This is a genomic window from Candidatus Poribacteria bacterium (genome assembly GCA_026706025.1).
GTDB lineage: Bacteria > Poribacteria > WGA-4E > WGA-4E > WGA-3G > WGA-3G.
Genome location: JAPOZO010000076.1, coordinates 1 through 57671, shown reverse-complemented (window position 1 = coordinate 57671; position 57671 = coordinate 1). Strand labels below are relative to the sequence as shown.

The window sequence follows — 57671 nt, the reverse complement described above, 5'->3', positions numbered from 1 at the left end:
TTTGTGCGCTGTCAGAGAGGCGAGATCTACACCAAGCATCTCCATGTTTGAGGGCAGCTGCCCAATCCCCTGCACCGCATCCGAATGGAAAAGTACACCGTGTTTGGCAGCGACAGCGGCAATATCGGTAATCGGATTTATCGTGCCGACCTCGTTATTCGCATACATGAAGCTCATCAGAATGGTTTCCGGTGTAATGGCAGCCTCCACATCGTCAGGACTTACCCTCCCGTATTTATCCACTGAAAGATATGTCGTTTCAAACCCCTCTGCCGCCAAAGCATGGCAGGTATCAAGGATTGCGTGATGCTCGGCGGCACTTGTAATGATGTGGTTACCTTTTCCTCTGCAGGCGTAAGCGATCCCTCTAACAGCGAGGTTGTCCGATTCCGTCGCGCCGCTGGTGAAGATGATCTCTTCCGCTGAACAACCGAGCAATTCGGCGACCTGATGGCGTGCTTTGTCCACCGCATCCTTCGCGGTGATACCAAATGGGTGTGTGCTGGAAGCGTTGCCAAAATTTGTCGTGAAGTAAGGCATCATGGCTTCAAGCACTTCGGGAGCGATTGGCGTTGTTGCATGGTTGTCCATGTAGATGATTTTATTCACGAGGGTTTTTCCTTTCGTGAGGTGCATGCTTAGATGAAGTTTAAGAATTTAATTGAGTGTAATTTCTATTCCCAAAAAACGGAGGACTGTGATATTAAAGAGATTGGCGTACTTCGCTCCTAAGCCCGATCCAGACACATACGCCCATACCTAATAGCACAATCGCAAACGGGAAGCCCATCGTGAGCGTGGCTGCCTGTAACGACTGCAGCCCCCCGCCAAGCAGTAGCGCAATGGCGACGAGTCCCTCAGCAATACACCAGAACGCGCGTTGTGGGACCGGGGCATCAACCTTGCCGCCCGCTGCTATGGTGTCAATACTCAGGGAACCGGAGTCCGATGAGGTAATGAAAAAGATGATTGTCAGTGTCATACCGATACAGGAAAGTAGCAATGTCCACGGGAGTCCTTCAAACATTTTAAACAAGGCAAGTTCTGGTTTCTCTTGAAACTGTTTTTCTTGCTTACCCGTCTCAACTATTTCGGTTACGCCGGTGTATCCCTCAATGAGAAATTGGTGGATGGCAGTGCCGCCAAAGGCACCAAACCAAAGTAAACATAGTAACATCGGCAGGAGAAGCACAAAGATTACAAACTCGCGAACCGTACGTCCCTTTGAAATACGGGCAATGAACATGCCAGTGAACGGGGACCAGACAATCCACCACGCCCAAGAGAACGTCGTCCCGCCGCGCAGGAAATCAGTGTCCGCGCGCCCAATCCAATTGCTGAGTGGCACAATCTTCATAAGATAAGTGCCAAGTCCAGTGAAAATATTGCGGAAAATGTGGAGCGTCGGACCGAGGATGATGACAGCCAACAACAACAAAAACGCGAGAATTATGTTAAACTGGCTGAGACGTTTGATACCTACATTAATACCGGTCAGCACCGATATGAGCGCAATTGCCGTAATCGCCACAATCAGTAGGACCATGGTGAAGGCGTTCGTCGGAATTTCAAACAGATAGTCAAAACCGGCGGTCACCTGTTGCACCCCCATACCGAGCGAGGTTGCCAACCCAAAGATACCTGAGAATATGGCAAGTGTATCAATAATATGTCCAGGCCATCCCCATATCCGGTCACCGAAGATCGGATAGAAGGCTGAGCGGATCAGCAGCGGCAAGCCGCGGTTGTAAGCGAAAAAAGCGAGGGCAAGCGCGACCACACCGTAGATCGCCCACCCTTGTAGCCCCCAATGGAAGACCGTCGCTGCTATCCCCAAAGAGCTCACCGCCTGGACATTGGCATCTCTGGCATCGGGGATATTTTCAGTATTGTATACCTTTGTCGGGTCGTAAACCTTTTCTACTCCCAGCGGTGGACTCTGAAAGTAGGTAACCGGTTCCAACACGCCAAAGAACAGAAACCCAATGCCCACGCCTGCCGCAAAGAGCATGGCAAGCCATGTTAAGTAGGAGTAGTCGGGTTTCGCATCTGCGCCTCCGAGGCGTACCTTACCGAGTGGAGAAAACGCCACAAACAGAAAAAAAAGCAGGACAATGTTGGCGGTAAGCATGAACAACCAGTTAAAGTTCGCGGTAAGCCAGTTTTTGACATCGCCAAAGAGTTTTGTCGCACCTTCTTGGAAAACGAGTGCTCCGATGATAAAGACAACAATGACTATACTGGAAATTATGAATACAGGTGTTAGGTAGATATCTAAACCGAATAGTTTCCTGTATTTTCTTTCTTCCATGTATTGTGGTTGTTTGCCTTCTTCGCGCATCGTCAAAATTTCCCTTTTAGAGCTGATTTGGGCGGTTTTCAATAGCGCGCTTTGTGGACACTGAAGATTAAAAAATTAATTCGGTAATGTTCTAACGGTGCCTAGTGCGGTTGAAAATCACATCTACCGCTCTGAAAACTATTCTTCTCGGGTCTGTCCGAATGCTTGCGCTACCAAGACGAGGTCCTGAACGTTGATGACTGCATCGCCGTTGAGATCCGCTTCGTTTGGACAGGGATGTCCGATTTGAGCGGCGACAAGCACAAGGTCTTGAATGTTAACAACACCATCTTCGTTAAGATCCGCACGCAGTGCCGGTGGATCAAAATCGACACGGGCACCGTTAACTTCGATCGCTCGGATATGGGTCTCAATTGATGCTTGATTGAGTGGGTTGTCTTCAAGATTCACATACGTGAGGCTTGTTAAACCTACCAAAGGAGAGGCATCCGAAATGTCGTTTCCGTCGAGATCCAGTTCTTCGAGTTTTGTTAATCCCGCAAGCGGTGTTATATCTGAAACATCGTTGTCGTCAAGGTCGAGTTTGATCAGTTCAGTCAAACCCGCAAGCGGTGATAAATCCGAAATTTCGTTATCGTCAAGTCCGAGTTCTTGGAGTTTTGTTAGTCCCGCAAGCGGTGTCAAATCAGAGATTGGGTTGTTTTCAAGGTTCAGTTCTATGAGTTCCGTTAATTCTGCTAAGGGGGTTACATCGGAGATGTCGTTGCGGTCAAGCACGAGTACTGTCAGTTTTGTCAAACCCGACAATGGCGACACATCTGAGGTATTGTTGAGTCGCAGGTTTAGTTCTGTTAGGTTTGTCGCGAATTCGAGTCCCGTAAGATCGGAAATGTTACCAGGAGACGCATGAAGTGCGGTCAGCGTTAATAGATCTTCCTCGGTAATTGGTGTGTCTGCTTCTTTGCCGAGGGTCGCTTCAATGAGCGCGCGAAGGGTTGCATCTGGGATATCCACACCCTCCCCAAAACTGATAAGTGGAAACCCGATGGTACATAAAAATATAATGAGTGCAAGTGTTTTCACTGTATCTCCTTTAGAGTGGATTTTCCTAATGTCGGATAGTCTTTAGTCGGAATTCGATCTGGGGAAATAGACCGAATTCCGTAATGGGACGGCACACGGCGTGTGCTTACTATTTTAAAGCCGTTCTCTGAACATGTCAATCATGCCATCAGGTGGATCAAACGGCAATTCGACGACAGTGTTCGTCAAACCGCTATAGTAAATGCCTAACAGCAGATTGAATTCAGCAAGGGACTGCTTCAAGTGCGTTGGATGAACTTTGCTTTCATCGTCGAGCCACTCGAACACTGCATCGGTGAGTCCGCCTTGGGCGATGACATCTTGTCCGCCGTAACTCATGTCCCCACCTTCGTAACCGGTCCCGGGCAGATTCCGTTCCCAACTCTCGAACCGCCAATGGACGAACCCTGTTTCACCGAACACACAGACGCGTTTGTGTCGGTTGTTTCCAGTATCCGGCAGTACACGGGGTGCCATCTCCGGTCCGAATGCGACCGAGGCTTGCACGCCGTTTGTGTAGGTAACTAAAGCGGTGGCGTTCGCGGGTGAAGGTTGCGCGGAGTCGAGTTGTCCTGCCCCTGATATTTGTCCTTGTACCTTCGCGGGGCGCGAGTTGTCGATATAGGACGACACGAGTTGTAAGACGTGTGGGGCTTGATCGACGGGCGGATTGCGTGCGCTTGCCTCAATAAATTTGATGGCACCGATTTTGCCTTCAGCGACATCCTGCTTGAGGGCAAGGTTCTCTGGGTGGAAATTGAGTTGTGTGTTGACGACGAATTTGGTTTTAGTGCGTTCCGCCAGTTCGGAGATTTGCCGCCAATCTTCGCTTTCGACTGCAATCGGTTTCTCGACAATCGCAGCAGGCACACCGTGTTCGGATGCTTGGTTCATTAGCGGGTAGCGGATGCGTTCATTGCTGCCGCGTAGCACCGGTGCGGTGACGATGTGCAGTAGATCCGGTTTCTCTTTAGAGAGCATTTCATCGAGATCGGTATAACGCGCATCAATCCCAAATTCATCGCCAAAGTCGTTGAGCAGGTCTTCCTTCATGTCGCAGATCGCGGCGAGTTTTCCGCCCTTGACATGTTCATAAGCACGGGCGTGTCCACGTGCGCGTCCACGACATCCCAAAATCGCACTTTTGTACATAATTTTCTCCTGTCTGAAACCTGATTTAATAGACGCGGGGCATACCGCGCGATTGTAGGTGTAACTTCAAAACCCATTTCTATCGCATTATATCTCAGTCGTGGATTTAAAACAATGCTTTTCGCAAAATTCGGGTTTATAGAAAAACGGAAATGCGCTATAATATCTGGTAAAAATGGAATAAACTGCGGAGGAAAAGATGCGACACTATATTTTGATTTTTCTATTACTCTGCGCCGCTGCCCTCTTTTGCGGATGCCAATCTAAGGTGCTGCAGATGTTGATTGAACCGCAGGAACTTTACAACTACGCCGTTACAGAAGGGGTCACCTGTACGGCACCGGAAATGATAGACGGTGATGTGAAGACAAGAGGCTACGCCGATGGGCGGTGGATTCACCTAAACTTGCCTACGCAAAAGGCGATTCATCGGATTACCATCAACGGCACGAATATTATAAACGCCATGATATACGAGAAATTGGAAGGCGAAGGGCGTTGGCGTGCAATTATGCAGATTCAGAACAATGAAAGTCCGGTCATTAAAATGCGCTTCAGTGCTGTTGTGACGGATGCAATCCGCATCTATATCAGCGGTACCACCGATGATGAAAAGGGACCCAATCAGTATGATCCGAGGCGTGGCGAAGTTGTACCGCAAATAAAGTTAGGTAGAGCCTTTATACATGAATTTGAGGTCTACGGATTCGTCTCAAAGGAGAAAGCCAAAGCCATCCCATAGTAGACAGCATAAGGGGTAAACAAGAATGAAACGTTTGATTTTTGAAGATATATACAGTTGGGGGGTCTTTAGTCCAGAACGGCAGATAGATTTTAACGGACACTTGTGGGTGCGTCCGGACGGAAATATTCTGATAGATCCTGTCCCGATGTCCGATGCCGATAAGGAACACTTAACAGCACTCGGTGGCGCGAAGTCAATTGTGCTGACGAATGCCGATCACGAACGCGAAGCTGCTACCTTTCAGGAATGGACGGGTGCTGACGTGATTGTGCATGAAGCGGATGCCGCCGCGTTGAATATCACACCGACCCGAACGGTTCAAGACCGTGAGGCGATTGTGCCGGGCTTGCATGCCATTCATCTCAGCCACGGGAAAAGTCCCGGTGAAATCGCACTCTACTTTCCAGAGAAACAGACCGTCCTGTTCGGAGATCTTGTGGTCGGTGAACCGATGGGTGCATTGACTTTACTCGCCGATAGCAAACTGAGCGATCCACCGAAAGCAGCACTCGAATTGCGTAAAATCTTGGCACTCCGCTTCAATACGATTCTCGTCGGTGATGGGCACTCCATCTTTAAAGATGCCCGCCAATACCTCGTTGATTGCCTACAAGCACGGCGCGATATCTATATCAACTGCATTCATATTGACGAAATTGAGTGGCAGTATAAAAACGCGCCACACCCTTACGATTTTGAGGATAAAGACATTGACCCGCTCATTGGTGGCAAGAATTTGGGGTATCGTGTCATCCGTCTCCAACCCGGCAAGATGAGTTTTCCGATGCATTTTCACAACTTCGGCGAGGAGATGTGCTATGTGATGAAAGGGAGCTGCACACTTAAAACACCACGCGGTGATGTGGAAGTAACGGAAGGCGATTTCATCGCATTTCCGCCCGGCACAGTCGGGGCACATAAGTTCGTGAACAACACCGATGCTCCGGTTGTGTTCTTTATTTTGGGAACTACCACACCGCATGATGTCAGCGAGTATCCTGATTCCAATAAAGTACTACCTTATGTTGTTGGGAAGATTTACCGTAAAGACCCAAGTCTGAGTTATTGGGATGGCGAAGTTTAATGGGTGAATTCCTCTGTTCGCCGAGGTGCCTGTGCCTCGGCGAATCCAATAATTAGGTGTCTCTACCTTTCGATCCACGCATTCTTTGATTCTCTTTTGCCAGCGCATCTGCTAACTCTGGATCGACAATCGCACGCAGGGCAGCTTCCATTTCACTACGTCTTGCCGCATATTCAGGCTTTGGTGCCAAATCTTCGTTTTCCAACGGATCAACTTTTACATTAAACACTTGGGGTTCGCTCCCGACGTAATGGCACAATTTGTAATCTCCATCCTTGAGCATGAAACCGGCGTTAAGCATACCCATGTGATGGTATTCTGAGAATACAGTCCGCGTTACTTCGTTTGCTTCGTGTTGGGCTATCTCCAGCAGACTGTTACCCGGTAAATCGGACGGTGTTTCCAAATCAGCAAGTTCCAGTAAAGTCGGCAAGATATCTACCAGAGAAACGTTTTGTGCCACGCGACTGATCCCACCGGAAGGTAGGCGTAGCATTAATGGCACTTTCACCGCCGGTTCGTAAAAACACTGCTTTTGCCAAATGCCGTGGTGTCCTGCCATCTCGCCGTGATCGCTGGTATAGATGACAACCGTATCCTCGCGTAATAGCGATGTATCAATTGCCTCAAGTATTCGACCAATCTGGGTATCAAGAGACGAAACAAGCGCGTAATAGGAGGCTAACGCACACCGTACAACGGCTTCGGGTGGTGGAATGTCGTTCCGCCACGCCCAACGGTGGTGTTGGATGATGGGATGCTGAGATTCAAGCGGTTCGTTCCACGTAGCAGGTAGTTCAAGGGTGTCTGGATCGTACCGTGAATAAAATTCTGGTGGTGCAATCAGTGGAAAGTGTGGATGCATGAATCCACAATAGAGCAGGAACGGTTTGTCATCTGGTGATGCCGCCTTTTCACGAAGGAAATCAACTGCCAAGTCTGTGACGTTTCGGTCATATCTCGTGTGTTCGTGATCTCCCGGTCCGCATTCGGCGACATGCGAATTGGAACCCCGACGCGCGTCCGCTGTACGCCGTGGTGGACGACCGGTTGTGTGCCTCCACCGAGGCAGGTCATCAAGTAAACGATCCGAAAAACCGAGAAGGCGGTCAGTTCCGTTGAAATGCGTCCGTCCGCACAATACGGTCTCATAATCCGCCTCTGTTAAATAATCGCCCCATGTCTGGTGCTGTCGATCCAAAATTGCCCCTAAATCCCACGCCTCAATCTGATGCGGATAGCGTCCGGTGAGCATGGACAGGCGTGAAGGCGTACAGATTGGATAATTGCAATAGGCGTTGTCGAAGGTGTAACTCTGTTCCGAGAGGCGGTCAAGATGCGGTGTCTGGACAACTGGGTGCCCGCTATTCCCCATCACAGCACCGGCGTGTTCATCTGAAAATAGAAAAACGATATTCATGGATCTTGGGCTGGAGCCTCAACCTCTTTTTCTCTTGGTTTGGATATCGAAATATAGTATAATGCTACCACATTGTTGGTAAAAAATACAACCCGGACCTGGGGGTTTAACCAAAGTGAATAGCACGACGACATCTCGACCCAATATCGTACTCATTATGTGTGATCAGATGCGGTGGGATGCCGCTGGATTCGCTGGTAGCCGAGTCGTTCAAACGCCCCATCTGGATCGGCTGGCGGCGAGCGGGGTCTGCTTTGAAAACGCTTACTGTGCATCGCCGGTCTGTTCACCGGCACGCGCAAGTTGGTTGACTGGACTCTATCCACATGCCCACGGACAACTGCGGAATTATGGGCCGAAAAGAATGGGCGAGTTTGGCGGTTACTTGCCGCATGACCGGACCACTATCGGGGATGTACTCAAATCTGCTGGCTATCGTTGTGGTATCGTGGGTCCGTGGCATTTGGGGGACGATCATCGCCCACAACACGGATTTTCCGATTTCTGGTGTACCTACCGTTATCTTGGAGACCACCCAGATCCGCTGTTTGATTATTTTGAAACGGAAGAGGTTGAAAACCTATATCGCTCGAAGGCACCCGGAATGACACAGTACGGAAATATCTTGGAATTTGGGACGATTACAGACCCTCGACAACAACGCACAACTTGGACAATTGACCGTTCACTCGAATTCATTCAGCAACAAGATGCTGATGTCCCGTTTTTCCTATTTGCCAGTATCAAAGATCCACACCCGCGCATCTTAGTGCCACCAGACCTACCAGCACACTATCGCGAAGAAGAGATGCCGTTATCCCCCTCGTTGCGAGATGCGCTCAATGGGAAACCCGAATTTCAAAAACGAGGAAAATTTCGCATCCCTCCAACGGTCACTGACGCTGAATTTCGCAGAATGATGACCTACTATTACGCCCTCATCACCCATATTGATAACCAAGTTGGACGCCTGCTGAATGCGCTTGAGGGAACAAATACGGTTGTCGCCTTTATGAGTGATCACGGTGAGTTGCTCGGCGACCACGGCTTTACGGAGAAGTGTCTGATGTATGAAGGTTCGGTACGGGTGCCATGTCTACTTTCATGGCAGAACCATTTGCCGTCCGGTATTCGCGTCACGACACCTCTGGCAGGTGTGGATCTGATGCCGACCTTGTTGAGTTTCGCGGATCAGGCTCCAGAAACGCCAATTGATGGGCGGTCCGTTGCGGCGGCGATTTTGAACGGGCAAGAACCGGAACATCAACCGATCTTCGCTGAAATCGCCAGCCTCAATGCCATCTATCACAACGCCGACGAACCAGAAGAACTGGCAGCGTGTGTGATGGTAAAAGATGGTAATTGGAAATATGTTCGTAACCGCTTCGACATTGATGAATTGTACGACCTAAAGACAGACCCGGGCGAAATGCAGAACGTTGTCAATCATCCCGAACATCAGAACCGGATCGTACAGATGCACCAGCAAATCAGTGAAATGATTCGCCGGACAGGCCCTGGTCCTTACGAATGGTGTTTGTAGTCACAATCTCACCAAGGGTTGGTTGCTCCCATCTTCTATTTGACAAAACGGGAGAGTTACGTGATAATGATTCTATCGAATAACGAAACCAATTCTGATCATAGACCCATAAACAGGAGGAACAGATGGCTAACGAACTAATGACGAATGAAGAGAATTATGCTTTTGATGTCGCGGGCTATCTACACATTCCGGATGTTCTCAGTCAAGAAGAGGTGGCAGCACTCAACGAGGCATTGGACGCAGTTGAAGAGAGTGCGATGCTGTTAGGCGGAGACAGTTCACACCGTGAATTGTTCCGCGACCTACTGGTACATCCGACATTGGTCTGGTATTTGAACCAGATTGTGGGACACGGCTTCCGACTCGACCAAGCCCCACAGTTGTTAGGAAATCCGGAAGGTGAGGTAGGCACAACACTTGTCGGTGGCGATGAACCGAGAAACCCGTCCTTGGCATATCGCCAACAAAACGGTCAACGGCGTTGTCAAGGCGTAAAAGCGGTTTGGGCATTGGACGATGTCGCAGAAGGCGACGGTGGATTTGTTGTTGTTCAGGCAAGCCACAAGAGCAATGTCGAAACGCCGCACGACTTGGCGACCGGTGTCGATGATATGGGGTTGGTGATACAACCGGCACTCAAGGCAGGCGATCTATTTTTGGTCGCGGTGCCCACGCTCCAAGGCGTTCGCCCGTGGAAAAACGAGCCGAAAAGATTGTTGAGCTATTGGTATGCCGCGCGTGCAGCGATTCAGTCTAATCCAGTTGGACCTTACTCAGAAACCGAATCTTTGCCGGGATGGGCGGACGAAGCAACACCTGTGCAAAAGGCGGTCATGTATACCCCTGGGTACAAGGGTTCAAGCCCACCACCCGTGGTGAATACGGATGGTGAAAAGACGTGGGTGGAGGAAGATGCCTCGGTCATTCATCCATCAATTTACACCCGCGATCCAGATTCTGGAATTGATGAGAAAGAATTTTATTTTTGGGATCTGAACGGGTATCTGGTGGTGCGTGGCTTGATGGACGAACAGTGGTTGGCAGAGGCAAATGAAGCAGTGGATAAATTCCAAGATCGCATCGTCGTAGGCGAGGAATTAGCTCGCGGGTCGATAAGCCAAGCGGGAACAGGTCGTCCACTCCTGCCGGGTTTGTTAGACCTACCTGCCCCCTATAATGCGCCATTTCGACGCATGATAGCGCATCCTGCTGTAGTAGGGCGAATGAATTGGATGGGCGGTAGTGGCTATCGCATGGGGGGCGCGACCGTATTCTGCGCCGTTCAAGGTACATCGGGACACTCGCTGCACGATGGAAATGAGCCGATGACCCCATCACGCGGTTATGCTTTTAAGAACGGACGCAGTTATGCTGAGACGGTCACCATTACATGGCAATTACGCGATGTTGAGCCGGGACAGGGTGGTTTCGCATGTGTGCCCGGATCTCACAAGACGCAGTACGCCATGCCACGCGGGATTCGGACGTGTGATGATACCATGGGTTTGGTCGTACAACCTGTTATGAAAGCCGGGGATGTGCTCTTCTTTATGGACGGCGGTTGCACACACGGTGCCTTAGCGTGGAAGAATCCAATCCCCAGACGCGGGGTACTGATTAAGTATCAGTCGAAAAATGTCAATTGGGGCGGTGGTGTGATTGATCCGAAAGACCGGTGGGGCGATATGGTTGAAGATATGACCGAGGAACAATTCGCTGTCATGCGGGGACCCGAACGGGATGGTCGCCACCGGACTGTACCGCGGCTGGTTGTCGAAGATGGACAGGTGTCCGTTTCGTACGATCCAGAAGGCGATAGTTATGCATCAAAGCATCGGCGCAAACCCGGTGAAAAACGCGAATAATCGGAACAGGATATCGTATGAGACAGAATGAGGTGCGATGGGAACGGATGTTCCCAGATGAGTTAGAAGCGGCGTTCGAGGCGTGTCCGATGGTGTATCTACCTTATGGGTTGTGCGAACCACACGGTTGGCACAATGCAGTTGGGATGGATGCGATTCGGGCACACGAATGCTCGTGTCAGGCGGCACAAGCACACGGTGGGATTGTCGCACCGCCGTTTTATTGGCACTGCCATGAGATTGGCGGCTACGGTTCATGGGGACACAACCAAGTAAATCAAGAACGACCGTGGCTAACAGCGATATCGCCTTGGATGTTTCTGAAGAATATCTGCTACCACATTCGAGCAGTTGATGCGTTGGGTTTTCAGGGCGCGATCCTGTTTTCAGGGCATTCGGGTCCACATCGGTTAGACGTACCGGTGGTGATCGAAATCATGCAGGCACACGTCGGGGTTCGGATGTATTCGACGATGAGCATCGGTGCGGATATCGAGCGTTTTGAGGACGGTAAAGGATTGGGTGGACACGCAGGCCGTGGTGAAACGTCCGTGCTTTGGGCGGTGGCACCAGATTGTGTGGATATGTCGCGGATGCCGACGGATGATACACGCGCACCTGATTTCGCAATGGGGTCTTTCAACGCGTCCTCCAGCCGCCGCGTTGGGGAACAGATGGTGGCAGATATTGTGGCGCATTTTGGCGAAAAGACGCGGGAGTTACTAACGGCTTATGAGGCAGAAGTGTCGAATCACACACCACTGACGTTTGATGATGTGGAGGGGATTTGGGAAGCCGAGATCCGCCCGAAGTTAGATACGTTTGCTTCCATGCAACCGCCTGAACCGGCACCGCCTTCCGATTCCCGATGGTATCCGAACTCGCAAGTGCCAAAAAAAGGGCGGATACTCTAACATATTCCGCTCGCTAAAGCAGGGGGAGTCTGTCAATATGCGACTTAAACATCTCAGCCAACCAGCACTTATAAGAAAGATGTCCATTTGGACGATCTCAATCGGACTCCTATTTTTCGGGTTTTTCTCTAACACATGGCGAGTTGCTGATCAGAATTGGTTTGCGACACATCAGAAAGACACCGAAGCGCATATCATGGGAAGGATGGTCAAATCTCGCCAAGATGGTATCTTCTCAGCGGGTGGTCTGAATGGTTGGGGTACAGCAAAAAGTACTGACGCGGAATGGATACCTTCAACAGAGCTCGGTCCCCAATATACTGCTTATCTTTACAAGCTCTCCTTTGAAAAATTTTCAACGTACAATTCACAACCTGCCGGGCAAGGGATGATTTTTAGTCTATTGGATAGACTTATTCCGCTATCGCCTGAAAGGAAATTAAAGTTGTTCTATGTGCTAACAGCCTTACTTTCAGCAATCGCATTGACGGTGCCCATAGGCTGGTTCTATGAAGAATTTGGTGGATGGGTTGCGCCATTCGTTATAGGTTCGGCTGTGTTGTCTCAATGGTTGACGGTCTTTGGTAAAAATCTTTGGTGGAGTCTATGGGCATTCTACCTACCGATGATTGTCGTCATGTACTTCCTTAAACGCTACAGAGAAACATTGGACCGACAACTCATCAGGTTTGGAATTGTTATTTTCATTGCAGTTTCTATTAAGTGTTTCATCAACGGCTATGAGTATATTACGACTACGTTGGTCATGATGATGGTGCCCTTCGTCTATTATGTTATCCTTGATAAGTGGAGCGGTCGCCAATGTGTGAAATGGACGCTTGCAGCCGGACTCGGATCAGGCGTAGCAATTTTTTTGAGTTTCATCATGTTATGTTTCCAGATCGGTGCTGCCAAAGATGGGTTTATGGATGGCGTTGAGCATATAGTCTGGTCTTTTGGAAAGCGCACGTATGGAGAAGCGGAAGATTTTCCACCCGTATATGCTGCCAGTCTGAACGCGGGTACATTAAGTGTGGTCATTACTTACATGAACGGTGTTTTCTTTGATCTTAACAACTATTTTTCTCAAGCAAATTCATTTGTCTCTAACTTCCTATTGAAAGTCCGCTATTATTATCTAATTGTTCTCTTTATAGCGATGTCTGCGCTGCTGTTGTGGCGTAGTCAGGCAGACCGACGCCCTCATTATATCGCCTTAATCTGTACAACGTGGTTCTCAATCCTGGCACCTTTATCGTGGTTTATAATCTTCAAGGCGCACTCATACATCCATATACACATGAGTTTTCTGCTCTGGCAGATGCCGTTTACGCTCTTCGGCTTTGCCGTGTTGGGATCCGCCGTTATCGCATGGACGAAAGGAAGAAAACAAACAGGTAGTATGGAGGGTATATGAGCGTTAATCGATTAGATCGGTGGATCGGCAGAGACCGATTAAGTCCGGACGAAATAACGGGTAACCGCTTCTTAAAAGCAGCGAGTCTCTTTGCCGGGACAGCCATAGAATACGGGAGAGATAGATACAGTGGCAAGAATATGCCGCTCTTTGCCGATTGTCTTCATATAAACCATCTGAAAGCACCCAGGTCTATGACTTCTCACCGCACAGGCACTGAACCGAAACCAGCGGTCTGGAGTTTCTTCCAAAATCAGCAGAACCTGATGCGGTTGCTCGCCTCTTTAAGCCAGTTCACTGGGGATGGCAAGTATGTCCATGCCGCGGGAGCAGCCGCAGAATACATGTTCAATAACTACTGGTATCCAGAGAGTGGTGTTCTGCATTGGGGTGGACACGGCTATGTGGACTTGGTAACCGGTAATCGGTACGGTATGAAAGGCGTTGTCCATGAAATAGAGGACGTGTATCCGTACTGGGAATTGCTGAGAGCCGTGGACCCCGACCGTGGCGAGATGCTGATGAAAGGTCTCTGGGAAGCAAATATCAAGGATTGGGATGCCTTACACTACAACCGACACGGTGACTTCAAGAAACAGGTCAATCATGCCAATACGTGGAACAGATCTTGGAACGGATACAAAGCACCCGAAATCAGTGGCGATCTCTCGTTTATTAGTGTAGCACTGGATCTGGCTTATGCTGCTTACAGCTTGGGCTACCAAAAGCAGGAAGAAGCACCGCGGATGTGGGCGGAACGCCTCTTAAATCTGATTATACAGCAGCGAGACCCAGAGACGGGTATCTGGCCGAATCTGGTGCATCCGCAAAGTGGCAGACGCGGGCTAAACGTATTCGGCAGAAAGTATCCGCAGGCAACCGAACCACGGGTCTATGTCGGCAACCAGTTGAACCACACGATTACGCAGATGATGGGTATGCTGACAATCGTAGAAAATGCCGAAAAATATGGTCGCGTCGGCGAAATGGCGCATATCAAAGAGGCAGTTGCGCAACACATCATCGGTTTCCTCAACGCTTCCTACGATCCGAAAAACAATACACTGAAAAGCATCGTCATTGATGGGACGGATCTCACAGGTTTTCGGATACAGGGACCCTTCAGAGATGCGAAGTTATACTTTGGTGCAAAAGAAGGCGGGGCATTTCTGCCGCAAAACATCACGCCGCTCTTTACCCCCGTCTGTGCGCGTGGATATCGGGTCTCTGGAGGCAGAACTGAGTTCAGAGACTATCTACGCACGATGTTTAAAACCTTCGGACTCGGAGACATTGGTGCTGATAAAAACTCCGAAGCGATGTTGAATTTTGGGACAACTGCTTTGGAACCTGCTTATATCTTCGCGCTGGTGGATTTGTACCGAGTAGAACCGAAGCCAGAATTTCTGGCGATGGCGGAACGGATAGGGGACAATCTGCTGCAAGGTAGACAACACGCCGATAGCGGTCTCTTTACACTCGAAGATGACTTTATCCTCCACAGCAAGGTTATGGACAAACCGGAGCTACAAGAGGGACATGAAGGGAAAAGTGTGGCTGAACTCCTGCAGGATACCCATAGAACCGCGAATCTTGACGCGATGGAGCCGCTGGCACTGCTCAGTATCTACGCCGCACAGACCGGACAATATAACATCATCCCCGGTTGGACAGCGGGTGGTCTTTACCTCAAGGTGAGCAGCATCGGTCATATTGTGGGCAAAGAGATTCAATTGTGGTTTGATAAGCCAGCCCTCAAGCAATTTTACAAAGACAGTAACATCAACTGTACTTGGTCTATTGATGAAGATTGAGCCGGACAGGTTGTTAAAGAAACGTTGCCGGGTTTATTATTGAGATAGGATCCGTATAAAAGCCTGTATGAAGTGAAAAAATAAGTTCGGTAATTGACAAGAAGCCCTGAATGGTTTCCCAGCTATAAACATACCGTTCCTAATGAAGATTAAGAATTTAATCGGGTAATTTCTTGCGGAAGTCCGGTGCGGTTGCAAACCGTACCCACCGGGTTTGGAGGAACACAGAATTACCCAAATATTTTATTAAACTTCATATGGGGCTAAAGAAGGTTTTGAAGCCTTCAAGGTTTCCGCGTAGGATCCGGTTCGGTTAGGAAACCGAACCTACCGGGCCTGGGGCCGCGGCGGTTATTTTTTTAAGTTGACACCTATGGTTCATTTTCCTAATCAAACCTACATAGAGTGTCCTATTAATTCTAAACTTTACTATAAATTCTGCCGACAAAGTATTACTCACCGCTCAAGCATTACGCACCTTTCAAGCAAAGTTAACAATTTTTACCCACAGAATTTGCTTTTCCCAGAAAATTTCGTATAATTTATAGTTATAGATAGACTTTTTTGTTTTTTTAATTTGAAAATTATTCAAATAAGACTTATCCTAACTATAGGGTCATTTATAGCGAATTATAGTAAACCCGTGGTAGTCAATGATCTTCACAGACGTGTCCTTATACGGAAAGAACCTCTACTTTAGTTGAGAAAACCGATCAATTTTGCTGATTAACACATACAGGAGCTTGATAATGAAAACGACTTTAATTTTTCGTTTATTTCTATTAGCAGTTTCACTTTTCACTTTTCTACCGCACACTGCTACGGCAGACATTACAAAATGGAGTTTGCCGGACGGTGCTGTGGCGCGCCTCGGCAAAGGCACGATAGACGATGTAACATATTCTCCCGATGGTAAATTACTTGCTGTTGCGAGTGAGATCGGCATTTGGTTGTATGATGCACACAATGGGCAAGAACTTAACCTGATCGTAGGGCACACGGATGAGGTCTATAGCGTGAGTTTCAGTCCAGATGGTAAGACGATAGCAAGTGGTAGTACGGATAATACCGTCCGTTTGTGGGATGTTCAGACGGGTATTGAAAAACTGAAACTCACAGGGCATTGGGATCGGGTCTATAGCGTGCATTTCAGTCCAGATGGGCAGACGATAGCCAGCGGCAGTTGGGATGGCACTGTTCGTTTGTGGGATGTTCAGACAGGTCTTAAAAAATTGAAACTCATTGGGCACACAGATCGGGTCTATAGCGTGCATTTCAGTCCAGATGGGCAGACGATAGCCAGCGGCAGTTGGGATGGCACTGTTCGTTTGTGGGATGTTCAGACAGGTCTTAAAAAATTGAAACTCATTGGGCACACAGATCGGGTCTATAGCGTGCATTTCAGTCCAGATGGGCAGACGATAGCCAGCGGCAGTTGGGATGGCACTGTTCGTTTGTGGGATGTTCAGACAGGTCTTGAAAGGCAGAAACTCACCGAGCATACGGATGGGGTCATTAACGTGAGTTTCAGTCCGGATGGACAGACGATAGCAAGTGGCAGTGAGGATAACACTATCCGCTTGTGGGACGTTCAGACGGGGATTGAAAAGCAGAAACTCATTGGGCATACGGGTGGGGTCTATAGCGTGAGTTTCAGCCCTGATGGGCAGACGATAGCAAGTGGCAGTTGGGACGGCACTGTGCTGTTATGGCGTGTTATGCCGACAGGTGATGTTACATTTCAACGCAAAGGCGATGTGAATGGTGATGGCATTGTAAACATTCAGGATTTAGTGTTAGTTGCTGCGAAGTTGGGACAAACAGGCACAAGTAGTGCGGATGTCAACGGTGATGGGCAAGTCAATATTCAGGACCTTGTCCTCGTTGCTGGTGCATTAGGGACAAGTGCTGCCGCGCCTTCTCTACATCCGCAAGCGATAAAAATGCTTACTGTTACGGAGGTCAAACAGTGGGTATCTGCTGCACAGCAATTGGATCTCACGGATATAATGTCACAGCGCGGTATCCTGTTCCTACAACAACTCCTTATAGTGTTGACCCCCAAAGAGACGGTCCTGCTTGCCAACTATCCCAACCCGTTCAATCCTGAGACGTGGATACCCTACCATTTGGCGAAGGATGCGGATGTTACACTGCATATCTATGCGGTGAATGGCACGTTGGTGCGGACATTGACGCTCGGACATCAACTCGCAGGGATGTATCAGAATCGTTCCCGTGCGGCGTATTGGGATGGTAAAAACGAGTTTGGTGAAAAGGTTGCGAGTGGTTTGTATTTCTATAGGCTTACTGCGGGGGATTTTTCTGCTACGCGTAAGATGTTGATACGGAAGTAACACTTATCAGCTAAACACGGAAGGATGGAAGATAACCCCCTTCGATCAACAACTTGGTTGCTCCGGTAATCAAGAATCAATAAAGGAACATTTATGAAAACTCGTTCAATATTTTATGTTTCGGTATTTATCATGATAGTGTTGGTTTTTAGCATGCCGTTTATTGCTTTGGCACAACAATACAGTGATAGTGATGTCGCTATACTTGATGCTGAACGAGATGCTAAAAATGATATTCATGAATCTAAATGGTTTTTCGCGGGCTGCTTAGGCGGTGCTTTATTTATGATTGCGATAGCTATTTCAGAACAAAACTCAATTGCGGAACTAATAAACCCGTTCCTAATAACGGGTAGTTTGGCTGGGTCCGGTTTTCTGACGGGTTACGCCATACTCCATTCACCAAGGATGGATTTATTATTTATGGTAATAGGTTTTGTTGAATTATTGAGTTATAGATGCTTGTAACCCGTCGTAGGATACTATGGATAGGCAGTGGATTTGTCGTGTTGTGCGTGTGGTTTTTATCATGATCGGTACATTAACGCTGCGAAAAACTTGTAGGGCAAGCACCACGCCTTAACCCTACAAATTTTAACAAACATCGCATCCCGAACGAAAGTTATTTTACTGTGAATAATCGTTCCGTTTCGCTGGATCGTCCGTGAAGTATTCGACGAACTCCCATTCAAAACCGTCCACATCAATGAAATAGACCCGTTTTCGGTGGGGATGCGGTCCAACTTTAAAACCTTCTTTATATCCGGCAGCCAGCAAACGTTCTCTGATGCCTTCAGCATCATCAACAGCAAAACCGAGATGGTTTACGTAGCTCCCCTTACGGTCACCTGTGAAGGGGTGCTTGCGGTCTGACAAGGCGATGTAAAAATCGTCAGTCCCAAGATGACACCATTTTGTTCCGTTGGCGTTATTGCCACCGCCCCTGACTCGAAAATCTGGAAAGGCAGTTGTTAGAAAATCGATCGCTTTTTCAAGGTCATTCACGGTCATGTTTGCGTGTTCAAGATAACGGCTCATTTCTTAATCCTCCTGAAGTTTAGAGTTAAACCTTATCGTCTAACTCAAATCGGGTTAGGTATCTTTTGTCTTTACAATAGCGTCGCAAGTTTCGTGCCAAGTGTCCAGGTTCCTATACAATTGACGTATATCAACGTTTTATGGGGTAAAACCAAATTTCAGATTTTACCGATGTATTTCAAATCTGAAACAAAACCCGAATTAATTGCTTAGGGAGTTGAGAAATACAGGTTTTTCACAAATGAAACGTTTTTCATTTATGAAACAAAATTCTTGACATCCGGTTCACTATATGATAATCTGTAACCCATAGATAACAAATCCTGTGCAGGCGTGGAGGGAAAGGTGAAGTGGATTAATATTGCTAAAACAACTGAAATTGAACCGGGACAGAATATCGTGGTCAAATGTGAGGGTGAAGACATCGCGATCTTCAACGCAGGTGAAGCGTTTTATGCTGTCAATAACGCTTGTCCACATCAGGGCGGACCGCTCAACCAAGGCGTATTGGAAGACAACCTTATCACCTGTCCGTGGCACGGTTGGCAATACGACCTGAAAAGTGGATGCCCTATTACCACGCCGAACCTCCGAACCTATCCACTCCGGATCCAGGGCGATACACTTCAGATTGCAATTACCCCTGAAGCATCAGCAAACAATAGACTGACGGAAACCCTTGGCACCGATCAGGTCTATGAAACCCTTGAGGAGATTCAACTCGGAAAAACACTCGATGAAGTCTTTGAGAACATCCACGCTGGACTTCAGAACATAGTGCCGCATAACCGGTTAGGCATCGCGCTTGTTGACGAATCTTCCGGTGATTTAGTGCAGTGCAAAACGAAATCTAACAGAAAAATCTTGCTGGACAACGGGTTCTCAGCAAAAATCGAAGGGTCAAGCCTTGAACCTATCCTCAATTCAGGTGAAGCACGGATTATTGACGACTTTAAGGAAATTCTCGCAAAAAGACCGGCACACTGGACCAGGCTGATGGTTCAAGAAGGGATGCGCTCCAATCTGACACTTCCGCTCAAGGTGCAGGGTAAACCCATTGGGGTCGTCTTTTTCACCAGTGAAAAACCCCGAGCATTCTCCGAAGCACATATCGGACACCTGAAACCGATTGCTGGACAACTCTCAATTCTGATTGAAAAAGGGAATTGGACAGACAAACTCGCCGAAAACAATAAACGATACCGCACACTTTTTGAGATGTCCAACGACGCAATCTTCATCTGTCCATCGCTAACGGAAGCCTTCGTTACTGTAAACGAAAATTTCTGTGCCTGGCTCGGTTACACACATCAAGAACTCGTCAATCTGTCCCTGTGTGACCTAATGCCTCCCGATGAATTTCAAAATACCCGCGAAACGCTCAAAAGCCTCGACCAACAGAACCCGATTACTTTCCAAACGGAGTTGTCCCGTAAAAACAGAAATCGCTTGCCATTGGAAATTCGCGCCATCCGAATTGCGTATGACGATCAGGAATTTATCCAAGGATTTGCCCGGGATCTCTCGGAGGTAAAGGCACTCAGTGCCCAACTCAAGGCGCGCCATTCGTTTGGGAATCTCATCGGAAAAAACCGGAAAATGCAGGAGATTTTCGAGTTGATTCAACTCGTCGCACCGATGAAAACGACCGTCCTGATTCAAGGCGAAAGCGGTACCGGCAAAGAACCGATTGCCCACGCGATTCACTACAATAGCGAGCGGGCAAAGAAATCCTTCATCCGCGTCAATTGCGCTGGCTTAGTTGACAACTTGCTGGAAAGCGAACTCTTTGGACATGTCAAAGGGGCGTTTACCGATGCCATCGCAACGCGCGAAGGGCGATTCGCGGCTGCGGACGGCGGCACGCTTTTTCTTGATGAAATCGGCGAGTTAAGTCTCGGGACACAAGCAAAGTTGCTCCGCGTCTTGCAAGAAGGTGAATATGAAAGGGTCGGTTCAACCGAGACACAGAAAGTAGATGTCCGCGTCATTGCAGCGACAAATCGAATACTGAAAACAGAAATTGACGCTGGACGTTTCCGAGAGGATTTATACTACAGACTCAATGTCGTCCCGATTACGCCGCCGCCACTCCGTGAAAGACCAGATGACATCCCACTCCTCATTGAACACTTCATCGAAAAATTCAGTCAACAGACACAAAAGTCCATTCATCGGATCGCACCTGATGCCCTTGAAATCTTAATGGATTATACCTACCCCGGCAATGTGCGAGAGTTGGAGAATATCATAGAGCATGCATTCGTCAAATGTCAGGATAGCAGTATTGAAAAGCAACATCTACCGCTCGACCTTATTTCGTCGAGAGATGATATTGTTACGCGGGCACTCAGGGAAAGCAACCCACTTGCTGCATTGGAACGTGAATTAGTCCAACGGGTTTTGGAGGCATCTGATGGAAAGCCGCAGCTCGCTGCACAACGTTTGGGGATCAGTCGTACAACACTATGGCGAAAACTCAAGGCAGTATAGTTGGATTATGGGGACAATTTTTTCATTGACAACTTCGTTGTGGTTAACATATCATAGCGATAAGCGTTGACCCGCTGCTATCGTCCGAAAGGAGTACCGAAAATGGCGAAAGTCCTCTCACTCGTCGCATACAATGATTTAGAAAGCCAAGTTGAAGCACTCGAAAAGGATGGCTATGTCTATTTTCCCGGCGTGCTTGATGCCGATGAAATCGCTGAATTGCGGGCAATGATGGATCAATTAGAAGCAATCCCTGAATCTCATGATCGGGACGAAACACTTGAGAATGGCGACGCATTTCTCCATAAGCTTATCAGCAACTCGTTTAATCGGGATCCACTTTATCTTCAATACCTCGATAGATCGCCCGTTATCGAAGTTGCCGAAGCAGCGCACGGTGAAGATTGCCATTGCATCGGCATGCATTCATGGCTGACAGGACCGGGACGGCCAGATCAGGGATTACATAGCGATTGGCTGCCAATCTCCTTACCAGCAGACATTCGTTCCGATCCTCGCGTCAAAATTCCAGTCTTCATCACCACTGCTCATTACTATCTCAACGATATGTATGAGGAATTGGGACCGACGAAGTTTGTGCCGGGCAGCCATTTCTCTGGATGCTCCCCAAACGGAGCAACAGAATGGAATAACCGAGGTGAAGAGAGTATCCTATGCAATGCGGGAGACGTGGTGCTTTTCCGTAGTGAGGTCTGGCATCGTGGCTCTGCCAATACGAGTGACGAAATTCGTTATCTTATGCAGGTCCACTATGCCAATCGGATGATTACACAGAAATATCCGCCCTATCTAAATAAATTTCAGTTCGATGCGTCGATTCTCGCTCAAGCAAATCCTCGACAGAGAAGGCTCATGGGCGACCACCGACCAAGCAATTATGATTAAGAGCAGCACGGAATTTGATGTGTGTCCTTAACTTTTTCTCTGAAAGGGAGATATAAGCGCATGAAGGTGAAAACAACGTTTTTGTTGGCCTTAACGCTCCTAACAGTTTCGAGCGTCGGTATTCTTGATGGGTTCGCGCAGTATGCCGCACATACCCAATTCAGTTTACCCGAGGGGGCGAAAGCACGTCTCGGCAAAGGGAGTGTAGGAGAGGTAACATATTCCCCGGACGGTTTGTTACTTGCGGTAGGAAGTCGGGCAGGTATTTGGCTGTATGATACCAAAACATACGAAGAAGTTGCATTTTTCACTGGAGATATGGACTGGGTTTATAGTGTAGCGTTCAGCCCAGATGGACAGATGCTTGCCAGTGCGGGCCTGAACGAGGATCGCGGGGTGTTAAGTTTCTGGAACATTGCGACGGGCAGGGTCACAATGACACGCACTGATTACCTCCGTGGTGTCAGTAGTGTATCGTTTGGTCCGGATGGTTCACTGTTTGCCAGTGGGGATTATGAGGGGAGAGTTCGTTTGTGGGACCTTAAAAAGAGTGGTAACATCAAAGCAACAGTCACCGGACATATCGGCGGTGTCAGTACTGTATCGCTCAGTCCAGATGGCAAGACGCTTGCCAGCGGAAGTCTGAACCGGAGATATGGGGTGTTGCGTTTGCGGGATGTTGCGACGCATTCAGCAAAAGCGACAGTTACCGGGCATATCGGCGGTGTCATTAGTGTAGCCTTCAGTCCAGACAGCTCGACACTTGCCAGTGCGGGTGGGTGGTTGGACGATACGGTTCGTTTGTGGGACGTTGCGACAGGCGCGGCGAAAGCGACAGTTACCGGGCATATCGGCGGTGTCAATAGCGTAGCCTTCAGTCCAGATGGCAAGACGCTTGCCAGTGGCGGCGGAGATATAGACCAGACGATTCGTTTGTGGGATGTCGAGACGGGTATCGTAAAAGCCACGCTCATCGGGCATACAGGGGGTGTTAATAGTGTAGTGTTCAGTCCGGACGGTTCGACACTTGCCAGTGCGGGTGGGTGGTTGGACGATACAGTTCATTTGTGGGACGTTGCGACAGGTGCATTGAAAGCGACACTCGCTGGACATACAGAGGAAGTCAGTTGTTTATCGTTCAGTCCGAATGGTTCGACACTCGCCAGTGGAAGTAGTGACCAGATAATTCGTTTGTGGGACGTTGCGACGGGTAGGTTCAAAGCGAGGCTTACTGGGCATACGAGTTGGATCAGTAGTGTAGCGTTCAGCCCGGATGGAAAAACACTCGCCAGTGGGAGTGGTGACAGAACAATTCGTGTCTGGGACGTTGCGACAGGTGCGATGAAAAGGACATTCGCTGGGCATACGAGTTGGATCAGTAGTGTAGCGTTCAGCCCAGATAGAAAGACACTTGCCAGTGGGAGTGGTGACAGAACAATTCGTGTCTGGGACGTTGCGACAGGTGCGCTAAAAACGACACTCACTGGACATATGGGCGGGGTCAATAGTGTAGCGTTCAGCCCAGATGGCAAGACACTCGCCAGCGGGAGTCGGGACCAGACGTTGCGTTTGTGGGATGTAGGGACGTGGGCAGTCAAAGCCACACTCACTGGACATACAGGTTGGGTCAATAGTGTAGCGTTCAGCCCAGATGGTTCAATGCTTGCCAGTGGGGGTAACGACAGAAGAGTTCGTGTGTGGGACGTTGCGACGGGTGCGATCAAAGCCACCTGGCGGAAGCATGGGAACGATGTCAGCAGTGTAGCGTTCAGTTCGGATAGTTCAATGCTCGCCAGTGGAAGTCGGGATCAGACAGTGCTGTTGTGGGAGATTCGGACCGGTGCGTTGAAAACGACACTCACTGGGCATACGGGTCGGGTCAATAGTGTAGCGTTCAGTCCGAATAGTTTAACACTTGCCAGTGGGAGTCGGGATCAAACAGTGCTGCTGTGGAACTGAACGCATTCGTCGGATATGCCACCGCTAATCTGGTTCGGACTGGGCAGCCATTTCTCCGAGTGTCCTCCAAATGGGCAACCGATATGATTGAGGTTTTTAGGGATTTTTTCCATCATATTTTTCTTATCAAACTCACGTTAGATTAACAACCTTATAACTAAAGGAGCTAACAATGAAAACGCGTTTAATGTCTATTGGTATAAAGTCAGTATGTTTCCTATTGATCAGTGTTTCGATCCTATTGACGGGTTGCGAGAGAGTTCAGCAACAGGCGGGCGTTCTTCCAACGGCACCCGCAGAACAAGCACACGCCGTGATTGGTTCATTGAACGACAGTGGCGTAACCGGAATGGCAGTTTTCACACAAAACGGCGACCACATTACGTTTATGGCTGAGATTCAGGGCGCGTCTCCCGGTCTGCACGCCATTCATATCCACGCAAACGGTGATTGTAGCGCGCCCGACGGGACATCCGCTGGCGGTCACTGGAATCCCACTGATGTTGCGCACGGAAAGTGGGGAGAAGGTGAGTTTCATCTTGGAGATATTGGCAACATCACTGTCGGCGAAGATGGAACCGGTCGTATTACATTGACAACAGACCTCTGGGAAATCGGCACCGGTTCTGACGTAGATGTCGTCGGCAAAGGTATCATTGTCCATGCTGATGCGGACGATTTCGTCTCGCAACCTTCGGGCAATGCGGGTGCGCGTATCGGGTGCGGTGTCATCGTATTAACGGAATAGGACTTACGCAAAATTCCTTTCTTTCCTCACAGCATCGGAAGATTAGAAGGATGGAAGCGTGGAAGGCGGATTTCCATCCTTCCTTTCCTTTCATCCTTTCAACCCAATATTTGCTTTGAAGGAGTACTGAAAATGTCAAAAGCCCTCTCACTTGTGGCACATAACGATTTAGAGAGCCAAGTTGAAGCACTTGAAACGGACGGTTATGTCTACTTCCCCAGTGTGCTTAACGCCGATGAAGTCGCCGAATTGCGAGCCACTATGGACCGATTAGAGACGATCCCGGAGTGTTTGGATCGGCATCAAACGCCTCAAAATGGCGACGGATTCCTAAATAAAATCATCAACAACTCGTTTAATCGCGACCTGTTGTATCTCCAATTCCTTGACAAATCACCGATTATTGAAGTTGCCGAGGCGACGCACGGCGAGGATTGCCATTGCATCGGTATGCAATCGTGGATAACAGGACCCGGCCGTCCAGATCAAGGGTTGCATACCGATTGGCTGCCCATCAGTCTACCCACAGATGTTCGTTCCGATCCACGCGTTAAAGTCCCTATCTTCATTACGACTGCGCATTACTATCTCAATGATATGTATGAGGAATTGGGACCGACGAAGTTTGTACCGGGCAGCCATTTCTCCGGATGCTCTCCAAACGGCGCAACCGAGTGGAATAACCGGGGCGAAGAGAGTATTTTATGCAATGCGGGGGACGTGGTGCTTTTTCGCAGTGAAGTCTGGCATCGTGGCTCTGCTAATACGAGTGACGAAACCCGTTACCTTTTGCAGGTACACTATGCCATGCGGATGATTACACAGAAATACCCGCCTTATTTGAACAAATTTCAGTTTGATCAATCAATTCTCGCGCAAACGAATCCTCGACAGAGACGGCTCCTCGGCGACCATCGACCCAGTAATTACGATTGAGAAGCACCTAAGACACCATGAATACACAAGTTACAAGCGAGCAGATTGAATTTTACCGTGAGAATGGGTTTCTGGTTATTGACGACTTCCTGAAAGGTGCTGAGTTGTCATTGTGGCAGGATGCTGTTGACGAGGCTATCGCAGAACATGTGAGTCGTGATGATGCCTTTCACAATCAGAAAGGGGAAGACAACTACTACAAGAACGTCTTCATTCAATGCGTCAATTTGTGGAAAACGAGTGAGAAGATTAAACAGTTGATTCTTAACCCTGAATTGGGGAAGTTGGCGGCGGACCTCGCTGGCACTTCGGGCGTGCGATTGTATCATGACCACGCCATGGTTAAGCAACCGTGGGCAAATCCGACGAACTTCCATGTTGATAATCCATACGATCCCTTCTACTCACATCAGGCAATCATGTTCTGGGTAGCACTCGACGATACAACCGTCCAGAACGGGTGTTTGTATTTTCTGCCCGGCACACATAAGACGAGCGGTTTCGAGGTTGGCGGAAGTCTCGGGCAGGCTGGCATCGGTGAACTGTTCCGCGAATATCCACAATGGGCAGAGATTGAGCCTTGCGCCGCTGAGATGAAAGCAGGAGCCGGCGTATTCATCAGCGGGATGGTCGCGCATGCAGCAGGACCGAATATGACGACGCGCCCCCGGCGTGCGTTTGCGATGCTCTTTATGCCGGAGGATGCCACATTCAACGGAAAGAAAAGCGCGTTGCCCGATGAAGTGGTCGCGAAATTGAAGACCGGTGACGTGTTGGCGGACGATACGCATCTGCCATTGGTTTTCTCATATCGAAACAGTAGCACACTATCAAATCAGTCTTAAATCGAAAACTAAATATCAGGAGTTTTCTCATGTTGAACGCAAATGTGAATGGGAAAATTATCGTGTTGATTCTATCAATGATATTATTTCTTACCGCTTGTGGTAGCGATGATATCGATGTCGATTATCTTGGGGACTCCTATCCATCTACTTCTCATGTGGATGTTTACTTTTCAGAAGATGGTATAACCGAAGGCTATCTGGTGATAGGACACGCGACTGCAGATGGAGGGGACACAGAGGCGTTACAAGAAAAGTTAATAGAGAAGGCACGCGAGAGCGGTGCTGATGGAATCATATTTGAAGGATTCGATCGGGTAGAGACCGGAGAACAAACCATAGTCAATGACATAGGTGACACAAGTATCGTCAACACGAAAACCAAAAGCGTATTACAGGTTAAAGCGATTTTTATCAAGTACAACAGAAATCTATAAGACGTTGGGGGCAACGGATGGCGTGCCTGCAGAATGCACGTCAATCTAAGAGGCGTCATAATTTTTCTAACTTGTGGGTCAAGATTTTCAAAACAGATCCGAAATGCCGCACACGAAACCCTCCCTATCCCCATCAAAACCGCTTCCATCAGTCCGTTGGTGGTCTATAGCAATTGGACTGATTCTGATCCCTATCAATTGTTATTGGATTACCTATATTGAACTCGTCCAATATTCCGCGCAGCCCACCATCGTCTCGCTGATTTTCACCGTTGTTTTCAATGTACTGGTGTTGATAGGACTCAACCAAATATTCAGGCGATTCCTGCCTCAGATGGCTCTATCCCAAGGTGAACTCTTGGTCATTTACGCCATGCTATCCGTTGCCTCAGCCACTGCGGGACACAGCATGATGGAGATTTTGGTTCCCACATTGGGGCACGCGTTCTGGTTCGCAACGCCAGAAAATGATTGGAAGGACCTGTTCTGGCGGTATATTCCGAGATGGCTTGCCGTGGCAGACAAGGATGTTCTTTCGGGCTATTACGAGGGAGATTCTACGCTCTACACGAAACAGCATCTGTTAGGCTGGCTAACGCCTGTGATGAATTGGTTTGGCTTTCTCCTTGCGATGCTTTTTGTTATGGTTTGCATCACGCTTATCGTGCGGAAACCGTGGACGGAAGATGAGAAACTGGCGTATCCGATTATCCAACTTCCAACGCGAATGACAAGCGAAGGTTTTTTTACCAACAAGCTGATGTGGATCGCTTTCGGACTTGTAGCGGCTTTCGATATCATTAACGGTCTCCACCACGTTTTTCCCGCAATACCTTCCGTATATGAGAAAACATACCGTTTCAGGTTCACAGAGAAACCCTTCTCCGCAATGGGGTGGCTGAGATTGGGGATTTACCCTTTCGTTTTAGGCATCGGATTTCTGATTCCGCTGGATCTGCTGTTTTCGAGTTGGTTTTTCTTTTGGGTATGGAAGGGACAACAACTCATCGGCAGCATTGCGGGCTTAGACGGAACGGGTTATCCTTACATCAACTATCAGGGATTCGGTGCATATATGGGCATTTTTCTGATTGCGGTATGGAGGGGTAGAAAATACCTTCAGAATTTACTGGGTGTGAAAGTCCATCCTGCGCCCGCGTCGGATGAACCGATGTCGCACCGGACTCTTATTCTCGCACTTATTTCTGGGGTGGCGTTTCTGATCTTCTTTTGTTTGAAAGCAGGTATGTCCCTCTGGGCGATTCTTGTCTTCTTCGGACTCTATTTTGCCTTTTCAACGGCGGTTTCCCGGATGCGCGCCGAACTCGGATCACCGATGCACGACTTGCACTATACGGGACCCGAACGGGTCATGGTCGCCGCTGTAGGCACTCGTTCGCTGGGACCGAATAACCTTTCGATGTTTTCTTTTTTTTGGTTTTTTACGCGCACCTTCGATTCGCATCCGATGCCGCATCAACTTGAAGGCTTCAAACTCGCCTCAACGTCAGGCATCCGGAGTCGTTTTATGCTGTTTGCGATCCTTATTGCTTTGGTCGTCGGCATCCTCTCACAGTTTTGGGCACTTATATCCATCCCTTACCGCCTCGGTGCTGTACACGAGATGTCTCGCGTGCCAATCATATACGGTTCAGAACCGTGGCGGAATTTGCAGAATTGGTTAACACATCCACTTTCCCCGGACTATTGGGCGTTAGGATTTACGGGAATTGGTCTACTGTTCGCGCTTTTTCTTATGTTGATGCGGATGAAGTTTTTCTGGTTTCCTTTTCATCCGGCAGCCTACGCCGCCGTATGTGGGAGTTGGGCGGTCAATTACATCTGGTTTACGCTATTGGTGGCGTGGGGATTGAAATTAATTCTGCTGAAATATGGCGGACGAAATGCCCATCGGAAGGCGATGCCGTTTTTTCTGGGGTTGATACTGGGACAATTTACCGTCGGGAGTCTGTGGACAATATTGGGCATGCTGTTTAATATACCGACTTATGGCATCTGGCCGTAGTACAATGTAGTTGTATTATCTTACAAAACCGATCAATCTTGCTGTAGCAGTGAACTGTGTACGCAATATCGTTAACTTCGTAACATCAAAAACGTTAGCACTTAACATAGTGGAGTGCGGATTTAAGGAACGCACTCGATAGTTTAGACGCGCTTAACTTCTCCGCAAGGAACATTAAAAATATGAAAATTCAAAAAATTCAGGCGTTTCCACTTGCCTACCCAGAGCCGCACTACAAAGGTATCGAACGTTACATCACGCTGGCTCGCGTGGAGAGCGACGATGGTCTTGTCGGTTGGGGAGAGTGTATCTCACAATTTCGAGAAGCAACACTCGCAACAAAGATAATCATCGAGCAGGGATTTGCACCAATGCTTACCGGTGAAGATGCTTTAGATGTGGAACGACACTGGCATAAAATGCTTGACCACATCTGGTGGTATGGCCCCGAAGGCATCGCCGCGTTTGCCGTCAGTGCTGTGGATATGGCGTTATGGGACTTAAAAGGCAAGGCACTCGATTTACCTGTTTGTAAACTCCTTGGGGGTCAAATACACGACAAAATCATTGCAATGGCATCAATCATCTTTGATATGGAGGACCTGGAATGGACGCTCAACGAATTTCGGTGGTTGCGAGAGCAAAACTACCGCGTTGTTAAAGGCGGTTGGGGAATGCGACCAGAGGCAGTATTCGGTCTCGACCGCCAACGCGACCTTGAAATGATTCGTCGCATCCGTGATGTCATCGGAGACGAACTTGAGTTGGTCATTGATACGCCGGGACACCGTCGCATTTGGGATGTCCCGACAGCCATCCAACGCTTCCGGGATCTCGAACCCTATCGGCTCAAATGGATTGAGCAACCTCTACCGCCCGATAACTTTGAAGCGTATGCCCAATTGCGATCGGCGATCATGACACCCATCGGTACGGGTGAGGATGAATGGGATGTCGAAAGTTACAAACGGCTTATCCAGTCCGGTGGTGTCGATATCGTACAAATTGATCCGGGACGTTGCCACGGACTCACTGGCAGCCGACATGTTATCAAATTGGTTGAGGCAGAGAGTCTTCAGTTCAGTGCACATTCATGGAGTAGTGCTTTAAAAACCGCCGCGAGTCTGCACATGCTCGCGAGTTCGCCACACGCCGATTGCACGGATTTCAAACCCCACGAATCCCCGATGCAGCATGAATTGGTCAGCGATCCGTGGGTGCAAGAGGACGGTTATGTCGCCATCCGCGACACGCCGGGGTTGGGGGTCACGGTGCGAGAGGATGTTGTGCAAAAGTATCTATTTGGATAGAAGTGCAACTATATCAGAAGCACAAACGACAGCGGAGCGTTTTGTGTTTGTAGGCGATCCTGCGTGATACTTTATCAATTTGAGGACACCAATTATCGTTCAGCATCTATACCTCTACACCGCTTTCACGACCCCTTTGATGTAACTCCCGTCTCCGTTTGTCGCTGCCTTGAGAAGTGCGGGATAGTCCTCAAGCGGGACGATATGCGTTATGAGTGGTTTCAGGTCAATGATACCTCGCTCAAGGAAGCGGATGGCTGGCGGAAACGAATCCCGAACCTGCGCGCCCGGCGATGAACTCACCAAATTAAACGCGCCGCCATGCCATTCGCCACCGTTGAACGTCACTTCCTCTCGAATACAACCGAAAAGATTGATATGTCCGCCTCGGCGCACAATTTTGGTGGCGAGATTCAACCCTGCAGCCTTACCAGAACAGTCAAACACCACGTCAATTGAACGTGCTCTCAGTTCTGACACCAACTCGGAGACACCTATTTCCTTAGGATTATACGTGAATTTAGCACCGAACGACGCTGCCAATTTCAGGCGTTCCTCAACGAGATCAATAGCGATAAGGTCATTTGTGTAAAATCGGCTCAGTGCTTGGACGAACATAAGTCCCATAAAACCGCATCCGATAACCGCAACGTTGTCGGCAGGTCGTAAGGGTGCAGTGTCGAGACCTGTTACAACACATGAGACCGGTTCAACAAGCCAATATTCGTCCGCAAGGTCCGATTCTGGAAGGACATATACATCGTCGGTTGAACAGTTCTTGATACCATCGAACCCCAACTCTACACTCGCAACACGCATCCCTTCTTTGACGTCTCGGACACCGCTTCCAACTTTTGTGACATAACCAACACCTTCATGACCCGGAGGTGCATAGCCACCGTTCCGAAAAGTCGCTAAATCCCATGCACAGACACCACATGCGGCATGCCGAACCTGCACTTCATCAGCTTGTGGATCGGGGACATCAATATCAATGATCTCAACACCGCCGTTCTCTCCATACTTAATCGTTTGCGTTTTCATCGTTTGATACGCCCTTTCTTACATTGATTCAATAGCGAACGATAACGTGATTTCCCCAAATTATAGCATACATCAGATGAGATATGGACAATTTTTGGGTTATCCGGTGGTGTCGTTTTCACAGTCAGCAGATTCGGAAAGGTATGGAACGCGCCAATCGGTCTTTAGGATATAGCGTCTCCAGAATAAGATAACGCACGGAATGCTAATGACGAGTGTTATCAGCCCTATCATCCATGATTCTTGAAACTCAGCAAGCGTTTCGTATGAAGCAGGGGTGTCAATATCCATTGTGAGAGATTCTATGATCCACGCTGTTAGGTTATTTACGATATGGAGACTCATCGGAACAAAGAGCGACTTGGTTCGGATATAGAGAATCGCCATCGCACAAGCGAAACAGAACGCGCCCAAGAAATTAGCATGCAGAAGCGCAAAGACAGCGGATGAAGCGAGAATCGCCCGTGGCACCCCCCACTTGACAGTCCATCGCGTTAGCAAAATGCCACGTGCGAAGAACTCTTCCAGCACGGGTGCGACTAACACAATCGTTAGGTAGTTGATTGCGTTCGCAAGGATATAGTTGTCGCCTCGCCCCCAGATCATTATTGTGGAGTCCTCAAGGTACCACGACTTGACAAATCTGGGAAAAACATAGGACAGTGGTAGATACAAAACGTAGATAGCTGCAATGGCGACGACTACAAGTGGTACTACCCAGAGGGTGTATCGTCCCAACGTACGCCATGTTGGGAATATCCCGAATAATTGGTCGTAAGACAAACCCGCACGGGATAGTGCCCCAAAGTTAAAGAGAAAAAAGAAAGCGTATAGAAATAAACCGGTCAGTGCTTTTGGAAGTGGCGCATCTCTGCTGTATTTAAAGAAGATTAAGACAATAATGATAGTGGCAATAAAAGCGAGAATACCACCCACTACCAGTTTCCTAGCACGAAGTTCGCGACGCGTTTCAAACGGATTGTCTTGCATAGAGATATTCACCTTTGCTGAGTGGTTATAGGCTCTAAAATTACAGCGTGCTACCAGTTCGTATGCGAACCGTCACGTCGACGTAGGTGTGGAGGTTCCGAGAACTTGAATGTCTGCGCCGTTACCAATTCTTCGTTAACTTCGACTCCCAAACCAGGACCGTCCGGTACCGGTATAGAGGCACCTTCAAGTTTGTGTTGGATAGGAAACAGATCCTCATCATAGTGTCCAGAATTTTCTGTTGGCGAAGTCCGGATTTCCAACCAAGCGAAATTGGTAACAGCAGCTGCGAGATGAACCGTCGCAGCCGTGCAGATAGGACCTAACGGGTTGTGTGGCATCAAGTCAATATAGTGCGCCTCGGCTAAGCCCGCAACCTTCATCGATTCCGTCAAACCCCCGACATTGCACACGTCAAGACGTGCAAAGTTCGTGATACCGCGTTCCAAATACGGGAGGAACTGCCACTTACTGGAAAACTCCTCACCGATAGCAAACGGTACATCCACCATCGTCCGAAGCGATTCATACGCCTCTGGAGTCTCGTCTCGGATCGGCTCTTCTAAGAAATCAAGCGTGCCGGAGGGCATACGTTGGCAGAAGGATGCGGCTTCCGCAACACTCAGCCGATGATGGTAGTCTATGCCAAGCACAGGTTCAGGTCCGATGGCTTCTCGAAGTGCTGTCAACCACTCCGCCGCCAGACTGATGGATTCACGTGGCTCAAAGATGTTCTCCTCGCCCGGTTTCGCGCGATGCAATACATTTGTTCGGATGACGTTCCACCCCTTCTCAAGCAATAAATTTGCGTTTTCTATCAATTGCTCAACCGTAGCCGCACCTGTTGTAGCAAAACACGGAACAGTGTCGCGTTGCCTTCCACCGAGCAATTGATAGACAGGTACATTCAATGCCTTTCCGACAATATCGTGGAGTGCGATGTCAATCGCTGAGATCGCGCCTGTTAAGGCACGACCGCCCTCAAAATACTGGCTCCGGTACATCTCCTGCCACAACCCACCGATTTGCATCGGGTCGCGCCCAATCAGGAATTCTCGGTAGTGCTTAACCGCCCCAACGACCGCCAATTCTCGACTTGACAGTCCAGATTCGCCCCAACCGTATATACCCCTATCAGTCTCTACTTTAACAATGAGTTGGTTTCTGTGTCCCACCCAAACGGGATAAGGTTTGATGTCAGTGATTTTCATGACAGATTTTCTCCTGTGCAGATTTCATAGTAGATACCTAATCCTTATACCAAATCGCTTGGCACTTGTCAATCGATTTTTGTGTACTGTTAGTGGTGTTCAGTTCTTTTGCCGTAGGAGGAATTTCCGAATCCCGACTTCCGTGCGACAAACGGGTAGAAAACCGAACGGCTCTGTACCAGATGCCTGCAATTCTTGAATCAAACGGATAAGTATGCTACAATGGCGGAAAAGAGGAGGAGGCATCGAAATGGCAAATAATCAGATTAAAGTCGCTGCATGCCAATTGCTTACAAGTGAAGACGTTTCCGCCAGCACCGCAAAAGTGCTTCAGCAGATCGAAACATCTGCGGAGATGGGCATCCAGATTGCGGTATTTCCTGAAGGGTGTCTGTTCGGTTACTGTTGTCGGACAGACTATTGGGAACGAGTTTCTCCACAGGTTTTTAAAGAGGCTGAGGCAAAAATTGCCGAGGCCGCGCGTCGGCACGCGATGGCTGTTGTCGTCGGTTCCGCGCATCACGATGGCGAGAATTGGCACAACGATTTAGCGATTTTTGACCAGCAAGGGAGCCTGAAATACCGTTACGGTAAGACTTTCCTCGCCGGGGAGAAGTGGTGCACCAATAACCGTGGTAAACTACCGATTGTGCAACTTGCAGGCGTTGACTGTTGCTTTATCATCTGCCACGATGTGCGCTATCCAGAGTTGGTTAAGTTACCCGCGGCGATGGGGGCGCAACTCTGCATTTTCTGCTCGTGTGAAGCAGGGTTGTTATCGGAATACAAGTTGTCCGCTTACCGAGCCATGCCGATTTCACGTGCGACAGAAAATGGTATTTATCTCGTGATGGCGAATACACCCGCGAATCCTGATGACATCCGTTCGCCGGGCTCATCACACGGGAACTCGAAGATTATACATCCAGACGGCAACGTTATTAAAGAGGCTGGATTCTTCGGAGATGACATCGTATCGGCAACAATAGACCTCTTAAAAGCGACAGGTTCACAGGCAAAACGGACTTGCAACGAAGACACAATCCTTCGGGAATGGTTCCGACACGGATGCACGGAGTTCGTCGTAAAGGTCTGATATCAACAAGGCAATTTAGAAGGAATCGGATTTATGTCAAACCAAACTGTTCAGATTCATGCGGCTCGACTCGTTGACGGGATAAGCACATCCGCTAAAACCGATCAGGCAATCCTCGTAACCAACGGACGAATTGATGCTGTCGGACATCAAGAAGAGATTGCGAAACAGACACCACCTGATGCACAAATCGTTGATCTCGGCGATGCGTGCCTCGCGCCGGGTCTCATTGATGGGCATACACACCTGAGCCTCGCAGGTGACGGACGGAACTACGTTCAGATGTTCTCTGAAACCGATGAGATGATGGTGCTGACCGGTGCGATGAATCTGCAACGCCATCTCGCAGCGGGGATTACCACAATCCGCGAACATGGCGCGAGAAATAAAGTCGGATTTACGCTCAAAGAAGGACTTGAGCGCGGTTACATCCCAGGTCCGCGTGCCTTCGTGAGCGGACGACCGATTACTTGCACAGGCGGACATTTCCACATGTGCAACGAGACAGCAGACGGTGAGGCTGAAATGCGCCGCTCTGTCCGTCGATTGGTTCATGAAGGCGCAGATTATATCAAGATTATGGCATCAGGCGGTGGCACTGCTGGAACGATTCCCGGACGCGCCAGTTACTCTGTCGCCGAGTTGCATGCCGCTGTTCACGAGGCGCACCACTTTCATCGGCTCACGGTGGCGCATTGCCGAGCGAAGGAATCTATGGTGCGTGCGGTTGAGGCAGGCATTGATTTGATGGAGCATGCCGAGTTTCTCGACCCAGATGGTGAACTCCGATTTGACCCTAAAATTGCCGAGATGATGGCGGAGTCTGGCATATGGATTAGTCCGACCCTCCAAGCGTGGACGGGTTATCCGCGCATTGTTGAACTCCGTGCGAAACGTGATAGCAACGCGATTTCTGCTGATGAAGCAACCGAATTACAACGACTTGAGGCACGGGCAGAAGTACGCTTAGATGTGATGCGCCGTATGCTCGACTACGACCTTCGTGATAGGATTGTGCCGGGTACCGATTCAGGTGTTGGTAACCTTGCATTCGGTCATCTTGATTATGATTTGCAGCTGCTGGTTCAAGTTGGATTTACGCCTGCGGAGGCACTTATCTCAGCAACCCGTATCTCCGCGGAGGCAATCGGGATGGCAGACGACATTGGGACCATTGCCCCGGGCAAAATCGCTGATCTCGTTGCTTTCGAGGGCGATCCAACGAGCGATGTAGATGCCTTTAGTCGGGTAATCGCGGTATTTCAAGCGGGGCAGCGGGTGAAGTGAAGCACAATATGCAGTCAAACATTGACCACATTCTCATTCAGCAGTTGTTGGCTGATGCTCAAAAAGACGGCGTGCAAAAATTGGTTGTGGGCGCGGTCATCTACAAAAATGACAAGTTCCTGCTTTTGGAGCGAGTTTTATCTGACTTCATGGGTGGATTCGTTGAAATTCCGAGCGGGACCGTAGAGGCAGGAGAAGAACTACTCACCGCACTCCCCCGGGAAGTACAGGAAGAGACAGGACTTATTGTAATATCAGTCCTTGAATACCTCGGATCCTTTGATTATAGATCCAGTTCCGGCAAAAAAACGAGACATTTCAACTTTCTTGTTGAGGTCGAGGCGGGAGAAATCAAACTCAGCCCTACCGAACATCAAGCATACTATTGGGTTGCGTTGTCCGATGTGGCGTTCACAACGCTTAACATCTCGGACGCTACCAAGGCGGTTCTCAAGACTGTGGCGCAATAATAACGCTGGGGTTTGGTCAGATCAAAACTCATAGATGTCCTCACGCTGTTTTGCGACCTTATGTCTCACAAGTGCTTGCAGGTCCTCTGGCATCCGCGCAAAGGTTTCCGGAAAAACAGGCTGGTGTCCACCCTCACGCATGAGGTTCCACCATGCAGGGTAATAGGCGATGTTCAACGCCATGCGATGCTGGTCATCGGTAGTGTTCGCACCTTGCCCGTGCCATGTCCCGCCGTGCCATAAGAGTACAGAACCGCGTCGTCCGCAGACAGGTACCGGATGACCCTCTGCAATATCGGATGCCGAAGGTCTCCGGCGTGCGCGATGGCTAAACGGCACGACGAGCGTCGCACCGTTTTCAACGGTAAAATCCGTCATCATCCAGATTGTATTAATCATCCACGGGGTTTCAGGTAAGCGCGCTGGCAAATCGTGCGTTGAATCAGAATGGATACCACCTTGTGGTGCTCTTGGTTTGACCCATTTTGTACACGCCTCACCTAACCGTGCGCTATCGCCGAGAAAATGACGGACGACCTGTAGTACCTGTGGATGCGCGATGCATTCCCAACACATCTCATCGAGGTTGACCACACCGAAAAGGGTTTGATACAACTCAGCATTCGGATCCTGAAAAGTTTGCCGATTCACTGGGTCTTGATGAAGTTGGAAGTATTTCTCCGCCATCGCATCGGCTTGCCCCGCAGGAATTGCATCCTCAATCAGACAATACCCGAATGTTTCGAGATGTTCTATTGCGTCTTGTTGTACCATTTATGGAACTCCGTTTCTCTTTTTGTTTAGGAACACCAACATAAATCTATTATCTTCTATCTGCTCTACCTTTTCTAAAAGCAGATGTTTCTCAATGATGTACCTGGCAAAGGCAATTGTCCAAAAGTACGATGGATTCGCGTACACACCCTTGTCAGGAATTGCCCTGATTCCATCTATCAAACCCGTCTGGACATCATAGCGATCTGGCAGGGTTCCCTCACCTGCTCTCTTGACCAAGCTATCGTGCATAATGACAACGAAAATGCCATTGTCCGATAGAATCTCTTTAAGTTGAACCGTTAAGCTCTCCAGCGTCTGATATGGTAAGTAAACATTATTTTGCGGGAGTAACGCGAGATCGAAAGAGTTCTCTTTGTAAGGCAACACAGCCATATCTCCGATATTGAATTGACAGCGACTCTTTCTTTTTTCGGCAACCTTTTTGGCGTGGCGGAGTGGAATCTCTGCGAAGTCAATACCTGTTGCTATTGCTCCCATGTCCTCCATAGCAAAGGTAAACCGTCCGGTATTGCAGCCCAAGTCTAATGCGCGCATGCCGGGTTTTATGAGTTTAGGTAGGTGGTCTTTGTACCTATCGACAGCAAATTGTGATCTTGGATTATCGGGGTCAGTCGTCGGGTGGACACCCGCCGCGTTGTAATGTGTCTGAGTAGCGTCAAATATGTTCATATATTTCTTTTCCTTCAAATATGGCTTGCATTGTCCGGTGCTATGGTGTATATTAGCAGGATGGGTATTTCAAATATTTTGCCATAATTCATCGCTTAGGACAAGTAAAAATCTACTGTAGGGAGTCTTGCAAATGCTATCAACCGAAAATATGGGTGGTGTTGTCGTCACTCCGATCCAATTGAGCGATATGCAAGCGGGTGATTATATCTTACATGCTCGTGATGGCGTGCTGAACAAGGTTCCAGTGGAGAAAATCCGCATGCCTTTGGACCCACAAGCGCATTATCAAGGGTTGAACCTCGTTTTGACCCCTGATGGGATTATCTATGCGGTACAGCAGACTATCTTTTCCAAGTCCACCGATGGTGGTAAGACTTGGGAACACCTCAATAGAGATCCTTCCGCGTTCGGGTTTAGTGGATGGTTGTTGCAAGCCAATCGGCACGGGCAACTTATTAATGTAAGCCAACAGGGTGAAAAACAGCCGACCAGTGTTTGGCTATCTGATGATGAAGGTGAGACTTGGGAACAGACGAGTGAAATAGATGTCTCACCATTTCAGAAAACCGTCGCCGGTGCAAGCCTGACCCGACTCAGCGATGGCACACTTCTCCTTCCAATCAAAAGACGGGATGATCCATTTTACGAAGGCACAAATCCGACCTATGTTTTCGTTTCAGAGGATGATGGACACACCTTCTCAAATCGCTTCTTCTTGTCGGATTACGGCAATGAAGTCAACATAGCAGAACTTTTCCCTGGACGGCTGCTTGCGGTTATCCGTTACCAACCGGGGCCGACAGATCAACCCCATACCAACAAAACCGTTTTCCTTGCCGACTCAGTAGACAACGGTGAAACATGGACGGATCTACGCCAATTGACGAGCGTACATGGACAATGCCACGGTGCTGCTGTTGGGCTTTCTAACAACCGTGTTGTTGTGGCTTATGATCACCGTTATCCACGAGAACTCGGCAGTGGCCGTGCAATGGTCAGCGACGACAATGGCAAAACTTGGTCGGATGAAGTCTACTATCTCTGTCACGGACATGTCGCTGGCTTTCCACGACACATCAGTTTAGATGACGAAGAGATACTAACTTTTATCGGTTCCTGCTACGGTGATGTCAGTAAATGGGAAAACGCTACAGGAAACTCACACTTCTGCATCATCCGGTGGCGACCAGTTTAGGATATAAGACTATGAAAATTACGGGATTTGAGACGATACCGATTCAAGGGCGCGCAATGGTTCTGAAAATGTTCACCGATGAAGGGATCATCGGTTACGGCGAACCGATGAACTACGAGCATTGGCGCGTCGTCGCGCAAGCCGTGGACGACATGGCGGAATATCTTGTCGGTAAAGATCCACTACAGATAGAAGACCACTGGCAGGCGATGTATCGGTCAAGTTACAGTCGGAGCATGCCGGTACTGGTCGGTGCCTTAAGCGGTATTGAGATGGCGATGTGGGACGTATTCGGCAAGGTCGTCGGTCTACCCGTCTGGAAGTTGCTGGGAGGTTCGGTGCGGAGGCGGATCCGCGTCTATACGGGTATAGGTGGTACAACACCTGATGAATGTGCAGAGCGGGCGAAAAAAGCAGTGGCAGCGGGATTCCGTGCGGTGAAAATGGGAGCCTCACCGCAGCCTGTCCGATTTGTGGATACACCGAAGGCGATTGACACGATGGTGGCGCGCGTCGCAGCAGTGCGCACAGCAGTCGGTGATGAAGTTGATATTGCCGTTGATTTGCACCGGCGATTAAGCCCGACAATGGCGATAATTCTTGTTAAAGAATTAGAACCGTTTCGACTCCTATTTGCTGAAGAGCCGTGCCATCCAGAAAACAACGAACCCCTGCTGACTTTATCTAAATCAACGACGGTACCGATCGCGACGGGTGAACGTCATTTGACGCGATGGGGTTTCCGAGAGATAATTGAACGTGAGATGTGCGCGATTTTACAACCCGACATCCGCCACTGTGGTGGGATACTGGAGCTGAAAAAGATCTCGGCGATGGCGGAAATCCACAACATAGCGATCGCGCCACATAACGCTGCGGGTCCTATCGGGGTCGCAGCATCTGTTCACGTGATGGCAACCGTGCCGAATTTACTGATATGTGAAGGTGGACACCGACGTGGAGAAGGGCTATTTTCAACACCTCTGGTATTCAAAGACGGGTTCATCGAATTACCAACAGCCCCTGGACTCGGTGTGGATATGGACGACGCTGCTATTGAAGCCGTGCGCGATGAAACTTTTCGGTTGCGTGGGATGTTCTGGCATTCAGATGATGGAGCGTTCGCTGATTTCTAACCGTATCGTTACGGCATATTATCGCGATCCGTGGGACGTGTGGATAGGTTCGTTTTTGGCGGTATATCCCATGAGATGTACCCGCAGCGCGGGCAGCGCATCTCAAGCTCAACGAGGTTTCTGACCGCACCTGTTTTTTCGGGTTTGCGTCGCGTTTGGCACTGCGGACACCGAACGGCTCGGAACTCATCAACATCACTCCTACCGAAATAAGCACCTATTTTAAACACAATAAGCAGCAGCACAACGATGAAAACACAGACAAAACTGAAGATGAGAAAAGGCAAGAATGTTGGCATATTGCTTTCCTCAAAATATACGTCAATCTTTCAGCAATATCAGCGGTTTAACCGACTCCTGACGATAGGTAATCTCTGAAACGGTATCGGCGAAGAAAGGTGTGAAAAACGCATCGGCGGTGTCTAAAAATGCCGGTAGATTAAGTCCCATATAATTCGATGCATCGTCACATTCAGCGACAACTTGCCGTAATTTATCACGTCCCGCGGTAGAAAGCGTACGCAAGGGGCGCAACATCCGCATGTGGTATTTGATTAGGGATGCCGATACTTGAATTAACCCTTGAAGAAACAGGCGATATGTATCTTCTGCTTGATGCCACAACCCTTCCCACGCTTCATGTGCCTCCCACCAATAAGCAAAATTGTAGAGATCCACACCGTAGAGATAATCTTCGTTTTGTCTCCAAAGTTCTGGCGACAACGGTTCAGCGTCGTGTTCCTCTTCTATCCCGTAACTGTGCCCGAGCGGATCGCGAATCGGATGTGGGGTGACACCGGGTATGTGGCGATACGGTGGAAATGGCTTTTGTGGGCAATACCGCTCCCAACTCGGATTAAAAGGTTCAGGCTGTTTTTTAATTTTTCCTTGCGGTTAAACAACGTGCATCTGAGTTATCAAGTACGTTCCTTAAACCCGCCCTCCACTTCGTTACGGGCTAACGTTTTTGATGTACCGTGTAAGTCTTAATCTTGTGCCCTTTCTGATTAATAGTACCTATAGCCTTAGGAGCACCTTATGTTCTGCCGATCCCGATATAGTGAAAACCTGCAGATCTCGCCTCTTCTGGCGAATACACGTTACGACCGTCGATAAGAATAGCGGTCTTCATCTGCTTGGCGAGTCTGCGGAGTTCGAGTTTGTGATAGGGTTCCCATTCAGTAACAAGCACCAGTGCGTCCGTGTCGTACGAAAGGTCGTATATATCTTCAATGAAGAGTAGTCTATTGTTGTCTGTTTCGTCGTTTTCACCTAAAGCACGGCGAGCATTTGCGATAGCGATTGGATCGTGTGCGCGAACAATTGCGCCCTCAGCAAGCAGCTCTCTGATAATGTCGAGTGCAGGTGCTTCGCGAACGTCATCCGTGTTTGGCTTGAACGCAAGCCCCAAGATACCGATGGTTTTGCCTTTGAGCGTTCCGAGTGTACCTTGTAACTTTTCAACGATACGGTCGCGTTGACGGAAGTTAACGGTACGCGCAGCTTCCGTGATTGGCATCGTGTATCCGGATTGCGCTGCGACACCTAACAGTGCGGCAGTATCTTTTGGATAGCAGCTGCCGCCCCAACCGAGACCCGCACGGAGAAATTGATGTCCGATACGTGCGTCAAGCCCGATCCCGCGTGCGACTTCTGTCACGTCTGCATCAACTTCCTCACAAAGCCCAGCAATTTCATTGATAAAGCTAATTTTAAGCGCGAGAAAGGAGTTGGCGGCGTATTTAATCATCTCAGCACTGTTCGGATCCGTTGTCATCATCGGTGGTAGATGGTAAGTGGATGGACGTGGAAACTCGCTTGGCGGGTCAAAGGTCTGTTCAAGGATGGGTTGATAGAGACGACGCAACGTATCGACTGCTTCGTCACTATTTGCCCCGACGACAATCCGATCTGGATAGAATGCGCCTTGCAACGCTAACCCCTCTTGTAGGAATTCTGGATTTGAGGCGACAGAGATATTTCCTCGGATCCCGCGTTCAGAAAACACGTCCTCCACAACTTCAACGACGCGCTGGTTAGTGCCGATCGGAACCGTAGATTTGACGACAAGTGTGTAGTGTTTATTGGGGAGGCAGACTTCCGCGACTTCTCTCGCGGCTTGTTCAACATGCCGCGTATCCGCCTCACCGTTTTTCTTCGGTGGTGTCCCGACAGCAATCAGAATCAGCTCTGACTCTGGAACGACTTCAGCGACGTTCGGCGTAAAACGGATTGTATGCCATACTCCCTCAAGAAGGTTCTGGATGCCGGGTTCATGAATTGGGCTTTTCCCTTCGTGCAACAGCGTTAATTTGTTTTGATCTTTGTCCACTGCAGCGACATCATGATTGAGATAAGAGAGTACTACTGCTGTGGTTAAACCGACGTATCCTGTTCCTATGATTGCAATCTTCATTAAAGATAGGCCGTGAACGCCAAGTCATTAAGACAAGGGAATACGAGCCTTGCTCCTTTCGTAACTCGCTTTCAAGATTTGGATTTCAAAGATGCTCTAAATCATCTAAATCCTTTTGTCTTCCGCTGGCCTGCTTATTGCGTTTCAAATGTTCAAGATTGATAATTTGAACCTCAATATTATCAATAACCCCAATAATCCGTTCCGAATAACATTCTTCAAAATGGACACCGGAGATCGTTGTCAAAAGTTCAATTCTCATAGGCGGGCTCCCCATTCGAATAATTTGGTTCTCCATCAAAAAGAGGTCAGAAGTTAATTGCGGCGTATCAAAACCAAACGCCTTCAAGACAGTAACCATTTTCTCGGCATTCTCCTTCTGGATTGCAACCCATATATCCATGTCAGCGGTTGTACGTGGATGTCCATGGTAACTAACGGCGTACCCCCCGATGAGAAGATACTCAACTTGGTGTGAATTCAGCAATTTCAAGAACTCTTTGAAGTCGTTCGGTAGTTGGATCGTAGCCATAGTTAATCTGCCGCATCAATTCGAGGGCTGCCATACGTTCTTGGGGCGTTTTAGAATGCCAATATGCTTTGTCATCTGCATCCGCTTCTTCAAAAGAGGATAGCACAGAGAACTTTTCCTTATCCACTCTAAAAGTATCAATTGTACGCATAAGTCTGTCTAAAACCTCCGCTTATTGTACCGCTGGTGGTTCAACCTTTTCCAACAGTCTATTGATAATATCCAGGCTCGTGATACCGTCGGCTTCTGCGTTGAAATTGGTCAAAATTCGGTGGCGTAGCACCGGTACAGCGACCGCTTTGATATCCTCGTATGAGACATGATAACGTCCGTGGAGAATTGCACGCGCCTTTGCACCGAGAACAAGATATTGTGATGCTCTCGGCCCAGCACCCCACTGCACCCAATCTTGAATAAAATCAAGTGCGTCTGCTGTAGGACGTGTCTGTCGGTTCAATTCTACGGCATAGTCTACAATCGCTTCCGCAATAGGAACTTTCCGGACGACCTGCTGTATTCGTAGTACCTCTTCGCCTGTGATAATAGCTTTTATCTCCGGCTCATACGCCGCAGTTGTCGTCATCACGATCTCTTTCTCGGCATCTTTATCAGGATAATCAATTGTGATATGGAACATAAACCGGTCGAGTTGTGCTTCCGGTAACGGGTAAGTACCTTCCTGTTCGATTGGGTTCTGTGTCGCTAAGACGAAAAACGGACGTTCCAATGCGTATGTTCTACCGCCTGCGGTGACCTTGTATTCCTGCATGGCTTGTAGAAGCGCGGCTTGTGTTTTAGGAGGTGTTCGGTTGATCTCATCGGCGAGGACAATGTTCGCAAATACGGGTCCCTTAATAAAACGGAAAGCACGTTTTCCAGCATCGCCTTCCTCAATAATATCGGTGCCGATGATATCGGAGGGCATCAGATCTGGCGTAAATTGGATACGGTTGAAAGGGAGTTCGAGAATCTGCGCGAACGTGCTAATTAGCAGCGTCTTCGCTAACCCTGGCACGCCTACCAGTAAGCAATGTCCTTGCGAAAAGAGTGCCATGAGGAGCTGCTCAATGACTTCGTTCTGACCGATGATTCGTTTTTTGAGTTCTGCTAAAATGTTATCCCTTGCCGTTTTTAGTGTTTCGGCGGCTTCCATATCAGTTGCGGTTTGCGCAGTTTGTGTATTATTTTCCATATTTTTTGAGTTTAATCGTTTGAGACTTTCCACATTTGAAGTCCGTCGAAATCGAAGTTGACATCAATGATTCGCGCCCCTGCGTCTTCAAGTTTTTGACGGACGCGGTGTTCGCGTGTAGGTTCACAATAAAACAGGAGGCATCCGCCGCCGCCAGCCCCGCATGCTTTCCCACCAGTTGCGCCGTTCGTCATCGCAATTTTAAAGAGATGCTCAATCTGTTCATTTGTGACAGAGGGGTGCAACTTTTTCTGGTTATTCCAATTTTCGGTGAGAAGTTCGCCGAATTCCGTCAAACGACCTCGCATGAGTGCCGTTTTTGTTGCCTCGGCAGTGGTTTTGATGGCTTCCAGTGCGTTGCGTACACTCGGTTCTTCACTTTTATATGCCTCGGTCACGTTCTGATGGATATTACCAGAAAGTCGAGATTGCCCGGTGTAGCAAAGCACAAGGTTTTTTTCAAGTTCGTAGCGGATAGGGGATGGGAATCTCAACGGCGAGGTCTTTACCTCTTCATCTTGAAATTCCATAAAATGGATGCCACCGAGCGCACTTGCGTAATGGTCCTGTTTTCCGCCGAGTATTCCGAGTTCATGACGTTCGATAGTACTCGCGAGTTCAGCATATTCGTATGGGAGATAGGTGGCTTCCTTAAGCGCGCCAAGCACACCAACGAGTGCTACACCCATTGATGCGGAGGTGCCTAATCCACTACCTGGCGGGGCAGTGGACTGCGTGATGAGATCAAACCCGCCAATCTGTATGGACATTCGTCGCACAGCTGCCTTCACCAAGTCAATGTTTCCGTCGTATTCAAGTTGACGGACATCATCTGCTTCGATAAAAGTGTCAAAATCCGCGGAGTAGATACGAATGCTTTTATCCAAAATCCGTTGCAGTTCAACAGAGTCGTCTTGTACTGTCTGCCGCTCACACCGGAGGGTTGCATAGGCGTATCGATTAATGGCTCCGTTAACGACGAGCCCCTTTGAGTGTTCAGTGAAGAGGGCAACGTCGCTCCATCCGCCAGCAAAATCAATGCGGACAGGGGCTCTCGTTCGGATTAACATGACGGGTCTCCTGACATCAGTTTTTAACGAACGCGCTTGCAAAGCGTGCCTGGAAGCGATGCGGACAAAAAGTTGGAAAGGGTACCTACAAATAATACAAGCAAAAATTGGTGCCAGTAATTGTAGGTAATAGCACCGTGTTAGAATACGTTGCAAAGGCAGTCTCTATGGCAGAGATCTGCAGAGACTTTTACTGATGGGTTTAACATGGAAAAGCCGCAGCTATCCCTCGGTGTAGAAACGAAGCACAGCCTGGCGGCTTTTCCAAGAAACTGAGCGAAAAAACCGCTAGTCTTAGGCGGCGGCGTCGCGAAGTTTCTTACCAGCTTTGAAAGCAGGGACCGTTTTCGCCGGGATTCTCAGCGGTGCGCCGGTCTGTGGGTTCCGACCTGTGCGGGCGGGTCGATTTTTGGTTTCAAATGTTCCGAACCCAATCAGGCCGACGGAATCGCCATTGCTCAAAGCTTCGCAAATAGTCGCAGCAAAAGCATCAACAGCGGCGTTCGCATCTTTCTTGCTGAGGCTTGTTTGTTCAACGATACTGCTGACGACATCGTTCTTCGTTAATTTTGCCATGTTAAATGTTCCTCTAATTTTTGCCTGAATAAGTGAACGCTGCTTTTACCAACACGATCTGGAAATCGCGAGCCTTCCGCCTCAGGCATAAAATGAATTTAACAAAAAACTAATAGTAATTATATTATACTACACAGATATGGATATGTCAAGAAAAAATGTGACTAATACTAAAAATTAGTCGGAATGATTAATGAATAGGCACTCCAAAGGAGCCTACACTACTTTGCCAAAAACAGGTATCTCTAACAAAGGTCGCTTGACATAACAGGTCCATCTTTTAAAATTAATACCATAAATCATAGGATTTGTCAAGTTTTTTGTTTCGAAACAGCGAATTTTTCGTTCAAATATATAGTCTTTACCAAAATATTTGCTTTAAGGGTCGTATTTGTGGTAAAATTAAGAATTAAATTTTGACTGAAAAATTCTGCTTGAATCATACAATAGAGGAAATATCAGAAATGCGTGAGAGTTATCATGTAGCGGTTGTTGGTGCGACGGGTGCTGTTGGCAATACAATATTGCAACTTCTTGAAGAACGATCATTTCCTATCGCTTCCCTGAAACTTCTGGCATCACATCGCTCTGCTGGTGAGATTCTGTCCTTTAAAAATGACCCCATCGTTGTTGAGGAATTAACACACGATTCATTTGAAGATGTGGACGTGGTGTTTTCATCAGCAGGTGCGTCCGTCAGCCGCGAATTCATCCCTACAGCCGTAGATAAAGGCGCGCTCGTCATTGACAATACCAGCGCGTTTCGGATGGACGCAGCCACCCCATTGATCATCCCGGAAGTCAACATGGCGGCTGCCCACACCCACAACGGACTCATTGCAAACCCCAATTGCTCTACTATCCAAATGATGGTAGCACTCAAACCAATTTACGATACTGCTGGCATCAAACGGATAGTCGTTTCTACCTATCAGAGCGTTTCTGGTAAGAGTGGGCGCGCCGTCTTGGAGTTGGTACAACAAACAACTGAAGCCCTTGAAGGCAAACCCATCACTTTGGATAAGTTTCCACACCAGATGGCGTTCAATGTCGCATTTGATTGGCCCTTTTTAGATAGCGGTGACAATGAAGAAGAGGTCAAGATGATCAACGAGACTCGGAAGATATTGGAGGACGATAGGATTGGTGTATCCGCTACAACCGTCCGAGTTCCGGTCTTCTTTGCGCATTCCGAATCAATAAACATTGAGACGCATGAAAAGCTCACAGCGGCCGAAGCCAGAGAGTGCCTCGCTGATGCACCCGGTGTGAAACTTATGGACAATCCGAGCAATCAGCAATATCCGCTTGCTGTTGACGTTGCTGGTAAAGATGAAGTCTACGTAGGTAGAATTCGTGACGATGCCTCGATAGAAAACGGTTTGAACCTCTGGGTCGTCTCAGATAATCTCCGTAAAGGTGCTGCCTTGAACGCTATCCAGATCGCCGAAAATCTGCTATAAGCCTTCAAAAGTGATATGGAACTCAACCTTGCCACGCTACCGGACTACCTTCGTCAGCGACATGCAGAGCTCCGTATGTTTAAACCAGAAGCAGAGCTCCGTATAGAAGAGATTGGCGATGGTAATCTCAACACCGTCTATCGCGTCTCAGATGCGGCAAGCCCGGCGCGCTCGCTTGTCTTGAAACATGCACCGCCCTACATTAAGATATTAGGTCCCGATTATCCGCTGTCCACCGAACGTTTGACTTTTGAGTCTCGCGCCCTTGACGTTTACAATCGGTTGGCGAGTGGCACTGTACCTGTGCAGTACGATTTCGATGTAGACGCAGCAGCCATAGCGATGGAGGACCTCCGAGATGCACGTGTGCTACGTGATGCACTGATCGCTGGTACAGTGGACACTGCAATCGCTGAACAGATTGGGCGATTTATGGGGATTGTCCATAGTCAAACCTATGTTGATAACATCGGCGACGCGACTGTCCAGAACTATAGACAGCAATTTGCGAACACCACTATGCAGGCGATAACTGCCGATTATGTGTTCACCTTCCCGCTTACCGAACATGAGACGAACTTTTGGACACCTGGGTTGGAGCCGGATGTGCAACGGTTGAAAGCGGATACGGGTTTTTTGCGTCAAGCGGAGCATCTCAAGCGGATTTTCTTAACGGCACAGCAAGGTGTAACCCATGGTGACCTACATACAGGTAGCGTTCTCGTCCAAGACAATGCAGCTAAAGTTATTGATGCCGAATTTGCCTTTTACGGCCCCGTAGGATTTGACCTCGGATTGTATTGGGCAAATTACTTCTTATCCTATTTTTCACATCAAGATGCCTTGAGTGTACAATCAGCACTCAAAACAGCAATTGGGCAAGTGTGGGACACCTATAGGGCTGAATTTACAACGATTGATGTTGGATTGAAAGCGCAAACGCTACAAAACATTTTCCAAGATGCTGTTGGGTTTGCAGGATTGGAAGTCCTGCGTCGCCTTATCGGTGCCGCACATGTCAAGGATATTGAAGGCATTGTTGATCTCTCTCGAAAACTAAGTGTAGAGAGAGCCGCACTTCAATTCGGAACGACACTTGTCAAACAGTACCAATCTTTACGAGATGTCACAGCGGTCATCGCCATGCTTTCTTAATCCTGGTAGTTTTCGCACCGTTTTCTCCCGTTAACAGTAATGGGTCTTGATGAAGTTGCACGTCATTTCAGATGAAGATATAAACCTAAACAACCGGTTTTTTGACAACGGAGAAAAACCGAGTAGAAATCGCCATAAGTAAAAATATGAGAGACTACTATGAAATCCTCGGTGTTGACCGAGGTGCCACCCCTGAAGAAATCAAAAAAGCCTATCGCAAACTCGCAGTCCAGTACCATCCGGACAAGAATCCCGGCGACAAAGCGGCAGAAGAGCAATTCAAAGAGGCATCGAATGCGTATTCGGTACTCTCAGACCCCGAAAAACGGCGTATCTACGATACGCGTGGACATGCGGGTGTTCACGGTATGGGGTTTGAAGGCTACCAAAATATGGACGACATCTTCTCACACATAAACTTGGACGATATTTTCGGGCGTGGGTTCGGTGGCTTCGGTGGGTTCGGTAGATTCGATGATGCGTTCGGCGATGCCTTCGGACAACGGCGCACGACGGGCCCCACCCGTGGACGTGACATCCGTATGAATCTTAACATCCCTTTTGCGGATGCGGTGTTAGGGAGTAAGAAAGAGGTCAATGTCGAAGGAAAACGTATCACCCTTACAATCCCACCGGGCATTCAGGACGGGCAAACCTTACGCATTCGAGGACACGGAGAAGCCCTCGGTATAGGGGCTTCTGGTGATCTATTAGTGACAGTCGCTGTACAATCGCATCCGACGTTGACTCGTGAAGGTGCAGATTTACTAACAGACGCGACGATTTCAATGACAACAGCGGCGTTAGGTGGTTCTGTTCGGGTGCAAACGCTGACAGGCGATGTGGACTTGAAGGTTCCAGCGGGTGCACAACCTGGGCAACAACTCCGCTTGCGCAGTCAAGGCGCGGCGGATGCTTCTGGACGGAAGGGTGATTTGCGGGTACGGTTGGTCGTGGAGATCCCGAAATCTTTATCTCGAAAACAGCGGAATCTGCTGAAAGAACTTGATAAGACGCTGTGATGTGAAGATTGAAGATTCGACGGAGTGCAACGATGGAACTGGAAAATTACAAGGAAAACCCCAGCCATCCGTCCCTTAATTTCAAGAAACTTGAGGGATACAATTATTGGTCCGCCAGGGTTACCAGAGGGTATAGAGCGGTGGCATTTGAAGACGAGGAAGGTTTTGTCTGGTTTTCGATCAGGAAACACGATGCCGTTTACGAAAGCCTGAGAGAGGAAAAAAGAGGGTTGTATCAAAGTAATTCACCTTGCTGTCATAATTAAACGCAAAAACCGATTTTCAAAGGAGCACTAATGATTTCATTATCACAACGGAGTCAAAACGTAACGCCATCGTCCACTTTGGCGATCACCGCGAAGATTAATGCGTTGATCGCTGATGGCGTAGATGTCGTCAAATTCGGGGCAGGCGAACCCGATTTTGACACACCCGATTATATCAAAGCCGCCGCAATCGCCGCACTTGATGCAGGGTTTACAAAGTACACCCCCGTCCCCGGCACCCCCGAACTCCGCGAGGCAATCACCGAGAAATTCAAACGGGATAACGGATTGCGTTATGAAACTTCTCAAGTCATCGTCTCATGTGGTGCCAAGCATACTATCTATAACATCTTACAAGCGATCTGCGATCCGGGCGACGAAGTCATCTTCGCCGCACCGTATTGGGTGAGCTATCCAGAGCAGATTAAACTCGCAGGGGCAGTGCCTCGCGTCATTGAGACGACACCGGCACAAAATTTCTGTATGGCACCCGATCAAGTAGAAGCAGCCATCACTCCAAAGACAAAGGCAATCCTCGTTAACAGTCCAAGTAACCCGACTGGCACTACCTATGATCTGGACACACTCAAGGCAATCGCCGATCTCGCTGTCAAACATCAGGTCTATCTCATCTCTGATGAAATTTATGAGGCACTGCTTTATGACGGTGCGACCCACCAGAGTCCCGCCTCGTTCAACGAGGAGACGAAAGCGATTACCTTTGTTGTCAACGGTGTCTCTAAAGCCTACTCAATGACAGGGTGGCGGATTGGATATACCGCGGGTCCCGAAAATGCGATCTCAGCGATGTCGCGTATCCAATCGCACAGCACTTCAAATCCGACATCCATCGCACAGAAAGCCGCTGTCGTCGCGCTCAATGAACCCCAAGATGCTGTTGAAGAGATGCGGAAAGCATTTGAAGAACGCCGAGATGTCATCTGCCAACGTTTTGACGAGATCAACGGTGTCAGTTATGTCAAACCGCAAGGCGCGTTCTATATCTTCCCCGATTTTTCTGAACATTACGGCAGAACAATTGGTGGACAGAAGATTGAGGGTTCAATGGATATTACCGATTATCTGCTCAATTCGGCGGGCGTCGGCGTCGTGCCGGGTAATGGGTTCGGTGCTGATAACCATTTGCGACTCTCTTTTGCTACTTCGGAGACAGAGATCAACCGCGGATTGGATCGAATTAAAAAGGCGTTAGCATAAAGCCTTATCAATTCCGTCTTATAACATTGTTAACGTTGCACACGTTTAGGCGCGCCACCAGACAACTGGTAGGCGTGGCTTTTAATCACATATAGGAGATACCATCGTGGCACAACAGAATACCCCTAACCTTGTTTTCGTCATTACAGATGATCAAGGGTACGGCGATTTGGGATGCACCGGAAATCCCGTTATCAATACACCGAATCTGGACGCGCTCGCAGCAGAGAGTGTACAACTGCAGAACCTGCACGTCGGTCCCACCTGTTCCCCGACACGTGCAGGGATTATGACGGGACACTACTGCAATTCCACGGGTGTGTGGCATACTATCGGCGGACGCTCGCTCCTCCGCAGTGACGAGGTCACGATGGCAGATATCTTCCGGCGCAACGGTTATAAAACTGCTATGTTCGGGAAATGGCACCTCGGCGACAACTATCCGTTCCGTCCACACGACAGAGGTTTCGACGAAGCACTCTACCACGGTGGCGGCGGTATCAGTCAGACCCCTGACTATTGGGGCAACGACTATTTTGACGACACCTATTTCCGCAACGGTTCCGAACAGCCTTTTGATGGCTATTGCACCGATGTCTGGTTCCAAGAGGCGATGGCGTTTATTGAACGGCAGGCTGAAGGTAGTCAGAACAGTCCATTCCTCTGTTATCTCTCTACCAACGCGCCTCATGGTCCGTTCCGTGTTCCTGATGCTTACAGCGAAGTCTACCGCAGGAAGGGTGTATCGGGGGATCGTGCGAATTTCTACGGCATGATCACCAATATAGACGACAACATGGCACGGATGCGACATCACCTCCGGGTCTTGGGGCTTGAGGAAAATACTATCCTTATCTTCATGACCGATAACGGTTCTGCGGCCGGGTGCGACTTGGGTGCGGGGCAGTTTGTCGAGTCCGGCTATAACGCCGGAATGCGTGGCAAAAAAGGATCACCTTATGAAGGTGGGCATCGCGTGCCGCTGTTCATGCATTGGCCCGGTGGTGGTTTCACGGAAAAGCAAGAGGTGCACGAACTCACCGCAAATATTGATCTGCTCCCAACGCTGATAGATCTCTGTGATCTCGAAGTCTCCTCAAATGCGAGTTTCCACGGCACAAGCATCGTCCCGTTGTTGAGAAATGAGACGGAGACGTGGGAAGAACGGGTTATCGTTACCGATTCGCAGCGCGTCGAAAATCCGATTAAATGGAAAGATAGCGCGACGATGTCGCAACGGTGGCGACTCATCAACGGAAAAGAACTCTACGATATTCAAGCGGATCCCGGGCAACAACACGATATAGCAGATGCGCATCCAGAGGTTGTCGCAGAACTCCGTGAACATTATGAGGCGTGGTGGAAATTGGTTTCAAAGCGGTTTGATGAGGATTGTCCAATTGTCGTCGGCACGCAAAGCGAACCTGTTACGTGTATCACAACGCACGATTGGCACGGAGAATCACACGCATGGAATCAGGGGATGATTCGTCGCGGCATGGAGTGCAACGGTTATTGGGCGATTGAGGTGCCGGAAGATGGACAGTACAGTTTTGAGCTGCGTCGGTGGCCCTACGCCGAAGACAGGGCGATAACGGATGGCATTCCGGGTGAGCATATTGATCTCTATAATGGTGGAAAGGCGTTGGCATTAACAACAGCACAAATTCGCGTTGGAAACCAGACGGCTACACAAGCCATTTCACCGGATGCAAAAGGCGTGACGTTTACATTCGACCTCACCGCCGGTCAGACACGTATGCACACTGAGTTTGCTGATGAAACTGGCGAATTGGCAATTGGGGCGTATTATGTGTATGTGAAACGGGTAATCTAAGATATGGGGTTACTGGTAAACAGGAGAGGTTGCCACGCGAGAGAATAAACGTTCTAATTCATTCGTTGACACACCGAGAATCATTTCAAGGTCCGTGTGCGTTAACCCAAGTTGTTGGACACCGAGGCTCTCTTCAAAGTCGTCTCGCGTTAGCCCAAAATCTTTGTATCCCTGAATGATAATTTCGAGATACCATCTTGACGGAGGTTCCGAATTGTCAGACGCTTCTTTCATCCTGTAGAACATGACATTGTCTTGATAATATTTACCATAGTAATTGGGGTAACCTTCGTACGTATCAAGCGCAACTTCATGGTCTCCTGTAATTTCCCAGAGTCCACCGTGAACGATACATCCTTCTGCGGGGATAATATCAGCGTGGTAGTTAAAAACAAGGCGGAAACCCTTGAGTTGGAACTTCCCTATACGAGTGATATTGGGGCACCGTTGTTGCGTTTGAGAAACGTTCATGTTCGAGCCATACGCAAAATATTGCATCGGTGCCTCCTGCTGTGAAGCGGTCCCCAAACAAAGCGAAGGGACCGCAAAATCATTGCTATTCTGCCTTCAGTTTTCCCCAGAGTACAGAGAGCTTGTCCGACGGTTCTACAGCGAAAGCAGTGAAATCGATACCATCGTTCATAATACCCTGAACTTCATCTTCAGTGAGCGCATCGTTGAAGAGACCCACCTCGTCCATAATAGTGGCGGAGAGGAAACCTGTCCCTCTATCGGTAGCGAGCCATGCTGTCTGATCCTGGTCTTGGAGTTGGAACTTCGGTACCTTTTGTGACACCTTTTCTTCGCCATCAATGTAGATTTTGCAGGTTTCTCCGTCGTAGACATTGGCGACATGATACCATGTGTCCGCCTTGACGGTCACGCCACTGGCGACATCCCAGGTGTTCGTCCAACTACGCATGAGATTCCCACCGTTTTTGTATGGGACATAGCGGTTGTTGCTCTGATCCCATATAGAGAAATAGTTCTGTTGACCGCCGATGTCGGTAAAGTTTAGCCACAAGATGAAAGTCACTTTATCTTCGATAATGCCTTTGCCGAGCGGAATTGTAACGGTTCCACCCTTCTTGATCTCAAGGGCACCATCAAACTTGCCTTCCTCCCATTTTCCATTGGTAATCGTACCTTTACGTCCGTGTTCAGACGCGTCTTCAGCGACATCGCCTTTGCCCTCATCCAATAGCCAGATCCCGACAATTCTATCCGAATCAATCTCGGCTTGACTGTAACTGACTACGAGGCATAGCACGAGCATCGTGCAGAGCAATATTTTCACACTCATAGGTTTGCACTCCTTTTTTCTTGTGCGGAAAATCGTGACCACAGTTTGACACTACTAAAAATGTGATCGGTATATTAATTACATTAGACATATTGAGTGTGTTGCAAGTTTAATCTGATTTTTCAGCGTTCTCTTCTCCGGATTTTAATTTGACAGCGGACAAAAATTAGGGTATACTATAATTGCTCGCCGGGATGCTGGAATTTGGTAGACAGGCTAGGTTCAGGGTCTAGTGTGCATTACGCGCGTAAGGGTTCGAGCCCCTTTCCCGGCATCTATGAAATATTGTGTAGGCACGCTATCCACGCGTGCCTATTTACTTTATTCTTTTTTCAATGTCTCCGGTACCAGCCACAAGAAAATCCCGACCGCGAGATAACCGATGCCTCCTAACGCGAAGCCAGAATAACTTAACCCAAACAAATCGGCAATATTGCCGACGATAACGGGTCCTGCTGAGCCGCCGAAATCTCCTGTGAGCCGCCACAAACCTAAGAACTCGCCAGTCCCCTCTTGCGGTGCTAAATCAGCACCAAGGGTCATCATTGTTCCCGAAGCGATACCATTACCGAGTCGCATCAAAATCGCTGCAAGCAGCAACCACATAAATGTACCTGTAAACGGCATCAATACCATTCCGGTGGCAAAGATGCAAATCCCAGGGACTGTCGCATATCTCCGACCAAATCGGTCCATCATAAAGCCAGCAAGCGGAAACATTGACATGTCTACCGCTGAAGATACCATGACGACCGAGCGGACCTGTTGCGTTGTTAATCCGACAACCTCGTCGGCATAGAGTGGGATGATGATATGACACCCACGGCGTAGCGTTTGGACGCATACCTGCCCGACTCCTGCTGTAGCGAGCAGTCGTGCATGCTGACGCGATATCTGGAGAAGGTGTTTTAGATAGGGAATTTTCTTATCGGTTGTTTCACTTCGGCGGCGGTGTGTCTTTGGAATGAAGAAAAAACAGAGGAAAAGGTTCAGCAACACAATTCCCGCATAGATAAAGAAGGGCAGGCGTAAGTTTACACCGAGGAAGATAGAAAAGAATTGTCCTGCGAAGGTCCCCATCCGGTTTACACCACCGAACAGGGCAATCGCTCTCCCGCGATTCGCTATCGGAATTACGTCTGTCATATAAGCGTGCCGGGCAAGCATCCACAATGCATTCCCGACCCCGCCGATCAACTGTGCACCGATAAGTTGGAAAAAATTCGTTGCCGCACCCATACCGACAGTTGACACGCCTATCATCACTAAGCCGACCAGCATTGACGGTTTGCGTCCGAGTCGTTCTACTAAAATACCCGCCGGGATGTTTCCAAGTACACCGACAGCAAGGACAACTGTTGTTAACGTATAGGATAACTCAAACGATTTAACGTAAATTGAGAGCGTTGGTGAAACAATGCCTCCACCTGTCGCCAGCAAAAACGCTGGAATGTAGATGGGGAGAATCAACGAGACTCGGCTAAATTTAGGGTTGTTCAATTTTGGGTGCCTTTCAGCACAGATAGCTTTTTAGCACACCTCATTTTTAAAAAACAGTGAGCAAAGCGTCCACATAGCAGGCATGGGTTGCCTCATCAAACAGGATAAACTGAATCGTCGCTGGCACAGTGTCACTCTGGAGCACAAGTTTTTTCACCGCAGTCAGTGCAACGACTGCCGCTTTCTCCGTTGGGTATCCATAGATACCGGTGCTAATCGAAGGAAAAGCAATGCTTTGAATGTTGTTTTTTATAGCGAGTCGGAGACTCTCCTTATAACAACTCGCAAGCAGTTCTGCTTCACCTGAATTACCGCCTTCCCACACCGGTCCAACGGTGTGAATCACATATTTCGCGTGAAGGTTACCGCCTGGGGTGATGACCGCTTTGCCAGTAGGACAACCGCCTTCACGTCTGCGGATTTCTGCGCATGCCCCCTCAATTGCGTTCCCACCAGCGCGCCGTATCGCGCCGTCTACACCGCCACCGCCGATGAGTTCGCTGTTCGCTGCATTCACGATGGCATCAACCTGAGCTTTCGTGATATCGCCTTGAATCATTTCCAAGTCTGTTTGTTTAATCTGCTTGTTCATTAGACTATCTCCGTATGGTTACCGATGCCTCTGAATGAGACCTATCCTATGCAGCTCCTGTAAAATAAAAGGCTCTACAGGTGTATCGCTTTTTAATTCCGCGTAGCCAATACTTTGATCGGTGCAGAAACGTTGCATATTGTTGCAAAATGCCTGCTGTTGATCCCGATATTGTGCGAGGATTTCTGCATTAATCGTGACGGCTTTCGTTTCACCTGTTTCGGCATCTTCCACCAACCAATCCGCGCCAGTAGGAGTGTTTTCCAAGTGTGTTTGTGGGGCCATCTCTTCTGGGCTTATCAAATGGATAACTGTGAGGGAGAACCCGCGTCCTAAGAGTAATTTGAGCCCATCGGCGTAGCCGTTCGGATCCAAAAAATCTGAAAGTATGACGCCCACGCCAGCACGTCGTTGGTACATAGGAAGTTGCTTAAGGCATTCCGTTAGCCGCGTTTGCCCGGATGCTGTCATTGCGTTGAGTGCTTTCGTTAACCGGGGGAATTGCGATTTGCCTGTCGTTGGTGGCAGCGTTGGCGAGAGTCGTTCAGCACAAGTGTAGACTGCAACGCTGTCAGCGTGTGCTAAAGCGATATAACCCAACGCCGCGGCGATCTGCTTAGCGCACGTCAATTTGGTAGGCGATCCAAATTCCATGGAACGGCTATTGTCAATGAGTAGCACAAGTGATAAGTCTTCGTCAGTGTGGAAGAGTTTGATAAAGAGTCTGTCTAACCGTGCGTAAATGTTCCAGTCGACATGTCGCAGATCATCGCCGGGTTCATAAACACGATAGTCAGCGAATTCCATACCTGTGCCGCGATTGAGGCTTCGCCGTTCGCCTCTGAATTTGCCGCGGAACATATGCTTCGATCGCATGTAGAAGGGGTCAAGTCGTTTCAGAAATTGTGGTGTAAGAAGCATCGTTACAAGTATTTGGAATAGCAGAGAAACGGGTATACGAGGCACGGAAATCTCGCCTTATAATTAGGTCAATAGTATAGCACAGTCTGTGAAAAAAACACAAGAATTTTTCATATTTAATTTGACATCTGCCCAAAGATAGTGTATAATTTTAACTACCGAAGCGGACGTAGAACGCAACAGGCAAGCGTCCATTGCGTCCCTCAATGAAGTCTCCAATATTGCCGTTATTGCCTGTAAATTGAGAGTATGTATCCCTTTCGGGGCGTAGCGCAGCCCGGCTAGCGCGTCTGCTTTGGGAGCAGAAGGTCG

The 57671-nt window shown here is 48.7% G+C and carries 52 protein-coding genes and 1 tRNA gene (1 of these 53 running past the window's edge); 29 read left to right on the top strand and 24 right to left on the bottom strand.

From position 1 onward, the window contains the following. The 4 genes from OXH00_19505 to OXH00_19490 all read right to left on the bottom strand — a co-directional run. Positions 1-609, bottom strand: partial view of a cysteine desulfurase family protein gene (locus OXH00_19505; GenBank protein ID MCY3743210.1) — the 5' portion only. Its footprint begins 543 nt before the window's first position; only the first 609 of its 1152 coding nucleotides appear in the window; the start codon lies at positions 607-609; its stop codon lies beyond the left edge, outside the window. Between the two features lie 94 nt (positions 610-703). After that, positions 704-2341: a BCCT family transporter gene (locus OXH00_19500; protein MCY3743209.1), complete on the bottom strand. Its 1638-nt coding sequence runs from the start codon at positions 2339-2341 to the stop codon at positions 704-706. Positions 2342-2479: 138 nt separating this feature from the next. Further along, the gene (locus OXH00_19495) at positions 2480-3385 is read right to left on the bottom strand and encodes a leucine-rich repeat domain-containing protein (protein ID MCY3743208.1); all 906 of its coding nucleotides are present in this window, start codon (positions 3383-3385) and stop codon (positions 2480-2482) included. Positions 3386-3499: 114 nt separating this feature from the next. Then, a complete protein-coding gene (locus tag OXH00_19490; protein MCY3743207.1) occupies positions 3500-4537 on the bottom strand; it encodes a Gfo/Idh/MocA family oxidoreductase in 1038 nt (345 codons plus the stop codon). 199 nt (positions 4538-4736) lie between these two features. On the opposite strand from OXH00_19490, the gene OXH00_19485 reads away from it, so the two are divergent. Both OXH00_19485 and OXH00_19480 read left to right on the top strand, forming a co-directional pair. Further along, the gene (locus OXH00_19485; protein ID MCY3743206.1) at positions 4737-5279 is read left to right on the top strand and encodes a hypothetical protein; all 543 of its coding nucleotides are present in this window, start codon (positions 4737-4739) and stop codon (positions 5277-5279) included. A gap of 25 nt (positions 5280-5304) precedes the next feature. Continuing rightward, entirely contained in the window at positions 5305-6366 is a 1062-nt protein-coding gene (locus OXH00_19480) for a cupin domain-containing protein (protein ID MCY3743205.1), read from the top strand. A 52-nt stretch (positions 6367-6418) separates the two neighbouring features. On the opposite strand, the gene OXH00_19475 is transcribed toward OXH00_19480, so the two are convergent. Then, positions 6419-7786: a sulfatase-like hydrolase/transferase gene (locus OXH00_19475; protein ID MCY3743204.1), complete on the bottom strand. Its 1368-nt coding sequence runs from the start codon at positions 7784-7786 to the stop codon at positions 6419-6421. A gap of 115 nt (positions 7787-7901) precedes the next feature. Between OXH00_19475 and OXH00_19470 the strand changes: the two genes are divergently transcribed. The 7 genes from OXH00_19470 to OXH00_19440 all read left to right on the top strand — a co-directional run bounded on the left by OXH00_19470 (position 7902) and on the right by OXH00_19440 (position 18167). After that, positions 7902-9329 carry a sulfatase-like hydrolase/transferase gene (locus OXH00_19470; protein MCY3743203.1) on the top strand — a complete coding sequence of 476 codons (1428 nt, stop codon included), beginning with the start codon at positions 7902-7904 and terminating at the stop codon, positions 9327-9329. Between the two features lie 125 nt (positions 9330-9454). Next, positions 9455-11197: a phytanoyl-CoA dioxygenase family protein gene (locus OXH00_19465; GenBank protein MCY3743202.1), complete on the top strand. Its 1743-nt coding sequence runs from the start codon at positions 9455-9457 to the stop codon at positions 11195-11197. A gap of 17 nt (positions 11198-11214) precedes the next feature. Then, entirely contained in the window at positions 11215-12111 is an 897-nt protein-coding gene (locus OXH00_19460; GenBank protein ID MCY3743201.1) for a creatininase family protein, read from the top strand. Positions 12112-12148: 37 nt separating this feature from the next. Continuing rightward, on the top strand, positions 12149-13528 hold the full coding sequence (locus OXH00_19455; protein MCY3743200.1) for a hypothetical protein: 1380 nt from the start codon (positions 12149-12151) through the stop codon (positions 13526-13528). Next, on the top strand, positions 13525-15342 hold the full coding sequence (locus OXH00_19450) for a hypothetical protein (GenBank protein ID MCY3743199.1): 1818 nt from the start codon (positions 13525-13527) through the stop codon (positions 15340-15342). The genes OXH00_19455 and OXH00_19450 overlap by 4 nt, the downstream gene beginning before the upstream one ends. Before the next feature lie 749 nt (positions 15343-16091). After that, positions 16092-17699: a dockerin type I domain-containing protein gene (locus OXH00_19445; protein MCY3743198.1), complete on the top strand. Its 1608-nt coding sequence runs from the start codon at positions 16092-16094 to the stop codon at positions 17697-17699. Positions 17700-17792: 93 nt separating this feature from the next. After that, positions 17793-18167, top strand: a complete 375-nt coding sequence (locus tag OXH00_19440) for a hypothetical protein (GenBank protein ID MCY3743197.1) — start codon at positions 17793-17795, stop codon at positions 18165-18167. 159 nt (positions 18168-18326) lie between these two features. Here OXH00_19440 and OXH00_19435 read toward each other — a convergent pair whose 3' ends face one another. Then, positions 18327-18737, bottom strand: a complete 411-nt coding sequence (locus OXH00_19435) for a VOC family protein (GenBank protein ID MCY3743196.1) — start codon at positions 18735-18737, stop codon at positions 18327-18329. Positions 18738-19082: 345 nt separating this feature from the next. Here OXH00_19435 and OXH00_19430 point away from each other — a divergent pair, with 345 nt between their 5' ends. The 9 genes from OXH00_19430 (at position 19083) to OXH00_19390 (ending at position 30397) form a co-directional block, all read left to right on the top strand. Further along, positions 19083-21230, top strand: a complete 2148-nt coding sequence (locus tag OXH00_19430; GenBank protein ID MCY3743195.1) for a sigma 54-interacting transcriptional regulator — start codon at positions 19083-19085, stop codon at positions 21228-21230. Between the two features lie 102 nt (positions 21231-21332). Continuing rightward, on the top strand, positions 21333-22136 hold the full coding sequence (locus tag OXH00_19425; GenBank protein ID MCY3743194.1) for a phytanoyl-CoA dioxygenase family protein: 804 nt from the start codon (positions 21333-21335) through the stop codon (positions 22134-22136). Between the two features lie 60 nt (positions 22137-22196). After that, positions 22197-24095, top strand: a complete 1899-nt coding sequence (locus tag OXH00_19420; protein ID MCY3743193.1) for a WD40 repeat domain-containing protein — start codon at positions 22197-22199, stop codon at positions 24093-24095. A 172-nt stretch (positions 24096-24267) separates the two neighbouring features. Then, a complete protein-coding gene (locus OXH00_19415) occupies positions 24268-24843 on the top strand; it encodes a superoxide dismutase family protein (protein ID MCY3743192.1) in 576 nt (191 codons plus the stop codon). A gap of 132 nt (positions 24844-24975) precedes the next feature. After that, positions 24976-25779, top strand: coding sequence for a phytanoyl-CoA dioxygenase family protein (locus tag OXH00_19410; protein MCY3743191.1), 804 nt, complete (start codon positions 24976-24978; stop codon positions 25777-25779). Between the two features lie 17 nt (positions 25780-25796). Then, entirely contained in the window at positions 25797-26624 is an 828-nt protein-coding gene (locus tag OXH00_19405; protein MCY3743190.1) for a phytanoyl-CoA dioxygenase family protein, read from the top strand. Between the two features lie 29 nt (positions 26625-26653). Beyond that, a complete protein-coding gene (locus tag OXH00_19400) occupies positions 26654-27061 on the top strand; it encodes a hypothetical protein (GenBank protein ID MCY3743189.1) in 408 nt (135 codons plus the stop codon). A 103-nt stretch (positions 27062-27164) separates the two neighbouring features. Beyond that, positions 27165-29087: a hypothetical protein gene (locus OXH00_19395; protein MCY3743188.1), complete on the top strand. Its 1923-nt coding sequence runs from the start codon at positions 27165-27167 to the stop codon at positions 29085-29087. Between the two features lie 182 nt (positions 29088-29269). Then, a complete protein-coding gene (locus OXH00_19390; GenBank protein ID MCY3743187.1) occupies positions 29270-30397 on the top strand; it encodes a mandelate racemase/muconate lactonizing enzyme family protein in 1128 nt (375 codons plus the stop codon). A gap of 114 nt (positions 30398-30511) precedes the next feature. On the opposite strand, the gene OXH00_19385 is transcribed toward OXH00_19390, so the two are convergent. The 3 genes from OXH00_19385 to OXH00_19375 form a co-directional block, all read right to left on the bottom strand. Continuing rightward, complete coding sequence (locus OXH00_19385; GenBank protein MCY3743186.1) at positions 30512-31441, bottom strand: zinc-binding dehydrogenase; 930 nt, start codon at positions 31439-31441, stop codon at positions 30512-30514. Between the two features lie 99 nt (positions 31442-31540). Then, positions 31541-32431 carry a type II CAAX endopeptidase family protein gene (locus tag OXH00_19380; protein ID MCY3743185.1) on the bottom strand — a complete coding sequence of 297 codons (891 nt, stop codon included), beginning with the start codon at positions 32429-32431 and terminating at the stop codon, positions 31541-31543. A gap of 50 nt (positions 32432-32481) precedes the next feature. Beyond that, positions 32482-33642 (bottom strand): mandelate racemase/muconate lactonizing enzyme family protein, encoded by a 1161-nt coding sequence (locus OXH00_19375; GenBank protein MCY3743184.1) that lies wholly within the window; start codon positions 33640-33642, stop codon positions 32482-32484. A gap of 250 nt (positions 33643-33892) precedes the next feature. Between OXH00_19375 and OXH00_19370 the strand changes: the two genes are divergently transcribed. From OXH00_19370 to OXH00_19360, 3 genes are read left to right on the top strand one after another with little or no spacing between them, the layout of a single operon-like run. Then, a complete protein-coding gene (locus OXH00_19370) occupies positions 33893-34738 on the top strand; it encodes a carbon-nitrogen hydrolase family protein (protein MCY3743183.1) in 846 nt (281 codons plus the stop codon). A gap of 33 nt (positions 34739-34771) precedes the next feature. Next, positions 34772-36025 (top strand): amidohydrolase family protein, encoded by a 1254-nt coding sequence (locus OXH00_19365; GenBank protein ID MCY3743182.1) that lies wholly within the window; start codon positions 34772-34774, stop codon positions 36023-36025. 8 nt (positions 36026-36033) lie between these two features. Further along, positions 36034-36495: an NUDIX hydrolase gene (locus OXH00_19360; protein MCY3743181.1), complete on the top strand. Its 462-nt coding sequence runs from the start codon at positions 36034-36036 to the stop codon at positions 36493-36495. 21 nt (positions 36496-36516) lie between these two features. Here the strand turns inward: OXH00_19360 and OXH00_19355 are convergent, their stop codons facing one another. Next, on the bottom strand, positions 36517-37269 hold the full coding sequence (locus OXH00_19355) for a phytanoyl-CoA dioxygenase family protein (GenBank protein MCY3743180.1): 753 nt from the start codon (positions 37267-37269) through the stop codon (positions 36517-36519). Next, the gene (locus OXH00_19350; GenBank protein ID MCY3743179.1) at positions 37270-37962 is read right to left on the bottom strand and encodes a class I SAM-dependent methyltransferase; all 693 of its coding nucleotides are present in this window, start codon (positions 37960-37962) and stop codon (positions 37270-37272) included. A gap of 133 nt (positions 37963-38095) precedes the next feature. Between OXH00_19350 and OXH00_19345 the strand changes: the two genes are divergently transcribed. Continuing rightward, entirely contained in the window at positions 38096-39160 is a 1065-nt protein-coding gene (locus tag OXH00_19345; GenBank protein ID MCY3743178.1) for a sialidase family protein, read from the top strand. An 11-nt stretch (positions 39161-39171) separates the two neighbouring features. Then, a complete protein-coding gene (gene dgoD / locus OXH00_19340) occupies positions 39172-40296 on the top strand; it encodes a galactonate dehydratase (GenBank protein ID MCY3743177.1) in 1125 nt (374 codons plus the stop codon). A gap of 8 nt (positions 40297-40304) precedes the next feature. On the opposite strand, the gene OXH00_19335 is transcribed toward dgoD, so the two are convergent. The 8 genes from OXH00_19335 to OXH00_19300 all read right to left on the bottom strand — a co-directional run bounded on the left by OXH00_19335 (position 40305) and on the right by OXH00_19300 (position 46082). Next, the gene (locus OXH00_19335; protein MCY3743176.1) at positions 40305-40595 is read right to left on the bottom strand and encodes a hypothetical protein; all 291 of its coding nucleotides are present in this window, start codon (positions 40593-40595) and stop codon (positions 40305-40307) included. A 22-nt stretch (positions 40596-40617) separates the two neighbouring features. Continuing rightward, positions 40618-41019 (bottom strand): DUF309 domain-containing protein, encoded by a 402-nt coding sequence (locus tag OXH00_19330; GenBank protein ID MCY3743175.1) that lies wholly within the window; start codon positions 41017-41019, stop codon positions 40618-40620. Between the two features lie 313 nt (positions 41020-41332). Next, positions 41333-42712, bottom strand: coding sequence for a UDP-glucose/GDP-mannose dehydrogenase family protein (locus tag OXH00_19325; protein MCY3743174.1), 1380 nt, complete (start codon positions 42710-42712; stop codon positions 41333-41335). 85 nt (positions 42713-42797) lie between these two features. Then, positions 42798-43244, bottom strand: coding sequence for a hypothetical protein (locus OXH00_19320; protein MCY3743173.1), 447 nt, complete (start codon positions 43242-43244; stop codon positions 42798-42800). Continuing rightward, positions 43177-43395: a hypothetical protein gene (locus tag OXH00_19315; protein ID MCY3743172.1), complete on the bottom strand. Its 219-nt coding sequence runs from the start codon at positions 43393-43395 to the stop codon at positions 43177-43179. Before OXH00_19315 ends, OXH00_19320 begins: the two co-directional genes overlap by 68 nt. A 21-nt stretch (positions 43396-43416) precedes the next feature. Then, complete coding sequence (locus OXH00_19310) at positions 43417-44436, bottom strand: MoxR family ATPase (GenBank protein MCY3743171.1); 1020 nt, start codon at positions 44434-44436, stop codon at positions 43417-43419. Positions 44437-44447: 11 nt separating this feature from the next. Beyond that, the gene (locus tag OXH00_19305; GenBank protein MCY3743170.1) at positions 44448-45506 is read right to left on the bottom strand and encodes a GHMP kinase; all 1059 of its coding nucleotides are present in this window, start codon (positions 45504-45506) and stop codon (positions 44448-44450) included. 294 nt (positions 45507-45800) lie between these two features. Beyond that, positions 45801-46082: an HU family DNA-binding protein gene (locus tag OXH00_19300; protein ID MCY3743169.1), complete on the bottom strand. Its 282-nt coding sequence runs from the start codon at positions 46080-46082 to the stop codon at positions 45801-45803. Between the two features lie 464 nt (positions 46083-46546). Here OXH00_19300 and OXH00_19295 point away from each other — a divergent pair, with 464 nt between their 5' ends. The 5 genes from OXH00_19295 (at position 46547) to OXH00_19275 (ending at position 53043) form a co-directional block, all read left to right on the top strand. Then, positions 46547-47545 (top strand): aspartate-semialdehyde dehydrogenase, encoded by a 999-nt coding sequence (locus OXH00_19295; GenBank protein ID MCY3743168.1) that lies wholly within the window; start codon positions 46547-46549, stop codon positions 47543-47545. A gap of 15 nt (positions 47546-47560) precedes the next feature. Beyond that, positions 47561-48700 carry an S-methyl-5-thioribose kinase gene (mtnK, locus tag OXH00_19290; protein ID MCY3743167.1) on the top strand — a complete coding sequence of 380 codons (1140 nt, stop codon included), beginning with the start codon at positions 47561-47563 and terminating at the stop codon, positions 48698-48700. A gap of 146 nt (positions 48701-48846) precedes the next feature. Next, positions 48847-49722 (top strand): DnaJ domain-containing protein, encoded by an 876-nt coding sequence (locus OXH00_19285; protein MCY3743166.1) that lies wholly within the window; start codon positions 48847-48849, stop codon positions 49720-49722. A 299-nt stretch (positions 49723-50021) separates the two neighbouring features. Beyond that, positions 50022-51206, top strand: coding sequence for a pyridoxal phosphate-dependent aminotransferase (locus OXH00_19280; GenBank protein ID MCY3743165.1), 1185 nt, complete (start codon positions 50022-50024; stop codon positions 51204-51206). 106 nt (positions 51207-51312) lie between these two features. Further along, on the top strand, positions 51313-53043 hold the full coding sequence (locus OXH00_19275) for an arylsulfatase (protein ID MCY3743164.1): 1731 nt from the start codon (positions 51313-51315) through the stop codon (positions 53041-53043). Positions 53044-53052: 9 nt separating this feature from the next. Here the strand turns inward: OXH00_19275 and OXH00_19270 are convergent, their stop codons facing one another. Together OXH00_19270 and OXH00_19265 are read right to left on the bottom strand one after the other, a co-directional pair. Next, positions 53053-53541, bottom strand: coding sequence for a gamma-glutamylcyclotransferase (locus OXH00_19270; protein ID MCY3743163.1), 489 nt, complete (start codon positions 53539-53541; stop codon positions 53053-53055). 58 nt (positions 53542-53599) lie between these two features. After that, on the bottom strand, positions 53600-54346 hold the full coding sequence (locus OXH00_19265; GenBank protein ID MCY3743162.1) for a LamG domain-containing protein: 747 nt from the start codon (positions 54344-54346) through the stop codon (positions 53600-53602). A gap of 188 nt (positions 54347-54534) precedes the next feature. On the opposite strand from OXH00_19265, the gene OXH00_19260 reads away from it, so the two are divergent. Continuing rightward, positions 54535-54620: transfer RNA gene (locus OXH00_19260), tRNA-Leu, on the top strand. 47 nt (positions 54621-54667) lie between these two features. On the opposite strand, the gene OXH00_19255 is transcribed toward OXH00_19260, so the two are convergent. From OXH00_19255 to OXH00_19245, 3 genes are read right to left on the bottom strand one after another with little or no spacing between them, the layout of a single operon-like run. Beyond that, complete coding sequence (locus OXH00_19255) at positions 54668-55846, bottom strand: MFS transporter (protein ID MCY3743161.1); 1179 nt, start codon at positions 55844-55846, stop codon at positions 54668-54670. 46 nt (positions 55847-55892) lie between these two features. Then, complete coding sequence (locus OXH00_19250) at positions 55893-56438, bottom strand: O-acetyl-ADP-ribose deacetylase (GenBank protein ID MCY3743160.1); 546 nt, start codon at positions 56436-56438, stop codon at positions 55893-55895. Between the two features lie 18 nt (positions 56439-56456). Beyond that, positions 56457-57404 (bottom strand): DUF58 domain-containing protein, encoded by a 948-nt coding sequence (locus OXH00_19245; GenBank protein MCY3743159.1) that lies wholly within the window; start codon positions 57402-57404, stop codon positions 56457-56459. Positions 57405-57671: the final 267 nt, after the last annotated feature.

Excerpts from the sequence above, each read along its gene's own strand:
- OXH00_19500 (MCY3743209.1), bottom strand. The coding sequence starts at position 2,341 with ATGCGCGAAGAAGGCAAACAACCACAATACATGGAAGAAAGAAAATAC.
- OXH00_19490 (MCY3743207.1), bottom strand. The coding sequence starts at position 4,537 with ATGTACAAAAGTGCGATTTTGGGATGTCGTGGACGCGCACGTGGACAC.
- OXH00_19485 (MCY3743206.1), top strand. The coding sequence starts at position 4,737 with ATGCGACACTATATTTTGATTTTTCTATTACTCTGCGCCGCTGCCCTC.
- OXH00_19480 (MCY3743205.1), top strand. The coding sequence starts at position 5,305 with ATGAAACGTTTGATTTTTGAAGATATATACAGTTGGGGGGTCTTTAGT.
- OXH00_19475 (MCY3743204.1), bottom strand. The coding sequence starts at position 7,786 with ATGAATATCGTTTTTCTATTTTCAGATGAACACGCCGGTGCTGTGATG.
- OXH00_19465 (MCY3743202.1), top strand. The coding sequence starts at position 9,455 with ATGGCTAACGAACTAATGACGAATGAAGAGAATTATGCTTTTGATGTC.
- OXH00_19460 (MCY3743201.1), top strand. The coding sequence starts at position 11,215 with ATGAGACAGAATGAGGTGCGATGGGAACGGATGTTCCCAGATGAGTTA.
- OXH00_19455 (MCY3743200.1), top strand. The coding sequence starts at position 12,149 with ATGCGACTTAAACATCTCAGCCAACCAGCACTTATAAGAAAGATGTCC.
- OXH00_19450 (MCY3743199.1), top strand. The coding sequence starts at position 13,525 with ATGAGCGTTAATCGATTAGATCGGTGGATCGGCAGAGACCGATTAAGT.
- OXH00_19445 (MCY3743198.1), top strand. The coding sequence starts at position 16,092 with ATGAAAACGACTTTAATTTTTCGTTTATTTCTATTAGCAGTTTCACTT.
- OXH00_19440 (MCY3743197.1), top strand. The coding sequence starts at position 17,793 with ATGAAAACTCGTTCAATATTTTATGTTTCGGTATTTATCATGATAGTG.
- OXH00_19435 (MCY3743196.1), bottom strand. The coding sequence starts at position 18,737 with ATGAGCCGTTATCTTGAACACGCAAACATGACCGTGAATGACCTTGAA.
- OXH00_19425 (MCY3743194.1), top strand. The coding sequence starts at position 21,333 with ATGGCGAAAGTCCTCTCACTCGTCGCATACAATGATTTAGAAAGCCAA.
- OXH00_19420 (MCY3743193.1), top strand. The coding sequence starts at position 22,197 with ATGAAGGTGAAAACAACGTTTTTGTTGGCCTTAACGCTCCTAACAGTT.
- OXH00_19415 (MCY3743192.1), top strand. The coding sequence starts at position 24,268 with ATGAAAACGCGTTTAATGTCTATTGGTATAAAGTCAGTATGTTTCCTA.
- OXH00_19410 (MCY3743191.1), top strand. The coding sequence starts at position 24,976 with ATGTCAAAAGCCCTCTCACTTGTGGCACATAACGATTTAGAGAGCCAA.
- OXH00_19405 (MCY3743190.1), top strand. The coding sequence starts at position 25,797 with ATGAATACACAAGTTACAAGCGAGCAGATTGAATTTTACCGTGAGAAT.
- OXH00_19400 (MCY3743189.1), top strand. The coding sequence starts at position 26,654 with ATGTTGAACGCAAATGTGAATGGGAAAATTATCGTGTTGATTCTATCA.
- OXH00_19395 (MCY3743188.1), top strand. The coding sequence starts at position 27,165 with ATGCCGCACACGAAACCCTCCCTATCCCCATCAAAACCGCTTCCATCA.
- OXH00_19390 (MCY3743187.1), top strand. The coding sequence starts at position 29,270 with ATGAAAATTCAAAAAATTCAGGCGTTTCCACTTGCCTACCCAGAGCCG.
- OXH00_19385 (MCY3743186.1), bottom strand. The coding sequence starts at position 31,441 with ATGAAAACGCAAACGATTAAGTATGGAGAGAACGGCGGTGTTGAGATC.
- OXH00_19380 (MCY3743185.1), bottom strand. The coding sequence starts at position 32,431 with ATGCAAGACAATCCGTTTGAAACGCGTCGCGAACTTCGTGCTAGGAAA.
- OXH00_19375 (MCY3743184.1), bottom strand. The coding sequence starts at position 33,642 with ATGAAAATCACTGACATCAAACCTTATCCCGTTTGGGTGGGACACAGA.
- OXH00_19370 (MCY3743183.1), top strand. The coding sequence starts at position 33,893 with ATGGCAAATAATCAGATTAAAGTCGCTGCATGCCAATTGCTTACAAGT.
- OXH00_19365 (MCY3743182.1), top strand. The coding sequence starts at position 34,772 with ATGTCAAACCAAACTGTTCAGATTCATGCGGCTCGACTCGTTGACGGG.
- OXH00_19360 (MCY3743181.1), top strand. The coding sequence starts at position 36,034 with ATGCAGTCAAACATTGACCACATTCTCATTCAGCAGTTGTTGGCTGAT.
- OXH00_19355 (MCY3743180.1), bottom strand. The coding sequence starts at position 37,269 with ATGGTACAACAAGACGCAATAGAACATCTCGAAACATTCGGGTATTGT.
- OXH00_19350 (MCY3743179.1), bottom strand. The coding sequence starts at position 37,962 with ATGAACATATTTGACGCTACTCAGACACATTACAACGCGGCGGGTGTC.
- OXH00_19345 (MCY3743178.1), top strand. The coding sequence starts at position 38,096 with ATGCTATCAACCGAAAATATGGGTGGTGTTGTCGTCACTCCGATCCAA.
- dgoD (MCY3743177.1), top strand. The coding sequence starts at position 39,172 with ATGAAAATTACGGGATTTGAGACGATACCGATTCAAGGGCGCGCAATG.
- OXH00_19335 (MCY3743176.1), bottom strand. The coding sequence starts at position 40,595 with ATGCCAACATTCTTGCCTTTTCTCATCTTCAGTTTTGTCTGTGTTTTC.
- OXH00_19325 (MCY3743174.1), bottom strand. The coding sequence starts at position 42,712 with ATGAAGATTGCAATCATAGGAACAGGATACGTCGGTTTAACCACAGCA.
- OXH00_19320 (MCY3743173.1), bottom strand. The coding sequence starts at position 43,244 with ATGGCTACGATCCAACTACCGAACGACTTCAAAGAGTTCTTGAAATTG.
- OXH00_19315 (MCY3743172.1), bottom strand. The coding sequence starts at position 43,395 with ATGCGTACAATTGATACTTTTAGAGTGGATAAGGAAAAGTTCTCTGTG.
- OXH00_19310 (MCY3743171.1), bottom strand. The coding sequence starts at position 44,436 with ATGGAAAATAATACACAAACTGCGCAAACCGCAACTGATATGGAAGCC.
- OXH00_19305 (MCY3743170.1), bottom strand. The coding sequence starts at position 45,506 with ATGTTAATCCGAACGAGAGCCCCTGTCCGCATTGATTTTGCTGGCGGA.
- OXH00_19300 (MCY3743169.1), bottom strand. The coding sequence starts at position 46,082 with ATGGCAAAATTAACGAAGAACGATGTCGTCAGCAGTATCGTTGAACAA.
- OXH00_19295 (MCY3743168.1), top strand. The coding sequence starts at position 46,547 with ATGCGTGAGAGTTATCATGTAGCGGTTGTTGGTGCGACGGGTGCTGTT.
- mtnK (MCY3743167.1), top strand. The coding sequence starts at position 47,561 with ATGGAACTCAACCTTGCCACGCTACCGGACTACCTTCGTCAGCGACAT.
- OXH00_19285 (MCY3743166.1), top strand. The coding sequence starts at position 48,847 with ATGAGAGACTACTATGAAATCCTCGGTGTTGACCGAGGTGCCACCCCT.
- OXH00_19270 (MCY3743163.1), bottom strand. The coding sequence starts at position 53,541 with ATGCAATATTTTGCGTATGGCTCGAACATGAACGTTTCTCAAACGCAA.
- OXH00_19265 (MCY3743162.1), bottom strand. The coding sequence starts at position 54,346 with ATGAGTGTGAAAATATTGCTCTGCACGATGCTCGTGCTATGCCTCGTA.
- OXH00_19250 (MCY3743160.1), bottom strand. The coding sequence starts at position 56,438 with ATGAACAAGCAGATTAAACAAACAGACTTGGAAATGATTCAAGGCGAT.